The sequence below is a fragment of the Acetobacter sp. ESL1128 genome (genome assembly GCF_058505085.1).
In genome coordinates, this window is sequence record NZ_CP196369.1 from 57,672 (window position 1) to 100,000 (window position 42,329).

37 protein-coding genes and 2 tRNA genes (2 of these 39 cut by a window edge) are annotated in these 42,329 nt (G+C 62.6%); 26 read left to right on the forward strand and 13 right to left on the reverse strand.

Annotation, left to right across the window (positions count from 1 at the left end):
* From addB to ACSYTG_RS00330, 5 genes are all read left to right on the forward strand, one after another.
* On the forward strand, positions 1-1,780 hold the 3' portion of the coding sequence (gene addB, locus ACSYTG_RS00310) for a double-strand break repair protein AddB (RefSeq protein ID WP_415443279.1). It extends 1,298 nt beyond the left edge of the window; 1,780 of the gene's 3,078 nt are visible here — the last part of the coding sequence; its start codon lies beyond the left edge, outside the window; it ends in the stop codon at positions 1,778-1,780.
* The gene (gene addA / locus ACSYTG_RS00315; RefSeq protein ID WP_489783475.1) at positions 1,777-5,358 is read left to right on the forward strand and encodes a double-strand break repair helicase AddA; all 3,582 of its coding nucleotides are present in this window, start codon (positions 1,777-1,779) and stop codon (positions 5,356-5,358) included. The genes addB and addA overlap by 4 nt, the downstream gene beginning before the upstream one ends.
* A 130-nt stretch (positions 5,359-5,488) precedes the next feature.
* Positions 5,489-5,815 (forward strand): thioredoxin TrxA, encoded by a 327-nt coding sequence (gene trxA, locus ACSYTG_RS00320; protein ID WP_059022710.1) that lies wholly within the window; start codon positions 5,489-5,491, stop codon positions 5,813-5,815.
* Positions 5,816-5,981: 166 nt separating this feature from the next.
* A complete protein-coding gene (gene accD / locus ACSYTG_RS00325) occupies positions 5,982-6,887 on the forward strand; it encodes an acetyl-CoA carboxylase, carboxyltransferase subunit beta (protein WP_354859237.1) in 906 nt (301 codons plus the stop codon).
* A gap of 41 nt (positions 6,888-6,928) precedes the next feature.
* A complete protein-coding gene (locus tag ACSYTG_RS00330) occupies positions 6,929-8,251 on the forward strand; it encodes a bifunctional folylpolyglutamate synthase/dihydrofolate synthase (protein ID WP_489783478.1) in 1,323 nt (440 codons plus the stop codon).
* Between the two features lie 70 nt (positions 8,252-8,321).
* Here ACSYTG_RS00330 and ACSYTG_RS00335 read toward each other — a convergent pair.
* Positions 8,322-8,396: transfer RNA gene (locus ACSYTG_RS00335), tRNA-Thr, on the reverse strand.
* A gap of 141 nt (positions 8,397-8,537) precedes the next feature.
* On the opposite strand from ACSYTG_RS00335, the gene cysS reads away from it, so the two are divergent.
* Both cysS and ACSYTG_RS00345 read left to right on the forward strand, forming a co-directional pair.
* Positions 8,538-9,914: a cysteine--tRNA ligase gene (gene cysS / locus ACSYTG_RS00340; protein WP_489783480.1), complete on the forward strand. Its 1,377-nt coding sequence runs from the start codon at positions 8,538-8,540 to the stop codon at positions 9,912-9,914.
* Complete coding sequence (locus ACSYTG_RS00345; RefSeq protein WP_086647061.1) at positions 9,911-10,684, forward strand: RNA methyltransferase; 774 nt, start codon at positions 9,911-9,913, stop codon at positions 10,682-10,684. Before cysS ends, ACSYTG_RS00345 begins: the two co-directional genes overlap by 4 nt.
* A gap of 109 nt (positions 10,685-10,793) precedes the next feature.
* Here the strand turns inward: ACSYTG_RS00345 and ACSYTG_RS00350 are convergent, their stop codons facing one another.
* Positions 10,794-11,459, reverse strand: a complete 666-nt coding sequence (locus tag ACSYTG_RS00350; protein ID WP_086647060.1) for an alpha/beta hydrolase — start codon at positions 11,457-11,459, stop codon at positions 10,794-10,796.
* A 477-nt stretch (positions 11,460-11,936) separates the two neighbouring features.
* Here ACSYTG_RS00350 and ACSYTG_RS00355 point away from each other — a divergent pair, with 477 nt between their 5' ends.
* The 6 genes from ACSYTG_RS00355 to ACSYTG_RS00380 all read left to right on the forward strand — a co-directional run bounded on the left by ACSYTG_RS00355 (position 11,937) and on the right by ACSYTG_RS00380 (position 17,636).
* Complete coding sequence (locus tag ACSYTG_RS00355; protein WP_165925755.1) at positions 11,937-13,085, forward strand: cysteine desulfurase family protein; 1,149 nt, start codon at positions 11,937-11,939, stop codon at positions 13,083-13,085.
* Between the two features lie 10 nt (positions 13,086-13,095).
* Positions 13,096-14,280 carry a cysteine desulfurase family protein gene (locus ACSYTG_RS00360; protein WP_489783485.1) on the forward strand — a complete coding sequence of 395 codons (1,185 nt, stop codon included), beginning with the start codon at positions 13,096-13,098 and terminating at the stop codon, positions 14,278-14,280.
* Positions 14,281-14,336: 56 nt separating this feature from the next.
* On the forward strand, positions 14,337-14,651 hold the full coding sequence (locus ACSYTG_RS00365; protein ID WP_086647057.1) for a ferredoxin family 2Fe-2S iron-sulfur cluster binding protein: 315 nt from the start codon (positions 14,337-14,339) through the stop codon (positions 14,649-14,651).
* 26 nt (positions 14,652-14,677) lie between these two features.
* The gene (gene mnmA / locus ACSYTG_RS00370; RefSeq protein WP_415420871.1) at positions 14,678-15,760 is read left to right on the forward strand and encodes a tRNA 2-thiouridine(34) synthase MnmA; all 1,083 of its coding nucleotides are present in this window, start codon (positions 14,678-14,680) and stop codon (positions 15,758-15,760) included.
* A 21-nt stretch (positions 15,761-15,781) separates the two neighbouring features.
* Entirely contained in the window at positions 15,782-16,441 is a 660-nt protein-coding gene (locus ACSYTG_RS00375; RefSeq protein WP_489783487.1) for a glutathione S-transferase, read from the forward strand.
* Positions 16,442-16,505: 64 nt separating this feature from the next.
* Positions 16,506-17,636 (forward strand): glycosyltransferase family 4 protein, encoded by a 1,131-nt coding sequence (locus ACSYTG_RS00380; protein WP_489783523.1) that lies wholly within the window; start codon positions 16,506-16,508, stop codon positions 17,634-17,636.
* Positions 17,637-17,663: 27 nt separating this feature from the next.
* Here the strand turns inward: ACSYTG_RS00380 and ACSYTG_RS00385 are convergent, their stop codons facing one another.
* Positions 17,664-18,329: an RluA family pseudouridine synthase gene (locus ACSYTG_RS00385; protein ID WP_489783489.1), complete on the reverse strand. Its 666-nt coding sequence runs from the start codon at positions 18,327-18,329 to the stop codon at positions 17,664-17,666.
* A gap of 8 nt (positions 18,330-18,337) precedes the next feature.
* Complete coding sequence (locus ACSYTG_RS00390) at positions 18,338-21,022, reverse strand: DNA translocase FtsK (protein ID WP_489783491.1); 2,685 nt, start codon at positions 21,020-21,022, stop codon at positions 18,338-18,340.
* Positions 21,023-21,490: 468 nt separating this feature from the next.
* On the opposite strand from ACSYTG_RS00390, the gene ACSYTG_RS00395 reads away from it, so the two are divergent.
* From ACSYTG_RS00395 to ACSYTG_RS00415, 5 genes are all read left to right on the forward strand, one after another.
* Entirely contained in the window at positions 21,491-23,671 is a 2,181-nt protein-coding gene (locus ACSYTG_RS00395) for a GMP reductase (RefSeq protein WP_489783493.1), read from the forward strand.
* 15 nt (positions 23,672-23,686) lie between these two features.
* A complete protein-coding gene (locus ACSYTG_RS00400; RefSeq protein WP_086647052.1) occupies positions 23,687-24,382 on the forward strand; it encodes a histidine phosphatase family protein in 696 nt (231 codons plus the stop codon).
* Between the two features lie 97 nt (positions 24,383-24,479).
* The gene (gene tldD, locus ACSYTG_RS00405; protein WP_095349461.1) at positions 24,480-25,937 is read left to right on the forward strand and encodes a metalloprotease TldD; all 1,458 of its coding nucleotides are present in this window, start codon (positions 24,480-24,482) and stop codon (positions 25,935-25,937) included.
* Positions 25,938-26,056: 119 nt separating this feature from the next.
* Positions 26,057-27,319, forward strand: coding sequence for a tyrosine--tRNA ligase (tyrS, locus tag ACSYTG_RS00410; protein ID WP_095349460.1), 1,263 nt, complete (start codon positions 26,057-26,059; stop codon positions 27,317-27,319).
* 31 nt (positions 27,320-27,350) lie between these two features.
* On the forward strand, positions 27,351-27,803 hold the full coding sequence (locus ACSYTG_RS00415; RefSeq protein WP_489783496.1) for a hypothetical protein: 453 nt from the start codon (positions 27,351-27,353) through the stop codon (positions 27,801-27,803).
* A gap of 176 nt (positions 27,804-27,979) precedes the next feature.
* Here the strand turns inward: ACSYTG_RS00415 and ACSYTG_RS00420 are convergent.
* The 7 genes from ACSYTG_RS00420 to ACSYTG_RS00450 form a co-directional block, all read right to left on the reverse strand.
* Positions 27,980-28,054 (reverse strand) — tRNA-Thr (locus tag ACSYTG_RS00420).
* A 69-nt stretch (positions 28,055-28,123) separates the two neighbouring features.
* Positions 28,124-28,537 carry an RNA polymerase-binding protein DksA gene (gene dksA / locus ACSYTG_RS00425; protein ID WP_086647048.1) on the reverse strand — a complete coding sequence of 138 codons (414 nt, stop codon included), beginning with the start codon at positions 28,535-28,537 and terminating at the stop codon, positions 28,124-28,126.
* Between the two features lie 351 nt (positions 28,538-28,888).
* The gene (ssb, locus tag ACSYTG_RS00430; RefSeq protein WP_086647047.1) at positions 28,889-29,476 is read right to left on the reverse strand and encodes a single-stranded DNA-binding protein; all 588 of its coding nucleotides are present in this window, start codon (positions 29,474-29,476) and stop codon (positions 28,889-28,891) included.
* Positions 29,477-29,581: 105 nt separating this feature from the next.
* On the reverse strand, positions 29,582-30,169 hold the full coding sequence (gene rsmD, locus ACSYTG_RS00435; RefSeq protein ID WP_489783499.1) for a 16S rRNA (guanine(966)-N(2))-methyltransferase RsmD: 588 nt from the start codon (positions 30,167-30,169) through the stop codon (positions 29,582-29,584).
* On the reverse strand, positions 30,169-30,945 hold the full coding sequence (locus tag ACSYTG_RS00440) for a pseudouridine synthase (RefSeq protein WP_278740425.1): 777 nt from the start codon (positions 30,943-30,945) through the stop codon (positions 30,169-30,171). The genes rsmD and ACSYTG_RS00440 overlap by 1 nt, the downstream gene beginning before the upstream one ends.
* Positions 30,942-31,673, reverse strand: coding sequence for a gamma-glutamyl-gamma-aminobutyrate hydrolase family protein (locus ACSYTG_RS00445; RefSeq protein ID WP_086647044.1), 732 nt, complete (start codon positions 31,671-31,673; stop codon positions 30,942-30,944). Before ACSYTG_RS00445 ends, ACSYTG_RS00440 begins: the two co-directional genes overlap by 4 nt.
* Positions 31,674-31,800: 127 nt before the next feature.
* Positions 31,801-31,956, reverse strand: a complete 156-nt coding sequence (locus tag ACSYTG_RS00450; RefSeq protein ID WP_179290125.1) for a hypothetical protein — start codon at positions 31,954-31,956, stop codon at positions 31,801-31,803.
* A 242-nt stretch (positions 31,957-32,198) separates the two neighbouring features.
* On the opposite strand from ACSYTG_RS00450, the gene ACSYTG_RS00455 reads away from it, so the two are divergent.
* Complete coding sequence (locus ACSYTG_RS00455) at positions 32,199-32,654, forward strand: nucleoside deaminase (RefSeq protein ID WP_415420882.1); 456 nt, start codon at positions 32,199-32,201, stop codon at positions 32,652-32,654.
* Between the two features lie 179 nt (positions 32,655-32,833).
* A complete protein-coding gene (locus tag ACSYTG_RS00460) occupies positions 32,834-34,402 on the forward strand; it encodes a Do family serine endopeptidase (RefSeq protein WP_489783502.1) in 1,569 nt (522 codons plus the stop codon).
* Between the two features lie 94 nt (positions 34,403-34,496).
* Here the strand turns inward: ACSYTG_RS00460 and ACSYTG_RS00465 are convergent, their stop codons facing one another.
* Complete coding sequence (locus ACSYTG_RS00465) at positions 34,497-35,279, reverse strand: Crp/Fnr family transcriptional regulator (protein WP_253528987.1); 783 nt, start codon at positions 35,277-35,279, stop codon at positions 34,497-34,499.
* Positions 35,280-35,580: 301 nt separating this feature from the next.
* On the opposite strand from ACSYTG_RS00465, the gene ACSYTG_RS00470 reads away from it, so the two are divergent.
* From ACSYTG_RS00470 to ACSYTG_RS00495, 6 genes are all read left to right on the forward strand, one after another.
* Positions 35,581-36,387 (forward strand): OmpW/AlkL family protein, encoded by an 807-nt coding sequence (locus tag ACSYTG_RS00470; RefSeq protein ID WP_415420879.1) that lies wholly within the window; start codon positions 35,581-35,583, stop codon positions 36,385-36,387.
* Between the two features lie 9 nt (positions 36,388-36,396).
* Entirely contained in the window at positions 36,397-37,788 is a 1,392-nt protein-coding gene (gene hemN / locus ACSYTG_RS00475; protein ID WP_095349453.1) for an oxygen-independent coproporphyrinogen III oxidase, read from the forward strand.
* 159 nt (positions 37,789-37,947) lie between these two features.
* Complete coding sequence (locus ACSYTG_RS00480; protein ID WP_086647074.1) at positions 37,948-38,625, forward strand: 2OG-Fe(II) oxygenase; 678 nt, start codon at positions 37,948-37,950, stop codon at positions 38,623-38,625.
* A 114-nt stretch (positions 38,626-38,739) separates the two neighbouring features.
* Positions 38,740-40,377, forward strand: coding sequence for an electron transfer flavoprotein-ubiquinone oxidoreductase (locus ACSYTG_RS00485; protein WP_086647039.1), 1,638 nt, complete (start codon positions 38,740-38,742; stop codon positions 40,375-40,377).
* A 63-nt stretch (positions 40,378-40,440) separates the two neighbouring features.
* On the forward strand, positions 40,441-41,190 hold the full coding sequence (locus tag ACSYTG_RS00490; RefSeq protein ID WP_165925764.1) for an electron transfer flavoprotein subunit beta/FixA family protein: 750 nt from the start codon (positions 40,441-40,443) through the stop codon (positions 41,188-41,190).
* A gap of 2 nt (positions 41,191-41,192) precedes the next feature.
* Complete coding sequence (locus ACSYTG_RS00495; RefSeq protein ID WP_165925765.1) at positions 41,193-42,119, forward strand: FAD-binding protein; 927 nt, start codon at positions 41,193-41,195, stop codon at positions 42,117-42,119.
* 69 nt (positions 42,120-42,188) lie between these two features.
* Here ACSYTG_RS00495 and ACSYTG_RS00500 read toward each other — a convergent pair whose 3' ends face one another.
* Positions 42,189-42,329: the final stretch of a TetR/AcrR family transcriptional regulator gene (locus tag ACSYTG_RS00500; protein WP_095349449.1), read on the reverse strand. The gene runs 507 nt beyond the window's last position; only the last 141 of its 648 coding nucleotides appear in the window; the start codon falls outside the window, past its right edge; it ends in the stop codon at positions 42,189-42,191.

Consider the following 42,329-nt stretch of genomic DNA (forward strand, 5'->3'; position numbering starts at 1 on the left):
TGTGGTGCTGCGTGGTCCTTCTCCCGCTCCGGGGTTTGCGGGGCTTTGTGCTGCCGTAAGGGACAGGCTGGAACCAAAGCGCGAAAAAGACCGCCAGCGCATGACGCAGGGCGAGAGCGCGGACCGCCCCTTTGGCCCCGAACCCCTGCCGGCCTTTATGGAGCGTCTGGCCCATTGTCTGGCCCCTGTTCTGGGCTGGGAGCAGGCCGAAGGTGCGGTGCTGGCCGGGGGGGAGGGGGCGCGGCATCAGGCCAGCGTGCCCGACCTGCTCGAAGCCCTGATTGCCACGGTAGAACGCCTTGCCAGCACGGAGGAAGAACCCGCCGCCGCCCGGTTGTGGAAAGGGGAGGACGGCAGCCTGCTGGCCTCCCGGCTGAGCGAGCTTATGCTGGCAACCGCCCTGCTGCCCCCCCAGCCGCCCGCCGTGCTGGATGGGTTGCTTACGGCGGTTCTGGCGCAGGAGCGTGTTGCCACCCGCCGGGGCAACAACCCGCAGGCCCTGCACCCGCGGGTGCTGATCTGGGGCCTGTTTGAAGCGCGCCTGCAAACGGCGGAAACCGTTATACTGGGTGGCCTGTCCGAAGGGGTGTGGCCCCCCGCCCCCGATGCCGGGCCGTGGATGAGCCGCCCCATGCGCAAGCGGGTTGGCCTGCCTCCGCCCGAGCAGGCCGTGGGGCAGGCGGCACACGACTTTTTTGCCATGGCAGCCGCAGCGGAACAGGTTGTTCTGTCCTCCGCCCGCAGGCGTGATGGCGCACCTGTGGTGCCTGCGCGCTGGTTAACCCGGCTGGATGCTTTTCTGGCTGGCTGGGGGGGCAGTGTGCCCGAGCACCCGGTTCTGTCCTGGCTTGCGCGGCTGGATCAGCCGCAGGGGCCGGCATTGCCAGTGGCCCCACCCCGGCCCACGCCGGATGTTTCCCTGCGCCCCCGCCGCCTGAGCGTGACGGAAATAGAAACATGGATGCGCGACCCTTACGCCATTTACGCCCGGCACATCCTGCGGCTTGAGCCTTTGCCCGAGCTGGAGGAAGGGGCCGATGCCTCCGATTACGGCATGATCGTGCATGACGCGCTGGAACGCTGGGTTAAAACCCACGGCGTGGACTGGCCGGTAGATGCCCAGCGCAAGCTGGCGGAGGTGTTCAAAACCTGCCTGGCCGAACAGGCCCTGCGCCCGGCTTTGCAGGCATGGTGGGCACCCCGGCTGGAGCGCATTGCCGCATGGGTTGCACATGCGGAGCAGCAGCGCCGCGCCACCCACGGTGTGCCGCAGGCTATTCTGACCGAAATTGCAGGCAGCGTGCTGGTCCCCGATGCTCCGGGGGGGCCGTTCCGCCTTGTCGGGCGGGCAGACCGGGTGGAACTGGGTGCACAGGGGCGCGTGATTGTGCAGGACTACAAAACCGGCATGCTGCCAGCCATGCGCGATGTTCTGTCCGGCTGGAGCCCGCAACTGCCGCTGGAGGCCGCCATGCTGCTGCGCGGAGGTTTTGCCGATGCTCCCAATGTGGCCGACATTGCCGGGCTGATCTACTGGCGTCTGACCGGCGGGGCCGAACCGGGGGAGGAGGTGGCCGTATCCTCCAAGGAGCACGACAATCTGACTGATCTGGCCGAACAGACATGGCAGCGCCTGCTGGCGCGCATTGCCGCGTACGACCAGCCTACGCAACCCTACCTCTCCCACCCCCATCCGGGGCAGGAACCACGCTTTGCCGATTATGCCCGTCTGGCCCGTGTGCCGGAATGGAATACCGGCCGTATGGAGACCGAAGCATGACCTACCATACGGCTCAGGGCGCGCTGGATGCCGCCATTGCGCAGGCCAACCAGCAGCAGGCCATGGCGTCCGACCCCACGGCATCGGTTTTTGTGTCCGCCTCTGCGGGGAGTGGCAAAACCAAACTGCTGATAGACCGCCTGCTCCGGCTGATGCTGCCACGGGTGGAAGCGGGGGGTGACGTTGTACCCGGCAGCGACCCTGCGCGCATTCTGTGCCTGACCTTTACCAAGGCTGCCGCGGCGGAAATGGCTATTCGCCTGCAAACCCGCCTTGGCCGGTGGGTGACCCTGCCGGATGACCGGCTGAATGCGGAACTGGCCGCTCTGGCCGTGCCCTGCACCCAGCAGACCCGGCGCAAGGCGCGCGCCCTGTTTGCGGAGGTGCTGGACCTGCCCGGTGGCATGCGTATTGGCACTATTCATGCCTTCTGCCAGTCGCTCCTGCGGCGCTTTCCGCTGGAAGCCGCCATGAACCCGCATTTTACGGTTATGGAGGAAACAGACGCGGCTCTGGCGTTGCAGGGCTGTGTGGAGAGTGTTCTGGGCGGGCAGCCCGCCAGCACGGTGGCTCCGCTGGCCGGGCAGATCGGGCTTGGAGATTTTATTGCCCTTGCGGGCATCTTGCGGCGCAATGAGCACGCACAGGCCGTGCGTGCACGCGTAAGCGCTCACCCCGAACAGGCGGAAGGTCTCATGTGCCGGGTGCTGGCTTTGCCGGAAACAGCGCTCAGGCAGCCCGATGAGGCTTTTCTACTGGCCGCTTGCACCGGGTTTGCGGCCGAGCCTACCCTGCGCGCGGGCCTGCGGGCCATGGCGGAGGAAGGATCGGCCACAGTCAAGACCAACGCACTCGCCCTGTTGGACTGGCTGGCCCTGCCCCCCACGGAGCGTGCCGCGCAATGGGCGGTATGGCGCAACGGGTTGCTGACCAAGGATGGCAAACTGCGCAGCCGTGGCCTGCTCTCGGCCAAACTGGCAGAAAAATATACCGATCTGGCCGATGCGCTGCAAAAGGAGGCCGAGCGCATACTGGCAGTGGAGGAGGGCATGAACGCCCGCCAGCTGGCCCGCCTTGGTGTGGCCCTGCTCAAAATGGCGGCCCCCGTGGCCAGCATGTTTGACCAGCGCAAGGCCATGCAGGGCCAGATGGAGTATGATGACCTGATCCACCGTACACTCCTGCTCCTGCGTGAGCCGGGGGCCGCATGGGTGCTGTACAAGCTCGATGGCGGCATAGACCATCTGCTACTGGACGAGGTGCAGGATACCTCCCCCCAGCAGTGGCGCATTGCAGGGGACCTGACCGAAGAGTTTTTTGCAGGTGAAGGCGCACACGCGGCGGAGGAAGGCCCCAGAACGGTTTTTGCCGTGGGGGACTACAAACAGTCCATCTACCGTTTTCAAGGCGCAGACCCGGACGAGTTCCGGGCATGGCGGGCTACATTCAAACAGCGTGCGCAGGCGGCGGACCTGCCCTGGCGGGAGCCGGAACTGACCGTCTCCTTCCGTTCCACAGCGCCGGTCCTGCAACTGGTTGATGCGGTTTTTGCCGACCCACAGGCCGCGCGTGGCGTGGCGGAGGAGCAGGGCCGCCCCCTGCGCCACATTACGGCCCGCCCCGGTCAGGGGGGGCGGGTGGAACTCTGGCCTCTGGCGGAGGCACAGGATGCGCAGGACAGCATAAGCCCGTGGGAACCAGCCGCAGTGAACGCCACCCGGCAGAGCCCACGGCAAAAACTGGCGGATGCGCTGGCCAGCACCATTGCGCGTGAACTGGCAGCCCCCCCCCAGCCGGGGCAAAAACCGCTGACACCGGCGGACGTGCTGGTGCTGGTGCCGCGCCGCTCCTCCTTTGTGCCGCTGCTGGTGCGCGCCCTTAAGGGGCACAACATTCCCGTGGCCACACTGGTGCGCACGGGCCTGGCCGACCAGCTTGCGGTGCAGGACCTTATGGCCCTGTGTGCTGCGCTCCTGCTCCCGCAGGATGACCTGACACTGGCCTGTGTGCTGACCTCCCCGCTGGGTGGCCTGTCCGATGACAGCCTGATGGCCCTTGCCGTAGGGCGCTCCCCCGGTGCCCCCCTGTGGACCATCCTGCGTGAGCGCCATGCGGAGCAGGCGGACTGGACGCAGGCCTGGCAGATGCTCAATGCCCTGTTTGGCCGGGTGGATTACCTTACCCCGTATGAACTGCTGTGCGCGGCTCTGGGCCAGCAGGGCGGGCGAGCACGCCTGCTGGCGCGGCTGGGGCCAGAGGCCGCGGAACCAATAGACGAGCTGCTCTCCGCCGCGTTGCGTTATCAGGAGCAGCACCCACCTTCTCTTCAGGGGTTTGTGCATTGGCTCAGACATTCGCAGGAGAGTGTCAAGCGCGAGGCAGAGGCCGGTGGCAATGCCGTGCGGGTCATGACCGCGCATGGCTCCAAGGGGTTGCAGGCCCGGCTGGTTATTCTGCCCGATACGGTGGGTCTGCCCCGGTTTGAGGATAGGCTGTTCTGGAGCACGGACAAAAAAACAGGGGTGCAGGTGCCCATTTATGTGCCGCGCAACGCCCTGTCGGTCGGGTTGACCCGCAGCCTGTACGAAACCCTGCGTGAAAAGACGATAGAGGAATACAACCGCCTGCTCTACGTGGCCCTGACCCGCGCGGCGGACAGGCTGATCGTGTGTGGCTGGAAACCCGGCCGCACCGTACCACCAGAAAGCTGGTACGAGTGCTGCCGCCTTGGTTTTGAGCGCGCAGGTGCCCAGCCGCGCGACTGGAGCGTGGGGGACTGGTCGGGCAGGATTTTGGTGCTGGAGGAGCACGCAGCCCCCGCCAGCCTGTCCGCCCCCGCAGCCCCTGTTGCGTCTGCCGCGCAGGATGCCCCCGTTCTCCCGCCGCTCCCCGGCTGGATGGGGCAGGCTCCGCATTGGCGGCCCGGCCTGCCGGAAGCGGAAGGACCACTGGCCCGGCCACTGGCCCCAAGCCGGCCGGATGATACCATGCTTGGCCCGCTCCCCCCCGCGCGTTCCCCGCTGGATGTGGCGGCCATTACCCCGCTCAAGGCGCGGGAGGCCGCCTTGCGCAGGGGGAATCTGGTGCATGCGCTTTTGCAGTTCCTGCCCGACCACCCTGCCAGTGCGCAGGAGCAGCTTGCCACGGACTGGCTGGCCCGCCCGGCATCGGGGTTGTCCACGCCGGAGGCCGCCCGGCTTGCCGCACAGATTGTGGCAGTGCTGCGTATGCCCGCACTGGTGGACCTGTTTGCCCCCCATGCCCGGGCGGAGCAGCGGCTGGCGGGTATTGCTGGCGGGCAGGTTATTGTGGGGCAGGTGGACCGCATGTGTGTCATGCCTGACCGGGTTATTGTGTGCGATTACAAAAGTGGTCGTCACGCGCCCTCCACGGTGGAGCAGACGCCGGTGCTGTACCTGCGCCAGATGGCGGCGTACCGCGCCCTGCTGCAAGGGTTGTGGCCGGGGCGGGAGGTTGTGTGCGTGCTGGTCTGGACCGAACTGCCCCGTGCCGACCGGCTGCCGGAGCACCTGCTGGACAAGCATGCTCCGCAACCTTGCGCGGGCGTGGCATCTTGACCACGGCGCAGGCCACCTTAAGTGTTAGCTAAGCCCGGTCTGCTGGTGCACACTCTGTGCAGTGCCCGCAGACCTGTTAACTAGGACAGCATGGGGTGCGCAGGCACCCGGTAGTTAAGGAAAACATGTCATGAGTGAACATACGCTTGCTGTCAGCGATTCCAGCTTTGATGCTGACGTGCTCAAGGCGTCTGGCCTTGTTCTGGTCGATTTCTGGGCCGAATGGTGCGGCCCGTGCAAAATGATCGGCCCGGCACTGGAAGAAATCGGCAAGGACATGCAGGGCAAGGTAACGGTTGCCAAGGTCAATATTGACGACAACCCCGTAACCCCCAACACCTACGGTGTGCGGTCCATCCCCACCCTTATGCTGGTGCGTGATGGCAAGGTTGTGGACACAAAGGTTGGCGCACTGCCCAAAAGCCAGCTTAAGGCATGGGTTGAAGGCGCGCTGTAAGCGACACCCATACGCGCAGGTGGTGCACGTTCAAACGCGTGCCCGCCTGCGTGGATATGGCCTCGTTTTTTCATAATCACTTGGCAGATTGGCGCCGCCCGCGTAATGCAACCACGCAGGCGGGCTGGGTCCGCATCGTTAGTCTCGTGCAGTCACAGGGTTCAAAATGAGCTGGATCACCGAATACGTCCGTCCTAAAATCCGCGGTCTTCTGCGCCGTGATGTGCCGGATAACCTGTGGACCACCTGTGATTCGTGCTCCCAGATGGTCCTGACCAAGGAGCTGCGCAAGGCGCAGAATGTCTGCCCCCATTGCGGGCACCACATGCGCGTGCTGGTGAATGACCGGCTGGCATGGACCTTTGATAACGGTGAGTTCACCCGTATTGAACTGCCATTGGCCCCCGTGGACCCGCTCGGCTTCCGGGACCAGAAAAAATATACCGACCGCCTGAAAGATGCACGCGCCAAGAGCCATCTGGACGAGTCCCTTGTTGTCGCGCATGGCACCATTGGCGGGCATAACGCCGTTGTGGGCGTGATGGCGTTCGAGTTCATGGCTGGCACCATGGGGGCCGCCTTTGGTGAGCGGTTTGTGGCTGCTGCCCGTCTGGCCATCCTGCAAAAATCCCCGCTGGTGGTGTTTACCGCCTCCGGTGGTGCACGCATGCAGGAAGGGGTGCTGAGCCTGATGCAGATGCCCCGCACAACCGTTGCGGTGCAGATGCTGCGTGATGCGGGCCTGCCGTACATTGTGGTGCTGACCAACCCGACAACGGGTGGTGTTACGGCCTCCTTCGCTATGCTGGGGGATGTGCAGATCGGTGAGCCCAATGCCCTGATCGGTTTTGCCGGCCCCCGCGTTATTCAGGACACGGTGCGCGAAAAACTGCCCGAGGGCTTCCAGCGTTCCGAATATCTGGTTGAGCACGGTATGCTCGACATGGTTGTGGCCCGTAAGGATATGTCCGCCACCCTGTCGCGCCTGATCGGCCTGCTTACCCATGCTCCGGCCGATGTTAAGGCTCCCCCGCCCAAGCCCGTTGCAGCACCTGCTGCGGCAGCCGAGTAAGCCCCTCCGTGGGTCAGGTGCAGGCTGGGGAGAGAGCCCCGGTGCCCGAATTTACCGGTCGCACGGGGGAGGTTCTGCAACGGCTGAACCATCTTTACCCCGCGCTGATCGACCTCTCCCTCGGGCGGCTGGAGGCTCTGCTGGCCCGTCTGGGGCACCCGGAGCGCAAGCTGCCGCCGGTTGTTCATGTGGCCGGTACCAATGGCAAGGGCAGCACCTGTGCGACCCTGCGTGCCATAGCCGAGGCAGCCGGGTGGCGTGTGCATGTCATGACATCCCCGCATCTGGTGGATGTAACCGAGCGGTTCCGTGTGGCAGGCAAGCTGGTCAGCGAAGCTGAACTTGTGGCCACGCTGGAGGAAATCGAACGCATCAACAATGGTGCCCCCATTACCGTGTTCGAGGTGCTGACCGCTGCAGGCTTTATGCTGTTTGCCCGCCACCCGGCGGAACTGGCCATTATTGAGGTCGGTCTTGGTGGGCGGTACGATGCTACCAATGTGCTGGAACACCCCGCAGCCTGTATTGTGACCTCCATCTCGCGCGATCATGAGGCTTTTCTGGGGGATTCTCTGGCAGCAATCGCGGGGGAAAAAGCGGGTATTTTCAAACCCGGTGTGCCAGCGGTTACGGGCTGCCAGCCTGCCGAGGTCATGCAGGTTCTACAGGAACAGGCGCAGGCTGTGGGGGTTGTTCTGGCCCGCCGTGGCGTGGAATGGACGATTGCGCCCCAGCCCCCCCAGGACAATGCGGACAAACCCGCCGGGCTATGCCTGAACGATGCCAAAGGCATGCTTGCGCTGCCTATGCCCGCCCTGACCGGCCCGTGGCAGATGGAAAACGCCGGTCTGGCGGTGGAGGCTCTGCGCCTGTCCGGGCTGGATGTGCCACAGGCTGCATGGCAGGGTGTGGGGCAGGTGCAATGGCCTGCCCGCATGCAGCGCCTGCACGGCAAACTGGCGGCCATGCTGCCCGCCGGATGGGAATTGTGGCTCGACGGAGGGCACAACCCCGGAGCCGGTGCCGCTCTGGCGCAGGAACTGGGCCGCTGGAAAGACCAGCCCCTGCACATACTGGTGGGGATGAAGCAGACCAAGGACGCCTCGGGCTTTCTCGGTCCGATTTTGCCTTATGCGGATGACCTGTGGGCCATTTGTGAGCCCGAGCAGCATCTGGCCCTGCCTGCGCAGGCTATTGTGGACGCATCGGGGGGCAAGGCCCATACCGGCCCCACGCTTGCCCGCGCGCTGAGCGCACTGGCCGCCAATGCGGCAACCAGCCCCCAACCCGCACGCGTACTGATCTGTGGCAGCCTGTATCTGGCGGGTGTGGCGCTCCGGCAGGATGGCTGGGTCATGACATAAGACCTGCCGCTCTGGTGGCAGTGGCAAATGCCTGAGTGGTCAGGTGCGAACAGTTTTTTACGGGAAAGAATGGTGCCCCCATTCAGATTTGAACTGAAGACCTACCGCTTACAAGGCGGTTGCTCTACCACTGAGCTATAAGGGCACATGCACATATTCTGCGCTAAGGCCGGACTATAAGCGATAAAAGGGTAAGAGCGTCAAGTCCTGTTTTTTGGAATAATCGCGGTTTTTTTGGCCCATACACATATTGCATCGTTTTCGTGGGTGGCGCATCTAGGCGGACATGCCGCACGTTTCCCCAAGCCCCGCTCCCGCCCTGTTTCTGCACGATAGCCAGCGCCGCGCGACCGTGCCGTTCCAGCCGCTCGATCCCGCGCATATCAAGGTCTATTACTGTGGTCCCACGGTGTATGATCTGGCCCATATTGGCAACCTGCGCGCCATGCTTACGGCGGATGTGCTGGTCAGGCTGCTGCGCACGCTCTACCCCCGTGTTACATTCGTGCGCAATATTACCGATGTGGATGACAAGATTACCGCCCGCGCCCGTGCCAATGGGGAAGATATTGGCGCGCTCACCCAGCGCACCACGGCGGAGTTTCATCAGGATCTGGCATCCCTTGGCGTGCTGCCCCCCGACATAGAACCCCGCGCGACCCATAATATTGGCGAGATGCAGGCCATGATCGCCCGGTTGATTGAAAACGGGCACGCATACGCAGCACAGGGGCATGTGCTGTTTTCGGTCGGGTCGTTCCCTTCCTACGGAGCACTTTCCGGCCGTAACCCGGACGAGCTGGAAGCGGGCGCACGTGTGGAAGTGGCACCCTACAAAAAAGCACCGGGTGACTTTGTGCTGTGGAAACCATCAGATGCAGACCAGCCGGGGTGGGATAGCCCGTGGGGCAGGGGGCGTCCGGGGTGGCATATTGAATGCTCGGCCATGTCGCACCGTTATCTGGGCGATAGTTTTGATATTCATGGCGGTGGGTCGGACCTGCTTTTCCCGCATCATGAGAACGAACGCGCGCAAAGCCTGTGCTGCTTCCCGCATAGCCAGTTTGCCAATTACTGGGTGCATAACGCCATGCTTTTGGTGGAAGGTGAGAAAATGTCCAAGTCACTGGGCAATTTCCTGACCATCCGCGATGTGCTGGCGCAGGCTCCGGCGGAGGCATTGCGCCTGCTGCTGCTGGGCACGCATTACCGCTCCACCCTGAATTACACGCAGGCCGGGCTGAATGAGGCCCGCAAGACGCTGGACCGGTTCTACCGCGCCCTCTCCAGCGTGCCGGATGTGCCCGCAGCCCCTGTGCCGCAAACCGTACTGACCGCACTGGAGGAAGACCTGAATACCCCCAAAGCCATTGCCGAACTGCATGTGCTGGCGAACCAGGCCATGGGCGGGGACCGCGAGGCCGCAGGCGCGCTCAAAGCCGGTGGGGCGTTAATGGGTCTGTTGCAGGGGGACCCGGCGCAGTGGTTCCGTGGAGAGTCTTCCGCCGAGGAAGATGCCGCGATTGAAAACCTGATAACAGAGCGGCTGGCCGCCAAAAAAGCGCGGGATTTTGCAAGGGCCGATGCCCTGCGCGACCAGTTGCAGGCACAGGGTATTGTGCTGGAAGATACAAAAGACGGCACAAACTGGAGGCGCGCATGACCGGGCGGGATGGCGGGGCACCGCTGGAGCCTTTGGGCAACACACCTGTTGTTATTCTGGTCAGGCCGCAAATGGCCGAGAACATTGGCACCACGGCCCGTGCCATGGCCAATGGTGGCCTGTTCCACCTGCGCCTTGTCAGCCCGCGTGATGGCTGGCCGCAGGACAGGGCATGGCGCACGGCCTCGGGTGCAGACAGGATTCTGGAAGCCGCCACGGTGCATGACAGTGTGGATGACGCCATAGCCGACCTGCACCATGTGTACGCCACCTGCCCACGGCCGCGCCATATTGTAAAAACGGTCATGACCGCGCGTGGCGGTGCGGCGGAACTGCGTGCGGCAACCCAGCGCGGGCTCAAGGTCGGGCTGATGTTCGGCCCCGAACGCGCCGGGCTGGATAACGAGGACATGGCACGCGCGGACGCGCTGATCCGCTACCCGCTTAACCCGACCTTCATGTCGCTCAATCTGGCGCAGGCGGTCATGATCATGGCGTATGAATGGTGGATGGCGGCAGACGCAACACCCCCCCGCACGCTCATGACCAACGAGACCCACGTAGCCACCAAAGGTGAGCTTGAGAACTTTATGAGCCATCTTGTGCGCGAGCTGGATGGATGCGGCTTTTTGCGGAACGCGCAAAAACGCCCCGGTATGGTCCGCAACCTGCGGCACTTTTTTACGCGTGGGGAAGTTACAGAGCAGGAACTGCGCACCCTGCATGGTGTTGTGCGCGAACTGGCACACCCCCGCCGGACGGAGGACTGACCACCCCGCAAGGGGGCGGTTGGCCCCTATCCGTCGCAGGTTATGCAGCGGGTAGGGGGTTGCGGGTGCGGCCTGCTGTTACAGCCCACACCCGGTTACCGCGCAGGTGTTAGTCTGCGGCCAGTGCCATGTGCTGCTGGCTCATGGCGCGGGTTACGTGGTCTTCCACCGCAGCGGTAATCTTGTCTGCCTGTTTGGCAAAAATATGATCCGCTTCGGGGTAAACACGGTAGTCCACTGCAACACCTTTCTGGGTGTTCAGCTTATCAACCAGTTTGTGGATGGCGGGCTCGGGGGCCATGTCATCCTTGCCACCGGCAATCATCAGCCCGCCGCACGGGCAGGGGGCCAGAAAGCCGAAGTCATAATGGGCGGCTGGCGGGGCAATGCTGATCCAGCCGGTAATTTCTGGCCGGCGCATCAGCAGCTGCATGCCCACGAACGCCCCGAATGAATACCCTGCAATCCACAGACCGCTGGCGTTGGGGTTGATCATCTGCATCCAGTCAAGGGCTGCTGCGGCATCGGAAATTTCGCCAATGCCCCCGTCAAACCGCCCCTGCGAGCGGCCAACCCCACGGGAATTGTAGCGCATGACGGAAAAGCCCATGTTCTCGAACGTGCGGTACAGGGCGTATGTAATCCGGTTGTTCATGGTGCCGCCGTGCAGCGGGTGGGGGTGCAGCACGAGGGCAAGCGGGGCGTTGGGCTCGTTTGAGTGGTGATAACGTCCTTCAAGACGTCCATCCGGGCCGGCAAACATAACCTCAGGCATGTAGGTTCCGCTTGATCTGGGAAGGGCGTCCGCGGGCATGACGCTTCCGGGTTTGATAATTGCCCCGGCGGGGAACGATGCCACGTTCCGGGTCGGAGCATGCGGGCAGACCAAAGGCCCGCAAACTTTAACTCTCAGTCAGCCTGTCTCCCTTTTCCGTTTCTGGGGGAAAACGGAAAAAGGAGCGCATTACAGACACATGGTGTCCGTCCCACGACCAGAAAAGGGTGTGCGGCACACTCCGGCGTTGACCTTGCGCAAAACGCAGGCATAATCGTGCGGGCTGTTGTCCGTGAATGCTGCGTATGCGGGAAAACCCGTTTCCAGCCTGCCGTCTCCATTGTGCCCTGTGGTGCTGACCATACGGCACTCTATAGCGGCTTGGGGGCCAGAATTTCCACATAAATCGTGACAATGGCCGTACTGCACGGCCTGCAAAAAGCGCAGTTCTGGTATGGTTACGGGTAGAAAAAAAGCATGAATGATAAAACAGACGATAGGGCAAAGGATTTTCCTCAACCCGTCTATCTGGATGCCAACGCGACCGAACCCTTGCGGCCCCAGGCGCGTGCAGCCATGCTGGAGGCGGCGGACCTTACGGGGAATCCATCTTCCGTGCACCATGCGGGGCGGCGCGCACGCGCCGTGCTGGAGGAGGCGCGCAACACGGTAGCGCACCGGCTTGGTGTGGCTCCGCTCAACTGCGTGTTCACCTCTGGCGGCACGGAGGCCAATGTGCTGGCCATGCACGGGTTTGGGCAGGGGCGGCGTTTTCTGGTTGGTCGCACCGAGCATGATGCCGTGCGCAAGGGTGTGCCCGATGGGGCAGACCGGGCATGGCTGGAGGTGGACAGCCACGGGCAGGTTCGTCTGGACCTGCTGGAGGCAGCCCTGAGTGCGCCGGGCGCGCCCGCCTTTGTCTGCCTCATGCTGGCTAATAACGAAACAGGCGTGCTCCACCCCATGGCCGAGGTTGCCCGCCTGTGCCGCCAGCATGGTGCGCATCTGCATGTGGACGCCGTGCAGGCCGCAGGCCGCATGGCTGTGAATGTGGAAGAGCTGGGGGCGGATAGTCTGGCCTGCTCCGGTCACAAAATGGGTGGGCCAAAAGGGGCTGGTGCCCTGCTGTTGCGCGGCCCTGCCCCAAGGCCACTGGCCCCGGTGTTTGAAGGCGGCGGGCAGGAGCAGGGGCGCAGGGGTGGCACCCAGCCCCTGCCCGCCATAGCAGGTCTTGCCGCAGCGTTGTGTGATGCTCTGGACAACCCACGTGATCTGGCCCCCCTGCGCAACCGGCTGGAGCAGGCTGCACAGGCCGCAGGAGCCCTGGTGTGTGGCGCCGGGGCTCCACGGCTGGGCAATACGGCATCCCTTGTACTCCCCGGTCGGCGCGCGCAGGGGCAGCTTATGCGGCTGGACCTGGACGGGCTTTGTGTTTCCGCAGGTTCGGCCTGTTCATCGGGCAAGGTAGCGTTCTCCCATGTGCTGGAGGCCATGGGGCTGGGGGAACAGGCGGGGCAGGCCATACGCGTGTCCCTGCCATGGAACGTGCGGGAGGCGGATGTGGAGCGGTTTGTGCAAAGTTACGCACGCATGGCGGCCGGGGCTGGTCTGGCTCTGGCGCAATAGGGGGGCGGGTATGGCGGCATTGTATTTTGACCACGCGGCAACCACGCCATGCGACCCGCGCGTGCAGGCGGTTCTGCTGCGCGCTCTGGCGGAGGAAAACGGCAACCCGCATAGCACCACCCATGCCAGCGGCACCCGGGCGGCCCATATGGTGGAACATGCCCGCGCGCAGGTTGCTACCCTGTTGGGGGTAGAGGCGCGTGAGATTGTTTTTACCTCGGGGGCGACCGAGTCCAATAACCTTGCCATCAAGGGAGCGGCACGGCATCTGGCGGCACAGGGCAGCCCGCGCCGCCGGGTTATAACTGTCGCGACCGAGCATAAATGCGTACTGCAAAGTGTGGCGGATCTGGCGCATGAAGGGTTTGAGCCGGTTGTTCTGCCGGTTAACTCCCTTGGGCAGGTGGAGCCGGAGGTGCTGGCCCGTGCTTTGGCAGAGGCCCCCACGGCTGTTGTGTCCATTGCCGCGGCTAATAACGAAACCGGGGTTCTGCAGGACCTTGCCACGCTGGGTGCGCTGGTCGCGCAGGCGGGGGCGCTGCTGCATACCGATCTGGCGCAGGCGGCAGGTAAAATTGCGCTGGACCTGCACGTCCTGCCCGTGGCTCTGGCCTCCATTTCCAGCCATAAGCTGTATGGGCCAAAGGGGGCGGGGGCCCTGTTTGTACGCCGCCGCCCGCGTGTGCGCCTGACCCCCCTGTTCTCTGGTGGTGGGCAGGAGCGGGGGCTGCGTTCTGGCACCCTGCCGGGCTTTTTGCTGGCAGGATTTGGGGAAGCCTGCCAGATTGCCAGCACGGATATGGCGCGTGATGGCGCGCATCTGGCCGAAGTGCAGGCGGTGTTTCTGGCCCGTCTGGGTCCGCAGTTGCCCGGGTGTGTGGTCAATGCGCAGGAGGCTGTGCGTCTGCCGGGTATTTTCAGCCTGCGCCTGCCGCCTGACCTGCGCGCGGCAGAGGTTCTGGCGGTTATGCCCGGGCTTGAGGTTTCCCTTGGTTCGGCCTGCTCTTCGGCCGAACTGGCCCCCTCCTACGTGCTGGAGGCCATGGGGTTGAGCTTTGATGAAGCAGGAAGAAGCTTGCGTCTGTCCCCCGGACGTTTTACCTCCACCGCCGAAGCAGAACGCGCGGCGGACAGTCTGGCACAGGCTGCCCTGCAGGTGCGGGCCACACCCCGGCGGCCCATGCCCGCAGCCTAAGGCCCGGACCATACAGGCCGCCGCCGCCATGATATTTTTTGGCAGGATGAAAACCAATGCCCCAGATGACGTTTGTTGAGCAGGACGGAACAGAACGCACGGTCGATGCCCCGGTTGGCCTGTCCGTGCTGGAAATTGCCCATAAGCACGATGTGGACCTTGAGGGCGCGTGCGAGGGATCGCTGGCCTGCGCGACCTGCCACGTTGTGGTGGACCCCGCATGGGCGGACCGGTTGGATGCCCCGACCGATGATGAAGAAGACATGCTCGACCTTGCGTTCGGGCTGGAAAAAACCTCGCGCCTTGGCTGCCAGATTGTCATGACCGAAGCCCTTGATGGTCTGGTCGTGCGCCTGCCCAGCAAGGCCTGATACAAAAAGGGAAGGAAAGCCCGCCCATGCGTATTCTTGTTGCCATGTCCGGAGGGGTGGATAGTTCCGTGGTGGCTGCCCGCCTTTTGGAAGAAGGGCACGAGGTTGTGGGCGCGACCCTTCAGCTCTACGATTCCAGAGGGGCGGCCAAAAAGGGCGCGTGCTGTGCGGGGCAGGACATCCGCGACGCCCGCGCCGTGGCCGACCGTCTGGGATTCCCGCATTATGTGATTGATGCGGAACGCCGGTTTCAGGATAGCGTGATCGAGCGCTTTGCCGATGCCTATGCGGCGGGGGAAACCCCGGTCCCCTGTGTTGCGTGCAATCAGGGCGTCAAGTTTACCGACCTGCTGGGACTGGCGAAGGAAATCGGGGCCGATGCCATGGCCACCGGCCATTACGTTCGCCGTGTGGAAGGCCCGCAGGGTGCGGAACTGCACCGCCCGGTGGACGAGGCGCGTGACCAGAGCTGGTTCCTGTTTGCCACGACACGCGACCAGCTTGATTTTTTGCGCTTCCCTCTGGGTGACATGCCAGACAAGGCCGCCGTACGGCGCGAGGCCGAGCGGTACGGGCTGGTTGTGGCAGGCAAGCCAGACAGCCAGGACCTGTGCTTTGTCAGCGATGGTTCCTACGTGGATCTGGTGGAGCGCATGCACCCCGAAATGGCCGGTCCGGGCGAGATTGTGGACCAGTCCGGCCATGTTGTGGGCGCGCATGAGGGCGTGATGCGCTTTACCGTGGGCCAGAGCAAACGGCTGGGGAATGCCGCCCGCCTGCAGGGCGAACGCCAGATGGTGGTGGGCGTGGAGCCGGGCCGCAAGCGTGTTATTATTGGCCCGCGTGCGCATGCGTTTGTCAGCTCCCTGTCCGTGCGGGATGTCAATTGGCTGCTGGACCCCCCGGCTGAAGGCCTTGTCTGCAAGGTACAGATGCGTGCGCGTGAAGAGCCGCGCACGGCCCGTGTGGTCCCAACCCCCGATGGCGCAACCGTGCTGCTGGACGAACCCGCCATGCCCGCCCCCGGTCAGGCCTGTGTGTTTTATCAGGGGAGCCGTATTCTGGGCGGCGGGTTTATCCGCCGGACGGACCAGCAGACTACGGCTTAAACAGAACAGGAGAGCACGCACATGGCGGAAGGTCGTCTGGTTATTGGTACACAGCGTTATTCGTCATGGTCCCTGCGCGGCTGGCTGTGTGTGCGTCTGGCCGGGCTGGATGTGGGGGTGGAGGTTCTGCCGCTGGCCGGTGCAGGGCAGACCGCAGCCCTTAAAACCCTCTCGCCCAACGGGTGCGTACCGTATCTGGAACACAGGGGGGCCGTGGTGTGGGACTCGCTCTCCATTGCTGAATACTGTGCCGAGCACCACGCCTTTTTATGGCCGGAGGACCGGGCTGCGCGGGCATGGGCGCGCTCGGTAGCGGCGGAAATGCACTCCGGCTTCAGGGCCGTGCGTTCTGCCCTGCCCATGAATCTGGGCCGTAATCGCCCGCTGGCCGCGCCTCTGGCCGAAGATGTGCACAAGGATATAGCGCGCATTAACGCCATCTGGACCGAAGGGGCCGGCCGGGGCGGGCCGTTCCTGTGCGGGTCGGGCATGGGGAATGCGGATGCCATGTTTGCCCCTGTTGTCTGCCGTTTTCTGTCCTACGATGTGCCGGGGCTTTCCAGCACGGCGCAGGCTTACATGCAGGCCGTGCGCCAGCATCCGCTGATGGTGGAATGGTATGCTGCTGCTGCGCGTGAGCCGGTGGAATGGCAACTGGATATGTACGAAACCCTGGCCTGAACACACCATGGCGGGTAGCAGGGCAGCAGGCATGAGCGTGCGCAACCCGCAGCAGGGCAACGGAATGGGTGGTTCCCCCGCAGTGTCCACTCCCCCCTTGCGGGTGCTGACTGTTCTACCCCCGCGTGAATGTTTTGCCCCTGATGAGGCCGGGGCCATAGCCCTGCTGGTGCACCGCATGGCCGGGGCGGGCGAAGTGGTGGCGGGCAGCCCCCCCGCAACCAGCCCGTATGATGATGTACCTTTTGCGCCCGTGCCGCCTGTTCTGTTCCCGTTCAGCCATGCGGGGCGTTACCGGGCGGGCGTAGTGCGGCTGGTTCGCAGGCTGCGCCCCGATCTGGTGGAGGTGCATAACCGCCCGGATCTGGCGTGGGCCATAAGCCGGCGCTTTCCCCACCTGCCGCTGGTGCTGGTGCTGCATAATGACCCGCGCAGTATGCGCCTGATCAAAACGGCCCGTAAGCGCATGCTGCTGGCCCGCAGGGTGGCTGTTGTTGTGGTGTCCGAGTGGTTGCGGAACCGTTTTCTGGAGCAGGGCGTGCAGGCGCAGGTTAGCGTGCTGCCCAATGGGCTGGACCTTGCAGCATTGCCCGCCCCCGCTCCTGTAAGGGACAATCTTGTGCTGTTTGCTGGCCGCGTTGTGGCAGACAAAGGGGTGGATGCCTTTGTGCAGGCCTGCGCCACCCTGCTGCCCCGCTACCCCACATGGCGGGCGCAAATTATAGGGGCAGACAGGTTTGGCTGTATGTCCCCCCAAACCGAATTCCTGAGCAGAATACAGGCGCAGGCTCAGGCCGCAGGGGTGCAGATGCTAGGCTACCAGCCCCATGCGCAGGTTTTGCAGGCCATGAGTCACGCGGCCATTGTGGCCGTGCCCAGCCGGTGGGCCGAACCTTTTGGCATGGCCGCACTGGAGGCCATGGGCTGTGGGGCCGCGTTGGTGACATCACGCAAAGGGGGGCTGCCCGATGTGGCCGGGCAGGCAGCACTTTACGCCAACCCCGATGACCTGCCTTCCATGGTGGAGGCACTTGACCGTCTGATGTCCGATACCGAACTGCGCAGCCGCATGGGGCAGGCCGGGCGTGTGCGGGCACAGATGTTTGATAGTGCAGTGCTCCGCACCAGACGCCACAACCTGCATGCAAGGCTTGTGCAGGTCTGGCCCGATACAGGAGCACTCGGGCAGCTTTAAGGGGCGGTGTGCCGTGGAGTGGGGTTTTCAGCCCTGTTCGGTTGCGCGCCAGCCGCAGGCGTGCAGGGCGGGGCGCATGCCCGCGCGTGGGGGTGCGGTTACGGTAACACCGTTATCAATGGGTAGGTACAGGCTTCTGGCAAGCAGGTGCAGCCCGGCCGCGTGGGGCTTGCCGTAAAGCGCGTCCCCCACAATGGGCCAGCCCATGGCGGCACAATGGACACGGGCCTGATGGGTGCGCCCGGTTTCCAGCTCCAGTTCCAGCCAGCTTGTCTGCCCGTCCCGGCCCAGAACCCGCCATGTGGTGGCCGCAGGAGCCCCCTTGTCCGCCACCTGCACGGACCAGCCCGCTCTGGTGCTGGTTTTAAGCAGTGGCAGGTTAATCCGCCCGGTGGGTGCCTGTGGTCCACCATCCACCACGGCCCAGTAGGTTTTGCGTGCGGTTTTGTTTGCAAAGGCTGCCTGCATGGCCAGCAGGGGCTGTTTGCGCAGGGCTATGGCAAGGCAGCCCGATGTATCCGCATCCAGCCGGTGGGCAAGCCATGGGCCATCCTTGCGGCGGGAAAGCTGGGGGAACCAGTCCTCCACACAGGCACCCCCACCGGGGCCGGTGTGCACGGGCAGGCCCGCGGGCTTGTCAAGAATAACCACATGGCTGCTCTGGTAGAGCAGGGGGGGCAGGGAGGCAGGCATACGGGGTTTTAGTCTTCTTCGCGGTTGGAGCCGATCAGCACCTTGCGGCGGCCGACATTGTCTGCCCTGCTGATAATTCCTTCCTTTTCCATCTGCTCAATCAGCTTGGCCGCGCGGTTGTAGCCAATGGACAGGTGGCGCTGGATGAAGGAGGTGGATGCTTTGCCCTCACGCGTGACAATGCTTACCGCCTCGCTGTACATGTCGGCTTCGGCGTTTTCGTTCCCGCTGGCACGGCTGCCAGCGCTGGAGGAGGAGCCTTCCTCCATGGGTTCGGCCAGAACGTCCTCATCATAAATGGGCTCGCCCTGTTCCTTGAGGAAGTTGACAACCTGCTCCACTTCGCTGTCGGCCACAAACGGGCCGTGCACGCGGGTAATGCGCCCACCACCCTGCATGAACAGCATGTCCCCCTGCCCCAGAAGCTGCTCGGCCCCCTGCTCGCCCAGAATGGTGCGGCTGTCGAACTTGCTGATCACCTGAAACGAAATACGGGTGGGGAAGTTGGCCTTGATGGTGCCGGTAATCACATCCACTGAAGGGCGCTGCGTTGCCATGATGACATGAATCCCCGCCGCGCGCGCCTTCTGGGCCAGACGTTGCACGCAGGCGTCAATCTCCTTGCCTGCGGTCATCATCAGGTCGGCCATTTCGTCAATAATGACCACAATATAGGGCATGGGGTCCAGGGCGACGGACTGTTCCTCAAACACCGGGTTGCCGGTTTCGGGGTCAAAGCCGGTCTGTACGCGGCGGACGACTACCTCCCCGTCTGCCCGGGCTTCGGCCGCACGGGCGTTGTAGCCTGCAATGTTGCGCACCTGCAGGTGGGCCATGGTGCGGTAGCGGCGGTCCATTTCCCGCACAACCCATTTGAGCGCGTTAACCGCCTTGGGGGGCTCGGTCACAACCGGGGTGAGCAGGTGGGGGATGCCATCGTAAATGGAGAGTTCGAGCACCTTGGGGTCAATCATGATCAGCCTGCATTCATCGGGCGAATGCCGGTAGAGCAGGGAGAGGATCATGGCGTTCACGCCAACCGATTTGCCCGAGCCGGTGGTGCCTGCCACCAGCAGGTGGGGCATGCGTGCAAGGTCGGAGAACATGGGTTCGCCCGCAATATCCTTGCCCAGCGCCAGCGGGAGCTGGCCTGTATCTTCCCGCCATGTGGGCTGGTTGAGCAGTTCGGACAGGTAAACCGTCTCACGCGTCTGGTTGGGAACTTCAATCCCCATCACGTTGCGGCCCGGCACGGTGGCAATGCGTACGCTCAGCACGGATAGCGAGCGCGCCACATCGTCCGCCAGCCCGATAATGCGGGCCGAGCGGATACCCGGTGCGGGCTCCAGTTCATACAGTGTTACCACGGGGCCAGCACTCATGCCCACAATGCGGCCCTGCACGCCGTAATCGGCCAGAACCTGCTCCAGCATGCGGGCGGTGGCGTTGAGCAACTCGGGCGAGGGGCCGGTATGGGCGTTGCTGGGGGCCGCGCGCAGCAGGCTCATGGGGGGGAGTTCCCACCCGCCCTTGCGGGTGGGGGTGCTGCGTTCGGGGGTAGCGTGCGTGCTTTCGGGCTGGCTTGCACCGGAGAACAGGCGGCCCAGCAACCCGCTTTTGGCGGGTTTTTCCGGTGCGGGGTGCGGTGTTGTGGCGGTGGGCAGGGTAAAGGCGGGTTCGGCCTTTGTGGCTGGCAGCGGGGTTATGGCCGTTGCCCGTGCAGGGGTGCCCGGCGGTGCATCCAGTGGTGCGGGGGTAAGGGCATGCGGGCTGTGCTGGCTGTTGTCCTGCGTGCCGTGCAGCACCAGTGCCGTGCCTGTGGCATGGTGGGTGGCGGGCTGCGGAGCGTGATAGGGGGCGAGGTCATGCTCGTCCTCTTCATCATCAAACAGGGGGCCGGAGGGCAGGGTGCTGCCATAAAATGCGTCTGCCGCAGGCTGGGCGGCCTGTGCGGTATAGGCGCTGGGCTGTGTGCTGGCTGCCGGGGCGGCGGGGTGTGGTTTGTGGCTGGCATAGTAGCGCACAAACCGCCTGCCCAGCCTGCCCGGCAGGCACACAACAAACACAAATGCCCGCCAGATGGCATACCATTCATCACGCCGCAGGCCGGTGCCAAGGGCAAGCAGAAGCCCGGCAAGCAGCCCGCCCAGCAGCCAGATAACCATGCCCCCCGCAGGCCCTATGGCGGCCATGCCCGCGGCAATGGAGGTCTGGGCAATGGAATGCCCGACACCCCCGCCAATACCGGCCTGTGTGGGCCACTCCATGTTGGGCAGGGCAGTAAACAGCAGCGGAATGGCGGCAAGCAGGGCCCCGGCTACGGGGAGCAGGCATAAAATGGCAGCCACCCGCATGCCAAAGACCATCCATGTTTCATGCCCAAGCAGGCGGTGGCCCATAAAGCGCCACCCCCATGCCAGCAGAATAAGCACCGGTACCGTGGCCCCCAGCCCGATTCCCTGCAACAGCGTATCGGCTACAAACGCGCCGGTTATGCCCAGCAGATTGGTAGGGGGCTGGTTGGTGGCGGTGTTAAAGGAGGGGTCGGTCGGGTTGTAGGTCAGCAGGGCTGCCAGCAGGGCACAGGCCAGAATGCAGAGCGCAATGCCGCCCCCTTCCTCCATGCGCAGGCGCAGGGTACTTTTGTGGGGGGCGGGGGAACTGGTGGTATTTAAAGGGCTTGTGCGCGCCAAGGGTGCCGGTCCTGACTCCAGAGGCCGCGCCTGTTCCCTGCATTGGGCAGGAATCGTGTGCGCGGGTGGTTGTAAAGGGTGACTGCTTTCTTCTTAGCAGCCCTGCCGCGTATTGCGAACCGCATCCTTTGCACAAGATTGCGGCCAGAGGCGGGCGGTGTTGAACCCATGTTAAAGAGGCATGCCCACAGGTGGGAGCATGGCCACCCGGCGTGACAGGCATGGGCGTATGGGGGGTGTACGGCTTGTTCCGCGGCGGGGGATCGACAATATTAGGCAGCTCATACCCATTATGCGGATACGGCTGGCACTTTGCGCCTTGGCCTGTGTGGGGTGTATGCCGCATGGGGCCGGGCAGTCTGGGGCGGGGCTGTGGTGGTCTGGGTAAGGGATTGTCGCGTGCACAGGCCGGTATCATGGCGGATGTCTGTTCCTTGTTTATCTTCCGCTCCAGGGTGTGCCGTGTGAATGGATGTAAGTAATTTGACCAGTGTTTTGCAGGCTATGCAGTCCTCCCCCTTCCTGCGGCATATGCTGGCACCCTGCTTTGTTCTGCAACAACCCGGTTCCGGGCGGCCTGTCTGTGTTCAGCCCGATGGGAGCATTGCCAGCTCTGCTGAACCGGTTGAGCCTGCTCAGGCATGGTTTTACGCCCGGTTTGCACTGGAACTGTCCGCCCTTGTGCGTGCCTGTTGCCCGCCTGCGGGGGCGGGTCTGGCGGAGGGGGTTAATGGGCAGCGCATGGCGCGCCTGCTGCTGGCTGCGGCAAGGGTTACGGCCTGTGCCTGGCAGACGGGGCCATTCTGCCCCCCCGGTGGGGCCGTGCCCATGCCATGTGCATGGGGGCATGGTCTGGCGGGGAGCACAGCGCCCGATGCCACCCAGCTTGCACGGTGCCTTCCGGAACTGGCTTTTTTTGTAGCTCCCGCCTTGCGCCCGCATGGGGTGGATGTGCCCGCTCTGCGGGCATGGGCCTGTGCCGCATGGCCGGGGTTGCAACCTGCGGAAGGGCTGGTTGTAAGCGGAGGGGACGAGCGGCTGGACCCCGGTGCGCAAACCGGCCTTAACCGGTATGGGTGCCAGCCTCTCCCCCGGTATGGGGAGCTGGATTTTTCTTCCTCCACCGCATCCACCCCAACACTGCCTGCGGCACGGGCCATGCATCAGGCGGCTACCCGGTTGATCCGCCTTGCGGTGGAGGGGCTGGGGGCCGAAGCCGTTGTGGAAGAAGCCAAGACCTTTCTGGCGGGGTTTTACCATCTGGATGGAGCCGGGCGGGTTGTGCTCGCGCCATCAGGGACCGACTGCGCTCTGGCCGCCACGGCGGTCATGGGGTTGTTGAACACACCGCTGACAACCATCGTCCCCGGTGTGGAAGAAACCGGGAGTGGCGTGCCGCTGGCGACCTGTGGCCGCCATTTTGCCCACCGCACCGCACGGGGGCTGGCTGTGCAGAAGGGCATGCCCATAGACGGGTTTATGCGGGATGCAGAGCATGTTGCGCTGGAACTGCGTGGCAGCAACGCGGAGCGTGTGCCCGATAACGCCCTGTTTGCCGCCTGCCAGCAGCATGTAGCCCGCGCGGTTGGGGCGGGGCGGCGCGTGCTGCTTTACATGCTGCATGTTTCCAAAACCGGGCAGCTTGTGTTGCCCGCCAGCAGGGTGCGCGCCCTGTGTGCGCAATACCCCGGTCAGGTGGATGTGCTGGTGGATGCCTGTCAGGCTCGCCTGCGGCCAGAGCTTGTGCGCCAGTACGGGGCGTGGGGCTGGGCGGTTATGGTTACGGGGTCCAAGTTTTTTACCGGCCCACCGTTTAGTGGCGCGCTGTTCCTGCCCGATAGCTGGCTGGCCCGCCTGCACGGCACAGCCTGCCTGCCCGCCGGTCTTGCGGCATATGCCTCGCGGGCTGAATGGCCGGACCTGCCTGCCTGCCGCACCCTGCCTGCGGGCCTGAACGCGGGCCTGTTCGTGCGCTGGAGTGGAGCACGGGCCGAAATGGAGGCATTTGCCGCCGTACCAGATGCGCAAAAGGCAGAGCGGTTGCAGCAGTTCATGCAGGGGGCCGCAGCCGCGCTGCGTGCCTGCCCGTTTGTGCGCCTGCTGCCCTCGGTGGCGTTGTCCACCCAGCCGGAGGCAGATGCGTGGGACAGCCTGCCGGGCATTTTTGCCTTTACTGTAATGCATGACGGTTGTGCGCTGGATTTTGCACAGGCCAGGCTGGTGCATGGCTGGCTGCTGGCGGATCTGACCCCCTACCTGCCCATGGACCTGCGGGGTGAGGAACGTGCCCTTGCGGCCCTGCCCTGCCATGTGGGGCAACCGGTTGCCCTGACCACGGCGCAGGGTGTTGAGGCAGGCATGGGCGCGCTTCGTGTTTCGGCCTCTGCACGGCATATTTCGGGCACGGGAGGGAGCTATGCGGCTGCCCCCGCCGTGGCAAAAGGGGTCTCCACGGCAGACCACTCCGTAGCGTGGATGCTGGCCAAGCTGGGCCTGATCCTGCGGTACTGGGCGGACCTTGCCCATGCACAGCCACCGTGCCACCCGCATGCGGCCCGTGCCAGCCTGTCCGGCGGTGGGTGTATGCCCGGGCAGGCCCCTGCTCTGGGCAGGCTGGGCATTTCTGCTCTTGCGCTCGGGCAAAGCTGATTCCACAACAGAGGCATGAGCGAACACATGATTGCCGAAAAAGCCTCATCCTCTTCTCAGGACCATTTTCTGGATGGGCCTGAACTTCCAACCGGTATTACCCGCTTCTGGCTGATCCGCCATGCTCTGGTGGAAGAAAACGCCCGTATGCGCATGTATGGCAGCATGGACGTGCCGCTCTGCCCCGACAGCCTGATTGCCCAGAAGCCCATGTACCGCGCGCTGGCCCAGCGTCTGCCGCAGGATGCACAGTGGTTCATAAGCCCGCTCTCTCGCACACGGCGCACCGCACAGGCGATTGAGGAGGCCGGGTACGGCCCCCGCCCGCTCACTGTGGAGCCGGACCTGATCGAGCAGAATCTGGGCACATGGCAGGGGCTGGAATACAAGGCTCTGCCTGCGCACCTGACCCTGCCCCCCCACCCGTTCTGGCCCGTTGCCGCCAGTGACTGCCCCCCGGAGGGGGAGAGCGTGATTGAGGTATGCAGCCGTGTTGGCCGCCTGCTGGACCGGCTGGCCAGAACACATGCAGGGCGCAACATTGTGGCCGTGGCCCATGGTGGGGTTATTCGTGCGGCTCTGGCGCATGCGCTGCGCATACACGCCGAAACCGCGCTGCATTTTTCGGTCCAGAACCTCTCCCTGACCATTCTGGAGCGGCTGGATACGGGCTGGCGGGTGGTTACGGTAAACGAGTTGCCGGGTATCTGAACACCGCGGTTTCTGGCATTCAGGTCAAACAGGTGGCTGGCCGTGCGGGCAGCCGTTATTCCCAGACGGATATTTCCCAGACGGAGGGCTTTGGTCCATGTCTTTCTCTCCCTCACACGCCGGGGCGCTGGCCGCCACAGACCAGTTGTTTTTTGCTCAGGAGCAGGCCCAGCTTAGTCGGGATGACGCCGAAAAGCTGACCCGCACGGCGCTGGACGGCATGGACGATGGCGAACTGTTCCTTGAATACCGTGAGAGCGAATCCATAGCACTGGATGACGGGGTTATCCGTTCCGCCTCCTTCAACACCAGCACGGGCTTTGGCCTGCGCGCGGTGCTGGGGGAAGAGACAGGCTTTGCCCATTCGGATGAGATGAGCCGCTCCTCCCTGCTGCGTGCAGCCGGTGCTGTGGGTGCGGTGCGCGCGGGCCGCTCGGGGGTTATGGCCCCCCCACCACGCCCCACCAACCAGCGGCTCTACACGGATGCCAACCCGCTGGGGGATACGGATTTTGCCGCCCGGTCCGGTCTGCTTTCCAGCATGGATGCCTACGCACGGGGCAAGGACCGGCGCGTGGTGCAGGTTATGGCCTCGCTCTCGGGCGAGTGGCAGGCCGTGCAGATCATCCGTGCCGATGGCGCGCGCGTGGCCGACCTGCGGCCACTGGTGCGGCTGAATGTGTCGGTTGTGGTGGAGCATGATGGCAAGCGCGAGAGCGGGAGCCACGGCCTTGGCGGACGTTACGAGATTAACCGCCTGCTGAATGAGGAAACATGGCAGGGTGCGGTGGACGAGGCCCTGCGTCAGGCGCTGGTGGCGCTGGAGGCACAGGCCGCCCCGGCAGGGGAAATGGAAGTGGTGCTGGGTGCTGGCTGGCCCGGTATTCTGCTGCACGAAGCCGTAGGCCACGGGCTGGAAGGCGATTTTAACCGCAAGGGAACATCCGTTTTTGCCGGGCGTATTGGCACGCGCGTGGCCTCCCCCGGGGTGACGGTCATAGATGACGGCTCCATGCCGGACCGCCGTGGCAGCCTGACCATAGATGACGAAGGCACACCCACAGGTCGCACGGTGCTGATTGAGGATGGTATTCTCAAAGGCTATTTGCAGGACCGGCTGAACGCACGGCTCATGGGGGTTGCCCCTACGGGGAATGGCCGCCGCCAGTCCTATGCGCATATGCCCCTGCCACGCATGACCAACACCATTATGCTCGAAGGCAACGCCACCACGGAGGAGATGATCCGCTCCGTCAAGCGTGGGCTGTATGCCGTGCATTTTGGTGGCGGGCAGGTGGATATTACGTCGGGCAAGTTCGTGTTTGCTGCCTCCGAAGCGTATCTGATTGAAAACGGGCGCGTTACGGCCCCGGTCAAGGGGGCAACGCTCATTGGCAGCGGGGCAGAGGCCATGACCCAGGTTTCCATGATCGGGGGTAATCTGGAACTGGACCCCGGTATTGGCACCTGCGGCAAGGCCGGGCAGGGCGTGCCGGTGGGTGTTGGGCAACCCACCCTTAAAATGACCGGGCTGACCGTGGGCGGCACGGCGTAAGGGCTGCACCAGTTGGTTATGGCCTGCGGTGGGCTGTTCCTGTTACGCGCCCTCTCATGCTAGAGCGTGTGCCTTGGGTTCTGCCCGCCTGATGCGGGCCGAAGGATAGGGACAGGAAAATGGTCGAGAGCGGATTTCGGAGTTCTTTCATGCGCGAGGCCGCGGCACGCGGCTTCATTTTCCAGTGCACGGATGCGCAGGCACTGGACGCACTTATGGAACGGGAGTCCATCTCGGCTTATATCGGCTTTGACCCCACGGCAGACAGCCTGCATGTGGGCGGGCTGATCCAGATTATGATGCTGCGCCTGCTGCAAAAGCATGGCCATCGCCCCATCGCCCTTGTGGGCGGCGGCACTGCCCGTATTGGCGACCCTTCCTTCAGGGAGGAAGCGCGGCGGCTGATGACGGATGACATCATCCAGACCAACCTTGCCGGCATAGAAGGGTGTCTGCGCCAGTTCCTGACCTTTGGCACGGGCCCTTCGGATGCCCTGCTGGTCAATAATGCCGACTGGCTGGACAAGCTGGCCTATATTGACCTGCTGCGCGATGTGGGGGTGCATTTTTCCATTAACCGCATGCTGGCCTTCGACTCCGTCAAGAATCGTCTGGAGCGTGAGCAGGGGCTGACTTTTCTGGAGTTCAACTACTCGATTCTCCAGTCCTATGACTTCCGCGAACTCAGCCGCAAATACGGGCTGGTGCTGCAACTTGGCGGCTCCGACCAGTGGGGCAACATTATCTCTGGCGTGGAACTGGTGCGCAGGACGGATCAGAAATCCGTCATGGGGCTGACCACTCCGCTGCTTACCACCTCCTCCGGCGCAAAAATGGGCAAAACGGCCAGTGGAGCTGTGTGGCTGTCCGAAAAACGTCTGCCTGTGTTTGATTACTGGCAGTTCTGGCGCAACACCGAGGATGCCGATGTCGGGCGCTTCCTGCGCCTGTTCACGGACCTGCCGCTTGAGGAATGTGCACGGCTTGAGAGCCTGCCGGGCGCGCAGATTAACGAAGCCAAAAAGGTGCTCGCGACCGAAGCCACGGCCCTGTGCCACGGGCGCGAGGCCGCTCTGGCCGCAGCCGAAGCCGCCCGCCAGACCTTTGAGGAAGGTGCGCTGACAGCCGCTGACCTGCCTGTGCATGAAGTGGCCCAGCCTGACCTTGCCGCAGGGATTCCCGTTTTCCGCCTGCTGGTGGAGGCAGGGCTTGCCAAAACCAATGGCGAGGCCCGGCGTTTGGTACGGGGCGGGGGCGCGCGCCTCAACAATGCCGTGATAGCGGATGAAAATCGCCTGATTGTGGAGCACGATAGTGTAGATGGCGCCATCAGGCTTTCTGCTGGCAAAAAACATCATGTGCTGGTGAAGGTAGGGTCCTGAACGCCAAGCCACCAGCAGGAGAGACAATGTTATGAAACGTCTTGTGTGCGCTCTGGCAGCATTGGGTTCTTTAACCGTTCTGGCAGGGTGTGCAGGCCCTGGTGGCCCCGGCCCACGGCCACGCCCGTACTACCCGTACGGCTATGCTGGTTCCAGCATACGGTATGATGACTATTACGGGTATGGCGGTGGGTATGCTGGTGGTGGCTGGTCCCGCCCTGCACCGCGCCCCCCCATGGGCAGGCCGGGTATGGGGCCTGGCCGCCCCGGTGGTGGCAATAATAATGGAGGGGGCTGGTCCCGCCCCGGCGGGGGTGGTCGTCCGGGGGGAGGTGGCCCCGGCGGTGGCGGCCAGCGCCCCGGTGGCGGTGCACAAGGTGGTGGTGGTCCATCCGGAGGTGGTTCGCCCGGTGGTGGCCATGGCGGCGGTCAGGGTGGTCCCGGTGGTGGGGGTGGCCCCAATAAAGGCCCCCCGCGCGGCTGAGCCACTTTGGGCTTTGCCTGATTGGGGTATGTCTGCAAAAGGCTCCGCCAGAGTGCGGGGCCTTTTTTGTATGGGAGGGGAGAATACCCAAACCCCGTGAGGGGCAGACGGGCTACTTTTCTTTCAGGTCGCTCGGAAGCCTGAAAAAAACCATGCCATATGCGTGGGGGTGTTGCTGGTGCTGCTGGACAGGATTGAACTGTCGACCTCTCCCTTACCAAGGGAGTGCTCTACCACTGAGCTACAGCAGCACTGCTTGCGGGGTTCTAGCCTTTTGGGCGCACCACCGCAAGAGTGGGGTGAACAAAAAAAGACGAAAATTAATCGTCCCTATGTGTTTTTTCCATACGCTCGTGCTGTTCCTGCGCCTCAATGGACAAGGTAGCGATCGGGCGGGCCTCCAGACGCTTCAGGCCGATGGGCTCACCGGTTTCCTCGCAGTAGCCATAGCTGCCGTTTTCAACCCGCTGGAGAGCAAGGTTGATCTTGCCAATCAGCTTGCGGGCACGGTCACGGGTGCGCAGTTCAAGGGCACGGTCCGTTTCCACGCTTGCGCGGTCGGTAATATCGGCTTCATGAATGCCACCTTCGGAAAGGCTGGCCAGGGTATCCCCCGCCTCTTTCAAAAGATCAGCGCGCCATTTGAGCAGTTTCTGCCGGAAGTATTCCGTCTGAAGAGGGTTCATGAACTCTTCTTCTTCTGACGGGCGATAATCTGGCGGTAAAGTAATCATGTCAGTCGTCAGCCTTTGCAATGACAGGAAACCTGCCTTGAAAGAATGACGCGGCTTATAGCGGCATCATGCTCGTGCGCCAAGAATTTTATGCACAGATGCCAGAAGAAAAGCAGGAGGGTCGGTCAGTAAGATAAAAGAAAAACTGATATTCGGAAAAAGTAATAAACAGAAAACATCCGATTATTAAAATTTCAATAAAATCCGATATGTGGCGCGCTACCCCTGCCACACGGGTTTTTGCTTTGGCGCAACAACTGGCCCAGCGCGGGAAAGGCCCTTACCTCCACGCATAAAAAAGGGGCCGTGCGCGCACGGCCCCTTGCATAAACTCTGGCGTATGTTGCCCGATTAGAACGGGATTTCATCATCCAGATCACCACCGCCGGAAGCATCCCAGCCGCCAGACGGTGCGCCACCGCCACCACCACGCTGCGGGGCAGGCAGGCGGGAGGATGCGCCGCCGTTACCGCCATTGCCGTAGTCCGAGCCGCCGCCGGTGTTGTAGCCGCCGTAGCTGCTGCCACCATTGCCGCCACCAAAGCCGCCCCCGCCAAAGCCGCCGCCACCTTCGCCTTCACCGCCGTTGCGGCTGTCCAGCAGAACCAGTTCGCCACGGAAGCGGTCCACAACCACTTCGGTCGTGTAGCGTTCCTGCCCGCCCTGATCGGTCCATTTGCGGGTCTGCAATGCGCCTTCAAGGTACACCTTGCGGCCTTTGCGCAGGAAACGTTCGGCAACGTCGGCCAGCCGGTCGTTAAAAATGACAACGCGGTGCCATTCGGTCCGCTCGCGCTTTTCGCCCGAGGCGCGGTCGTTCCATGTGTCGCTGGTAGCGAGGGAGAAGGACACGATTTTCTGCCCGCTCTGGCTGGAGCGGACTTCCGGGTCTTTGCCCAGATTGCCGACCAGAATGACCTTGTTAACGCTTCCAGCCATGGTTCTCTTCGCCTTCTGTAACCTGTGAGTTCGTTTTGTTCCGGTCTGTGTAGCGCAGCACGGGGTGCATGGTCCACCTATTGTGCGGGTGGCTCACGCCATACTTTACGCCAGCCGCCAGATGGACAGGCGCGCGGCACCATGCTGGCGTTCTGCCAGCAGTTCGTGCGGGCAGGCGGGGGCGTCCTCAGCGTCATTTGCAAAAGGCAGGGGTTCGTCGCGCCCGGTTTCAATCACGGCTATGGCGTTGGGGGCAATCCAGCCTCTGGCTTTCAGGGCGGCCAGAGCCGTGCCGGGCAGGTGCTTGTGGTAAGGCGGGTCCAGGAACACCAAGGTTGCAGGCGTTGCGCGGGCGGCTGGTGGAACGGTGACATCCCGCGGGTACACCGTGCAGCGTTCTTCCCACCCGCAGGCATGGATATTGGCGCGCAGGGCGGTGAGGGCCTGACGGTCGGTTTCAAAAAAAACGGCTCTTTCCGCCCCGCGGGACAAAGCTTCCAGCCCCAGAGCGCCCGTGCCTGCAAAGGCGTCCAGCACATGGGCACCTTCCAGCAGGGCCGCCCCACCCCACGGAGCATGGGCCAGTACGTCAAACAGGGCTTGGCGCACACGGTCTGCCGTGGGGCGTGTGGTGCCGCCAGAGGGGGCGTCCAGCACCCGGCCTTTGCGTGCCCCGGCAATAATGCGCACCATCAGCGGGCCTTGTGGCGGGCAGGAGCAGGCTGCTGGGCGGTTTTTTCCGGCGCTTTGGGCAACTGGTCACGCAGAACGCGGGGCGGAATTTCCTCCAGCTCACCTTTTTGCAGCGTGCCAAGGGGGAACGGCCCGTAGCTGGTGCGGATCAGGCGGCTGACATGCAGGTTAAGCCCGGCCATAACCTTACGGATCTCGCGGTTCTTGCCTTCCTTGAGCGAGACAGTGAGCCACGCGTTATCGCCCTTGCGCGAGTCGAGGGCTGCAATAATGGGGCCGTAACGCACGCCTTCAAACACGCAGCCATGGGCGAGGGAGGCCAGCCGCGCCTCGTCCACCACACCAAACACGCGCACGCGGTAGCGCCGCAGCCAGCCGTTGGAGGGCAGCTCCAGCCTGCGGGCCAGTTCACCATCATTGGTCAGCAGCAACAGCCCTTCGCTGTTCAGGTCAAGCCGCCCGACGCTGATCACGCGGGGCATGCCTTCTGGCAGGGAGGAAAAAACGGTTGGCCGTCCTTCGGGGTCCTTGTGGGTTGTTACCAGCCCGTCGGGCTTGTGGTAGCGCCACAGCCTTGTGCGCTCCGGGGTTGCAACCGGCTGGTTGTCCACCAGAACAATATCGCCATCGGTGACAAAGGTTGCCGGGTGCGTAACAGCCTGACTGTTCAGCCGCACGCGCCCTTCCTCAATCATGCGCTCTGCATCGCGCCGGCTGGCTACCCCTGAACGGGCCAGCCATTTTGCAATGCGTTCTCCCCGCGCTTCCTGTGTCACGCCTGTTCTCCTGCTGCCTGTACGAAGGCCTTGAAAAGTGTTCTGTCTGCCGGGTCTATGCCAAATTCCGGGTGCCATTGCACCCCAAGGCAAAAACGGTGGTCCGGGTCTTCTATGCCTTCTATCACGCCATCTTCGGCAATGGCATTCACCCGCCCGCGTCCGGGGGTGCCAACGGCCTGATGGTGGGCGGAATTAACGGCAATGCGTGTGGCCCCGCCGGTTATGCGGGCCAGAAGGGTGTCGGGCTGGATGTCCACGCCGTGGCTTGCCTCATCCCGCGGGTTGGGCTGCTCATGCGGCAAGGTTGTGGGGTTTGTGTCGGGCAGGTGCTGGATGAGCGTTGCACCAAGGTTTACGGCAATTAACTGCATGCCCCCGCATATGCCCAGCACGGGTATGTTGCGCTGCAACGCGGCGGCCAGCAGGGCGCTTTCGGCCCGTGTGCGGCGCGGGCGCAGGGTTACGCTGGGGTGGCGTTCGGACGCACCATAAAGCAGGGGATCAATATCAAACGCGCCACCGGTTATGAGCAGCCCGTCCAGCTTGGCCACGTATTCCAGCCCCAGTTGCGGGAACAGGGGCAGGGCTACCGGCAGGCCACCTGCGGTGGCTACGGCGCTCAGATAATTCTCGCGCAGGGCGCACCACGCAAAGCGGGAGTAACGCTCCGCGCCGCCGTCTTCCAGATCAAGGGTAATGCCAATAACGGGGCGCTCTGCTGCCATAAGCCTGTGGTCCTGCACAAAAAGCCGTTGGAAAACTGGAACTGCTTCGTGTCAGGTGCCACAGGTGCGTAAATTTTGCATCTTTTCCCGTCTGCCCCGTGCTGGGGCTGGTGTTTTGGAGCCGCTTCTAGCGGGTCAGAAACACCGGAATGCTATGGGGCATCATATGACTGCTCACAACCGGCCTGGTGGCAGGGGGGGAGGATTCGCCGGGGAGCCTGTCTGCAACAGCAAGACCAAACCCCATTGCGGCCGCGGCCAGAATGAAAGACAGAGAATGCATGGTTCCGACCTTTCCAGCCAAGAGTTGAGAGACGGTCAGGCCATAATCCGCACCGCACGCAAAGTGCATTGCGCTGTGCACGGATAATGGCGACTTTAAGGCAGGATGACAAAGTTATGGTGAGGTTTGCAAGAAGAATATGATGGTGCAGCCCCCGACCTGCTCAGACATGCGGATACCCAGCCATGAAAGGCGCTGCAATGGTGCGTGATACGCCCCTCCATTCCGGCAGGGAGTCGGGTATGGAGCTGGCCTTGCAGCAGGCCCATATGGCCGCCACACGGGGGGAGGTGCCAGTGGGTGCCGTGCTGCTGGATGCGCAAGGCACGGTGCTGGCACAGGCCGGTAACCGGGTGGAAGAACTGCAAGACCCCTCTGCCCATGCGGAAATGCTGGTCATGCGTGCCGCCGTGCACCAGCGGCAGGGCCGCAGGCTGGCGGACTGCACTCTGGTTGTGTCTTTGGAGCCGTGCCCGATGTGTGCGGCGGCCATGGCGCATTTTCGGGTAGGGCGGCTGGTTTTTGGGGCGTATGACCCCAAGGGCGGAGCGGTGGAACACGGCCCCCGCCTGCCTTACCGGGCCGAGGCCCTGCACCGCCCGGAAATTATAGGCGGCGTGCGTGAGTGTGAGGCCGGAGAACTGCTGAAAAGCTTTTTCCGGACCCTGCGGGGCGAGGAGCCTCTGCCCCCTGCATAAAACCCTGTGGGTTGGGTGGGTTAAAGGCTTTTTTTTTCCGAAAAGGAAACCATGTTAGCTTACAGGGCGTAAGGTGATGCAGGTTTTGGCAGCCGTCTGGTGCAGGTGGCCGCCAGAGCAGGCCGTGGTCACCCGAAACGAGTCCTGCTTGGGTACAACAAGGAACAGTCAAGATCGTGATGTCGGAAAAATCTGTGACAAACGTTTGCACGCGTGGCGGTCGCCGCAACTGGACCAAGGCTCTGCTGGCTGGCTGCATGCTGGTTTCCGCCGCCGGGCCGTGGGCTGGCGGTGTGTCCTGGGCGGATACGTCCAGCATGATCAAGCCCAGCGGCCCCGCCCAGCGGATTCCCGATTTTGTGGAGCTGGTCAAACAGGTCAAACCGGCGGTGGTGTCCATTACCTCCATGATCCGCTCCGACACCATGGAAGGTGAAGGCGGTGGCATGGGTGGCGGGCCTTTTCCGTTCCCTTTCCCGTTCCAGATGATGCCCCAGCCCTCCAAGCAGCTGATTGAGGCGCGCGGGTCTGGCTTTGTCATCTCGGCCGATGGGTACGTGGTGACCAACAACCATGTGGTCAAAGGGGCAACCAAGGTCAGCGTCACACTGGATGACGGCACAACCCTGCCTGCCAAGGTGGTCGGCCGCGATGGCAAGACCGATCTGGCTTTGCTCAAGGTTACGCCCACACAAAAACTGCCCTTTATTGAACTCGGCGAGTCCGATGACGTACAGCCGGGGGAATGGGTGATTGCCGTTGGCAACCCCTACGGTCTGGGTGGCACGGTTACGGCTGGTATTGTCTCCGCCCGTGGGCGTGACATCAACGAAGGCCCATACGACAACTTCATTCAGGTGGATGCCCCTATTAACCGCGGCAACTCTGGTGGCCCGCTCTTTACGCAGGACGGCAAGGTGGTGGGGGTCAACACCGCCATTCTCTCCCCCTCTGGCGGGGGGTCGATTGGTATTGGTTTTGCCATTCCGTCCGATACGGTGCGCAGCGTTGTGGACCAGTTGCGCAAGACCGGCCATGTGGTGCGCGGCTACCTTGGTGTAAACGCTCAGGTTATTTCCCCCGTTATGGCCAGCGCGCTTAACCTGCCTGCCCCCGCTGTTGCGGGTACGCCGCCCGCAGGTGCGCTGGTGGCCAGTGTCAGCCAGGACAGCCCGGCCGAAAAAGCGGGTCTCAAGGCTGAGGACGTGATTACCGATTTTAATGGCCAGAAAATTGCCACCCCGCATGATCTGGCCGTGCGTGTGGCGGCAGTGGCGCCGGGCACGCAGGTAACAATCGGCTTTGTGCGTGCAGGCAAGGCACAGACCGCCACCACCAAAATTGGCAATCTTGCCAGTGCTACGGGGGATGCGGGCAAAACGGCGAGCACCGCCGGCGGCCAGCATCTGGGTGTGGCTCTTGCCCCGCTTAACCGCGATACGCGCCAGCAGCTTGGTCTGCCGCAGGATACGCATGGCGTTGTGGTGAGCGATGTGGAGGCAGGTTCTCCTGCGGATCAGGCCGGGATTCGTCCGGGGGATGTCATTCAGTCTGTTGGTGGCCAACAGGTGGATATGCCCAAGGCGGCCGTCAGTCTGGTCAAAACGGCTATGGCGGCCAAAAAACCGGTGCTGCTGCGTATTCTGCGGGATGGGCAATCCCTGTTCATTGCCATTTCGCCCGATGGCAGTACCGCAGGTCTGCCATCGGATAACGGTGCTGGTAGCGGCGATGATGACGATAACTGAGGCAGATTTGTCCTGAGTTATCAGCCAAAAAAGGCCGGCTCCTGTGGAGTCGGCCTTTTTTAATACTTCAGTTTTATGAAATTAGGCGGCCCGCTCAGTCCGCTTTCTGCCCCGAGGCGATATTGAGCAGAGTCGCAACCGAAAGAATGCGGATGCGATGGTTTTCCGCGCTGGCAATCAGCATGCTGCGGCGGAAAGCGCTAATGGTCCGGCTTACGGTTTCAATGGTCAGGCCCAGATAATCGGCAATATCCACCCGTGTCATGGGGACAGAAGCCATGTTTTCCGCATCCTGCCGCCGGTTTGCGGTCTGGTGGAAGGCGCGCATCCGGTCGAGCAGAAAGGTGGCAACTTTTTCGCGTGCGGTTTTGCGGCCCAGCAGCAGCATCTGTTCCTGCGCTTCGGCCAGTTTGTCGGTTACGGCGGCTAACAGGCGGCGCTCAAATGTTGGGTAATCGCTCAGCAATGCCTCAAGCTGGGGGCGGAGGAAGCGGCACAGCCGCACATTATCCACCGTTTCTGCCCCAAAAGAGTATGTCTGCGCTGTGCTCAGGCCCAAAAACTGGCCTGCATCGGCAAAGCCCGTAATCTGCCTGCGTCCATCGGGGAGGGATTTGAAGAGTTTGACCGTGCCACGCGTGACATTGAAAAACGCCAGTGCAGGCTCTCCTTCTTCAACAATTGTTGTGCCCGGCGGCAGCAGTAACTGGCGGGAGGAGTGGGCCAGTGCGGCCAGTCCTTCCTCATCCATGCTGCTGCACAGGCTTTTGTTCCGGATGTCACACACAAGGCAACGCATGACATCCATATCCGCTTTGGGGGTATGAACTGCCCCGCCAGCGGGCGCGAAGGCAGATGTCTGGGGAGAAGATGTCATGCGATAAATCCAGAAAACCGTTTAGTATTAACCGGTTGCGGTCTGTTATAACGGTTGGGGCCGTAAAAGGTCGCCCCGCAGCATTGAGCTTTTGTTGACATAAATCAATCATGCCAAGGGATTATTTTAATTGCAGGCCAGAACTGCAAAAAAGTCGAAACCGGGGTCTGTGGTTAAAATGACACAGTTTTGACTCATCTTTGACCAGTATGCGCCAGACTTGATCTAAATCAAGGTTGCATGAGCGATGGCGTGGTCTTTCCGGCACAGAATTACAGTGCAGTGGAAGAGACAAAACACAATGGTCAAGTTCCGTTCCTTTCTGACAGCCACAGTGGCTGGTGTGGCCGCCCTGACCGGTGCGGCACAGGCGCAGACAGCAACCCCCAATGCTGCTTACGTCAATGCTCCGGTCATGAACCACATCCCGGACGCGCAGAAGCCCACTGGCCACTGCGGTATCTTTGAAACCTGCGCCAGCACCAAAATCGGTCTGGGCAAGGGTGACTTCATGGTGCGTCTGTCCGGCGTTGGCGTTCTGCCGCAGGACCGTGACAGCAGCGTGAAGGTCGCTGGCGTTGGCCACATGAACGGCACGCACCTGTCCACCACCAATCAGGCTATGCCGGAACTGACGGTTGAATACTTCATCACCGACAACCTGTCTGTTGACCTGATTGCAACCAGCACGCACCACCGTGTGAACGCAGTTGGTGGCGCGCTTGCTGGTGTGAGCGGCCGGCAGGTAACGGACGTTGGTTCCGCTTGGGTGCTGCCCCCCACTCTGACCTTCGCTTGGCATTTCCGTCCGCACAAGCGCTTCAACCCGTATGTGGGTGTGGGTGCAACGGCTATGTGGTTCCATAACGCACGTGGGTCGGGCCAGCTTGGGCTGACCAAACTGAATGGTGGTTTCACCGGTGGCCCGGCTGTGAACGTTGGTTTCGACTATCAGCTGGTCGGCAACTGGTTCTTCAACGCCGACGTCAAGCAGATGTTCGTTCGTATGCACGCATGGGCTGAAAACAGGGCCGAAACCCTCAAGGTTCGTGCTCATGAATCCCTGGACCCCACCGTGGTGTCCGCCGGTATTGCATACCGCTTCTGATCTAAGCTGATGAGCGCGGATCCCGTCTCTGACCTGATTTCCCGCTACGGCGGGAATCTGCCGCGCTATACCAGTTACCCGACCGCTGCGAGTTTTTCGGATGCGGTCGGGGCTCAGGACGTGGAAAGCTGGCTGCGTACGCTGCCAGCAGACCTGCCTGTTTCTCTGTATTTTCATGTTCCATTCTGTGATGAGCTCTGCCGGTTCTGTGGGTGCAATACCTCAGTCATGCGGCATGAGGACGGGCGCGTGGCCTATGGTGACCTGCTGCGCGAGGAAATGCGCCGGGTTGTAGCTCTAACGGGCGAGCAGCGCGTTGTGCATCATCTTCAGTTTGGCGGTGGTACGCCCACCACATTGCCACCGGCCTCGCTCCGGCAGCTTATGCGTGCCGTACGCACGTTCTTCCGTTTTTCCGATGATGCCGAACTGGCGATGGAAATGGACCCCCGCCATGTGCCCGAAGGTTATCCGGCACTCCTGGGTGATCTGGGGTTCAACCGCATCAGCCTTGGCGTGCAGGACCTGGACGAAAAGGTGCAGGAAGCCTGCGGTCGTCACCAGTCCTTTGCGCAGACCAAAAGCTGTATTGAGCAGGTACGCGCCGCGGGTGTTACGGGCGTTAATATCGACCTGATTTACGGCCTGCCCTACCAGACGGTAGAAAGCGTGGGTGAGACGGCCCGCCAGATTGCCCTGCTCCGCCCCGACCGGCTGGCCGTGTTTGGTTATGCCCACATTCCGTGGAAGCAGAAGCGCCAGAAGCTTATTCCTGAAAGCGCGCTACCGTCCTCTTCGGAGCGGCTGGCCCAGCGTGCGCAGATTGATGCCGTGTTGCAGGCGGCCGGGTATCAGGCCATTGGGCTGGACCATTACGCCCTGCCGGATGATGCCTTGGCCAAAGCTGCTAATGCCGGCACTCTGCACCGCAATTTTCAGGGTTACACAACGGATTCCTGCCCGGTGTTGCTGGGTATGGGGGCTTCGGCCATTTCCATGACCCCCGCAGGGTTTGCCCAGAATATTCCTACCGTTGCAACCTATGCCCGCGCACTGGCCGATTCGGCGGAACTGCCGGTTATGCGTGGGGTGGCCTGCACAGCGGAGGACCGCTACCGCGGGGCCATTATCGAACGTATTATGTGCGATCTGGCGGTGGACCTGCGCTCAAACCACATTCCCGATAACCCGGGTATGGATGGGTTTGTGGAGGAGCTGGCCAGCCTGCATCTGTTCGAGCGGGATGGGCTGATTACCCGCGCTGACAGCCGTATAGAGGTGACAGAAAAAGGGCGTCCGTTTTTGCGGAATGTCGCCGCTGTTTTTGACACGCGGCAGAAAGAGCTGGCTGCTGCAAGCACAGGCAAAGCGCCTGCTCCCCGTTTTTCTGGCGCGCTGTAAGGCAGGCCGTTCAAATTGGCATTTCTGCCATGCAACTTGATCATCGGGTTGTTTTGGCGCATGGAAGAACAGCTTCTGAACCGCAGAGGCAATGCTGCAAAAAGCCCGGCACCTCTGGTTCTCCAGCATATTTCTGTTTTATCGGAAGGATCGGACAACATGCGTCCTGATGCTCCTTTGCCCGGCCAGACCGGGTCTTTTACCCTGCCGGATAGGTTGCGCCACACACCTGCGGCCACATACCCGTTCGCGCACTGGATGCTTGAAAACGTTCTGGAACCCCCTGCCTGCGACGCCCTTGTGGACTGGAACCCGGGGGAGAGCGCCATCGCGGGGGATGTTGGCGGGCGGCGGGAAACGCGCAATGCCTTCCGCGTTTTTGTGGACCCGGCCGTGCGCGCAAGGGATGCCCGGCTGGACCGTATGGCCACGCTGCTGGATAGCGACCCCATGCGCCAGACGTTTGAAGCCATATGCGGCAGCCCACTGGATGAGGCCGCCCTCAGGCTGGAACTGTGTCTGGATACGGATGGATTCTGGCTTGAACCCCATACCGACATCGGGGCCAAAAAACTGACCCTGCTTATCTCCCTTTCCACGGGGGAGGATGCACAGCAATGGGGCACGGACCTGATGACACCGCAGGGCGAATCTGTTGCCCGTGCATCTGGCGTGTTCAATTCGGGGGTGTTGTTCATCCCCTCAGACAAGACATGGCATGGCTTTGTGCAGCGCCCGATCCGGGGTACACGGCGGACCCTGATCGTCAATTTTGTCGATAAAAACTGGCGTGCCGTGCACGAACTGGCCTTTGGACCGCGTATGGCCCGGGCCTGACCTTTCCTGTTTGGCGGAAAAGGCGCAAAACGGGCCGGGGTGCCCGTTTTTTGCAATTCTGTGACAAATCGGGTTTAGGAAAGCTACAGAAATTTCAACGGGGATAAAACGGGAATGAGTGAACCTGTGCGTGAGTCGATGGAGTTCGATGTTGTCATTGTTGGCGGTGGCCCCGCCGGACTGGCTGCCGCCATTCGCCTGCGCCAGCTTTCGCCGCAAACCAGTGTCTGCCTGATTGAAAAAGGGAGCGAGATCGGGGCGCATATTGTATCCGGCGCCGTGATCGAGCCGCGCGCACTGGCCGAACTGCTGCCCGACTGGCGCGAACGCGGTGCGCCGCTGGATACGCCTGTAACGGCGGAAGATATGTTCTACCTGACCGAAACAGGCAGTATTCGGGTGCCCATGCTCGACAAGGTCATGCCGCACATGGCCAACCACGGGAATTACATTGTCAGTCTGGGCGAGGTCTGCCGCTGGCTGGCCGTGCAGGCCGAGGAACTGGGGGTGGAAATCTACCCCGGTTTTGCTGGGGCCGAAGTGCTGATCGAACGCAACCGCGTGGTGGGTGTGGCCACGGGGGACATGGGTGTGGGGCGTGACGGCAAACCCGGCCCCAACTACCAGCCCGGCATGGAACTGCGTGGGCGCTACACCCTGTTTGCAGAAGGCTGCCGTGGCTCCCTGACCAAGCAGGTCATGGCCCATTACGACCTGCGCAAGGATGCAGACCCGCAGACCTACGGCCTAGGCATTAAGGAAGTGTGGGAAATCCCGGCAGAAAACCATCGCCCCGGTCTGGTGCAGCACAGCTTTGGCTGGCCGCTGGACAACGGCACGTATGGTGGCGCGTGGCTGTACCATTTTGGCGAAAACCTTGTGTCCTATGGCTTTGTCATCGGGCTGGATTACGCCAACACATGGCTCTCCCCGTTCGAGGAAATGCAGCGCGTCAAGCTGCATCCGGCTTTCCGCCAGCATCTGGAAGGGGGGCGGCGTATTTCCTACGGTGCGCGTGCCCTGTCCGAGGGTGGTTTGCAGTCCATTCCGCGCCTGACCTTCCCCGGTGGTGCGCTGATCGGGGATTCGGCAGGGTTTTTGAATGTGCCCAAAATCAAGGGCACGCATACATCCATGAAGTCGGGCATGCTGGCGGCGGAAGCCGTGGTGGATGCCATGAAAACCGACCGCGTAGAGCCGGGCTCCTATACGCAGAAGGTCCGGCAGTCCTGGCTGTGGCAGGAACTGCGCACCGCACGCAACATTCGTCCCGCCTTTGCCCGCTTTGGGGCCATGGGTGGCGCGGTGTATGCGGGGCTGGATGCCATGGTGCTGCGTGGACGCGCCCCATGGACGCTCCACTTCAAACATCAGGATAACGAAACGCTGCGCGCGGCTGATCTGTGCGCAAAGCCGTTTTACCCCAAGCCCGATGGCAAGCTGACATTTGATCGTCTGTCTTCCGTCTTCCTGTCCGCGACCAATCATGAGGAGGACCAGCCGGTGCATCTGCGGCTTAAAAATCCGTCCTTGTGGAAAACGGTCAACTGGGATGTGTTCCACGCACCAGAGGCGCGTTATTGCCCGGCAGGTGTGTACGAAGTGGCGGATGAGCAGACAGCGCCACATCTGCAAATCAATGCCCAGAACTGCGTACATTGCAAAACGTGTGACATTAAGGACCCCACCCAGAATATAGACTGGACCACGCCCGAAGGGGGTGGTGGGCCGAATTATCCGGCTGGTATGTGAATTTCGGTCAAAGTACGATAAAGAACCGTCCGAACCATCCTGCGTCTGCAAGCGAAAGAAGTCATGAAGATACTCGTACCTGTAAAGCGGGTTGTTGATTACAACATCAAACCGCGCGTCAAGGCGGATGGCAGCGGAGTGGAAACCGCTGGCGTCAAGATGTCCATGAATCCGTTTGACGAAATTGCGGTGGAAGAAGCCGTGCGCCTGCGTGAAAAAGGCGCTGCTTCGGAAGTCGTGGTTGTGTCCATTGGTGTGCAGCAGGCGCAGGACACCCTGCGTACCGCCATGGCCATGGGCGCTGACCGGGCCATTCTGGTGCTGACCGATGAAAGCCCCGAACCTCTGGCTGTTGCCAAGGTGCTCAAAACACTGGTCGAAAAAGAAGGCCCCTCGCTGGTTGTGCTGGGCAAACAGGCCATTGATGATGACATGAACGCAACGGGCCAGATGCTGGCCGGCCTGCTGGGCTGGGGTCAGGGTACCTTTGCCAGCAAGGTTGATGTGGTCGATGGCCGCGTGAATGTCAGCCGTGAAATTGATGGCGGCACGGAGCAGGTCTCCCTTACCCTGCCAGCCATTATCACGGCCGACCTGCGCCTGAACGAGCCGCGCTACGCCTCCCTGCCCAACATCATGAAAGCCAAGAAAAAGCCGCTGGAAACCATTCCTGCCGCTGACCTTGGTGTGGACATGGCCCCGCGTCTGACGGTTGTTTCCGTTGCGGAACCCGCAGAACGCAAGGCGGGGATCAAGGTTGGCTCTGCAACAGAGCTGGTGGAAAAACTGCGTAACGAAGCAAAGGTGATCTGAACATGACCGCTCTTGTTCTTCTGGATCATGAAGGCGGCCAGATCAGGAAGGCAGCCCTTTCTGCTGTAACCGCCGCAACCCGTCTGGGTGATGTGCATGTGCTGGTCGCCGGGGATGCCGCTCTGGCACAGGCTGCAAGCCAGATTGCAGGCGTGTCCAAGGTGCTGCATGCGGCAGATGCCCGCTATGCGCATGAACTGGCCGAGCCTCTGGCAGCCCTGCTTGTCTCCCTTGCTGGTAGCTACGACCATATCGTGGCCGCTGCGGGTGCCACGGGCAAGAACGTGCTGCCGCGTGCAGCTGCCCTGCTGGACGTGCAGCCCATCCCCGATGTGGTGAGCATTGTGGACGCGCAAACCTTTGTGCGCCCGATTTACGCTGGCAACGCACTGGCGACCGTGCGTTCCTCCGACGCCAAAAAAGTCCTGACCGTGCGCAGTGCATCGTTTGATGCCGCCCCGGCCGAAGGTGGCAGCGCCCCGGTTGAGGCTGTCGCAGCGGTAGATAGCCCTGACGTGTCCCGCTTTGAGGCCGTTCAGCTGTCTGACTCCGCCCGCCCCGATCTGGAATCGGCACGCGTTGTGGTGTCCGGCGGTCGTGGCATGGGTAGTGAGGAAAAGTTCCACGCGCTGGACCCGCTGGCCGATGTGCTGGGTGCTGCCGTTGGTGCTTCCCGCGCTGCAGTCGATTCCGGTTTTGTGCCCAACGAATTGCAGGTCGGCCAGACCGGCAAGATCGTGGCACCGGAACTGTACATGGCGTTTGGTATTTCCGGCGCAATCCAGCATCTGGCAGGCATGAAGGACAGCCGCGTGATCGTGGCCGTGAACAAAGACCCCGAAGCCCCCATCTTTCAGGTGGCGGATTACGGTATTGTGGGCGATCTGTTTGAGGTTGTGCCGCAGTTGGTGGAAGAGCTTAAAAAATAAGCGCATCCCCATAATCGCGTGCTTGAAAAGCCCGTATGCCCTTGTGGCGTACGGGCTTTTTTTATGGGGTTATTCCGCGCCGTAAGCCGCCATGAACACCCGGACGGCGGCATGGATCACTTTTTCTTCCTCCTCCGCACTGTTTTCCGGGTTCAGGTTAAAACGGCGCAGATGGGCGATGCGTGTCTGGCACAGGGCAAAAAACTGCTC

Coding starts and splice junctions, on each gene's coding strand:
- ACSYTG_RS00450 (WP_179290125.1), bottom strand. CDS start 31,956: ATGCATTCTCTGTCTTTCATTCTGGCCGCGGCCGCAATGGGGTTTGGT.
- tyrS (WP_095349460.1), top strand. CDS start 26,057: ATGGTCGAGAGCGGATTTCGGAGTTCTTTCATGCGCGAGGCCGCGGCA.
- ACSYTG_RS00445 (WP_086647044.1), bottom strand. CDS start 31,673: ATGGCAGCAGAGCGCCCCGTTATTGGCATTACCCTTGATCTGGAAGAC.
- trxA (WP_059022710.1), top strand. CDS start 5,489: ATGAGTGAACATACGCTTGCTGTCAGCGATTCCAGCTTTGATGCTGAC.
- ACSYTG_RS00460 (WP_489783502.1), top strand. CDS start 32,834: ATGTCGGAAAAATCTGTGACAAACGTTTGCACGCGTGGCGGTCGCCGC.
- ACSYTG_RS00375 (WP_489783487.1), top strand. CDS start 15,782: ATGGCGGAAGGTCGTCTGGTTATTGGTACACAGCGTTATTCGTCATGG.
- ACSYTG_RS00350 (WP_086647060.1), bottom strand. CDS start 11,459: ATGCCTGAGGTTATGTTTGCCGGCCCGGATGGACGTCTTGAAGGACGT.
- ACSYTG_RS00470 (WP_415420879.1), top strand. CDS start 35,581: ATGGTCAAGTTCCGTTCCTTTCTGACAGCCACAGTGGCTGGTGTGGCC.
- addA (WP_489783475.1), top strand. CDS start 1,777: ATGACCTACCATACGGCTCAGGGCGCGCTGGATGCCGCCATTGCGCAG.
- ACSYTG_RS00465 (WP_253528987.1), bottom strand. CDS start 35,279: ATGACATCTTCTCCCCAGACATCTGCCTTCGCGCCCGCTGGCGGGGCA.
- ACSYTG_RS00495 (WP_165925765.1), top strand. CDS start 41,193: ATGACCGCTCTTGTTCTTCTGGATCATGAAGGCGGCCAGATCAGGAAG.
- ACSYTG_RS00400 (WP_086647052.1), top strand. CDS start 23,687: ATGAGCGAACACATGATTGCCGAAAAAGCCTCATCCTCTTCTCAGGAC.
- ACSYTG_RS00395 (WP_489783493.1), top strand. CDS start 21,491: ATGGATGTAAGTAATTTGACCAGTGTTTTGCAGGCTATGCAGTCCTCC.
- cysS (WP_489783480.1), top strand. CDS start 8,538: ATGCCGCACGTTTCCCCAAGCCCCGCTCCCGCCCTGTTTCTGCACGAT.
- ACSYTG_RS00485 (WP_086647039.1), top strand. CDS start 38,740: ATGAGTGAACCTGTGCGTGAGTCGATGGAGTTCGATGTTGTCATTGTT.
- dksA (WP_086647048.1), bottom strand. CDS start 28,537: ATGATTACTTTACCGCCAGATTATCGCCCGTCAGAAGAAGAAGAGTTC.
- ACSYTG_RS00415 (WP_489783496.1), top strand. CDS start 27,351: ATGAAACGTCTTGTGTGCGCTCTGGCAGCATTGGGTTCTTTAACCGTT.
- ACSYTG_RS00360 (WP_489783485.1), top strand. CDS start 13,096: ATGGCGGCATTGTATTTTGACCACGCGGCAACCACGCCATGCGACCCG.
- tldD (WP_095349461.1), top strand. CDS start 24,480: ATGTCTTTCTCTCCCTCACACGCCGGGGCGCTGGCCGCCACAGACCAG.
- ACSYTG_RS00455 (WP_415420882.1), top strand. CDS start 32,199: ATGGAGCTGGCCTTGCAGCAGGCCCATATGGCCGCCACACGGGGGGAG.
- hemN (WP_095349453.1), top strand. CDS start 36,397: ATGAGCGCGGATCCCGTCTCTGACCTGATTTCCCGCTACGGCGGGAAT.
- rsmD (WP_489783499.1), bottom strand. CDS start 30,169: ATGGTGCGCATTATTGCCGGGGCACGCAAAGGCCGGGTGCTGGACGCC.
- ACSYTG_RS00490 (WP_165925764.1), top strand. CDS start 40,441: ATGAAGATACTCGTACCTGTAAAGCGGGTTGTTGATTACAACATCAAA.
- accD (WP_354859237.1), top strand. CDS start 5,982: ATGAGCTGGATCACCGAATACGTCCGTCCTAAAATCCGCGGTCTTCTG.
- ACSYTG_RS00385 (WP_489783489.1), bottom strand. CDS start 18,329: ATGCCTGCCTCCCTGCCCCCCCTGCTCTACCAGAGCAGCCATGTGGTT.
- ssb (WP_086647047.1), bottom strand. CDS start 29,476: ATGGCTGGAAGCGTTAACAAGGTCATTCTGGTCGGCAATCTGGGCAAA.
- mnmA (WP_415420871.1), top strand. CDS start 14,678: ATGCGTATTCTTGTTGCCATGTCCGGAGGGGTGGATAGTTCCGTGGTG.
- ACSYTG_RS00355 (WP_165925755.1), top strand. CDS start 11,937: ATGAATGATAAAACAGACGATAGGGCAAAGGATTTTCCTCAACCCGTC.
- ACSYTG_RS00365 (WP_086647057.1), top strand. CDS start 14,337: ATGCCCCAGATGACGTTTGTTGAGCAGGACGGAACAGAACGCACGGTC.
- ACSYTG_RS00380 (WP_489783523.1), top strand. CDS start 16,506: ATGGGTGGTTCCCCCGCAGTGTCCACTCCCCCCTTGCGGGTGCTGACT.
- ACSYTG_RS00345 (WP_086647061.1), top strand. CDS start 9,911: ATGACCGGGCGGGATGGCGGGGCACCGCTGGAGCCTTTGGGCAACACA.
- ACSYTG_RS00480 (WP_086647074.1), top strand. CDS start 37,948: ATGCGTCCTGATGCTCCTTTGCCCGGCCAGACCGGGTCTTTTACCCTG.